The organism is Clostridium sp. YIM B02555, assembly GCF_022320955.1.
GTDB lineage: Bacteria > Bacillota > Clostridia > Clostridiales > Clostridiaceae > Clostridium > Clostridium saccharoperbutylacetonicum.
In genome coordinates this window covers 76,989-131,187 of sequence record NZ_JAKJJY010000018.1, presented here as the reverse complement: position 1 = coordinate 131,187, position 54,199 = coordinate 76,989, and the positions used below count along the sequence as shown (strand labels likewise).

The following is a 54,199-nucleotide window of genomic DNA, read 5'->3' as shown; positions in this document are numbered from 1 at the left end:
GTTTAAGGCACCGGTCTTGAAAACCGGCGTGCGTGTGAGCGTACCTAGGGTTCGAATCCCTATCTTTCCGCCATTTTTTTGTCTAAAAATATTTTTATTAGATGTTATAAAAGTGGTTAAGGATCTAATCATTTTAATGATATAGGTTGGATAGATAAGATATAAGTTCAAGTAATTAATATTTTCAAAAATGCATTTTGATTTTACTTAGGATAAAAGATTAATGTGTAGTAAAACCAAATTAATTATAATAAATTGTTGACAATAGTAAATTTGGTTGATATAATAGTTTTTGTGAGTTACGGAAAGATGGTCGAGTTGGTTTAAGGCACCGGTCTTGAAAACCGGCGTGCGTGTGAGCGTACCTAGGGTTCGAATCCCTATCTTTCCGCCATATTTTAAATATGTAGGGCACATGGAGGATTACTCAAGTGGCTGAAGAGGCGCCCCTGCTAAGGGCGTAGGTCGGGTAACTGGCGCCCGGGTTCAAATCCCGGATCCTCCGCCAAAACATCTAACATTATGTTAGGTGTTTTTTTTATGTTCTAGTGTAAAAAGGCGCCTACAAATAATTAATTTTAAATTATATAATAAATTTAAATTAATTATTATTTTGAAAGAGAAATAGCATTTAGTATATTATAATAAGAGAATAGGATGATATATTAATTAGCTTAAGAAGGTGGAATATGCTTAAAGGTTATAAAGTATCTTTGAGGCTATTGGAACAAGAAGATATTGGAATGTTATATAAGATATCTAATGAGGAAAATGTAAGAAAATTTAATATAAAACATAATAATATACAAGATAACAGTGAAGAAATAAATTTAAGAAAAGCTTTTAGTATAATTAATGAAAATGACATTTTAATTGGTTTTATAACGTATAAAGAAATTTATGATAAATTGATATATTCTATTGGCATAACGATTGGAAGTAGTTATTGGGGAAGTGGATATGGGCAAGATTCTATAAAAACATTATTACGATACTTATTTGGTGAATTAAATGCTATAAAGGTTGAATTAGAAGTTATTAAAAATAATTTAAGAGCGATAAATTGTTATATAAAATGCGGATTTGTTGAAGGTAGAATAAAAAAGAATAGTATTTATATAGATGGTGAATATATGGATACTATAATTATGGAGATATTTAGAGATGATACAAACTATAATTAATATGTGAGGGAAAATGTATATGAGCATAAGATTTATTTATGGAAGAGCAGGAACAGGTAAAAGCAGATTTTGTATTAATGAAATAAAAGAAAACATATATGGAGAAAATTTTGAAAACAAATTAATTTTATTAGTACCAGAACAATATACATTTACAACTGAAAATAAAATTTTACATTCAATTGGAGAAAAGGCTTTTTTAAGAACGGAAGTGCTGAGTTTCAAGAAAATGACTCGTGAAGTTTTTGAAGAATATGGAGGACGTGTTAAAGAAATAATAAAAGAGTCTGGAAAGAACATGTTAATTCACCGTGTACTAAATGAAAATATGGATAATTTAACTTATTTTAAAAAAATATCTAAAGAGCAAGGATTCTATGGAATCATATCAGAAGTAATTTCTGAATTTAAAAAATATAATATAAATCCACAAAGTTTTCAAGAAATAGATAAGAATATAGATAATGTTGAATTGATAAAAAAACTTAAAGAATTAGATGTAATTTATGAAGCTTTCAATTTGAAAATGCATGAAAATTATATTGATGGAGATGATGAACTAACGTTATTAAGTGAAAAATTATTGAAATGTAATGCTTATGTTGATTCGGAAGTATGGGTTGATGAATTTACTACTTTTACTCCCCAACAGTTAGAAATATTAAAATTATTAGCTAAGCGATGTAAAAGAGTTAATATAACTCTCTGTATGGATGCTCAACCACTCAAAGATAATGATAAAGATGTAACTAATATATTTAATGTAACAAAAAATACAGAAAATAAGATATTAAAAATAATGAGCGAAAATAATATAGCTTATGATAAACCTATTTATCTAAACAGTTCTATGCCATATAGATTTAAACATAACAGTGAGCTTTGTCATATAGAAAAATACTTTTTTAATTATCCATTTAATAAGTATTTTGAAAAATGTAATAGCATAGAACTTTACAAGGCAAATAATATTTATGATGAAGTCGAGAGAGTTGCTAAAAGCATCACAGAACTTGTTAGAAATAAAGGATATAGGTATAAAGATATATCTGTTGTATGCAGAAATATAGAGGATTATGAAAAAATAACTGCTGTAATTTTTAAAGATTATGATATACCATATTTTTTGGATAAGAAAATTCAGTTATTAAGTAACCCTCTAATTATACTTATAAGTTCTTCTTTTGAAATTTTATCTAAAAATTGGTCTTATGAGAGCGTATTTAAATATTTGAAAAGTGGGTTAACAGGGATTGATAGTTCATATATAGATATTTTAGAAAACTTTATATTGGAGCACGGGATTAAAGGATACAAATGGACCGTGGACGAAATAATTTCTGAAAAATGGTTTAATAATAATGAAGATATAACGAATGAACAAATATCAATTGCTGAAGTTATGGAGGAAATAAGAAGGCCTCTCATTATATTTCATAATAAAATAAATGGAAAGCATAAAGTTAAAGATATGTGCGCAGCTATTTATGAATTTTTAATTGATATAAATGCATTTGAAAGAATAGATCAATGGATTAAAAATTTTGAGGAAATAGAGCTAGAAGATAAGGTTAAAGAATATAGTCAAGTTCAAAGTATAGTTATAGATATATTAGATCAAGCAGTTGACGTAATTGGAGAAGAGATAATAGATTATTTTGAGTTTTTTAAAATATTAAATTCAGGATTTGAAAATGAAGAAATAGGAGTTATACCAATTGCATTAGATCAAGTAAATATTGGAGATGTAGCAAGAATCAAAGGAAGAGAAGTGAAAGTACTTTATATAGTTGGAGTTAATGATGGTGTATTTCCTGCTGCTAAAAAGGATGAAGGATTATTATCTGATAGAGATAGAGAAATATTAAGTGAAGTCGGAATAAATTTAGCTTCAACGACAAGAAATAAGGTGTTTGAAGAGCAATATATATTATACACAGCATTAACAATAAGCAGTGAGCGCCTAATATTATCATACCCAATGGCTGATTTTGAAGGCAAATCTTTAAGACCATCAACAGTCATACATAGAACAAAGAAGATATTTCCTAAGCTAATAGAAGAGAGTTCAATCTATAACTTAGATAACACAAGAAATAAATTTGCAAAGGTTATATCTCCTATCCCAACGTTCAATGAACTCATAGTTGCTGTAAGGAGAGATTTTGATAAAGAAGATATAGAAGCTTATTGGCCAGAAGTTTATAATTGGTTTAAAGAAAATCAGAAATATAAAGAGAAGGTTGAAAATATTTTTAAGGGACTTACATATTCAAATGTAGGTGATAGAGTTGCTAAAAAGAAGCTTAGAGAGCTTTATCAAAATGATATGGGGAAACTAGTATTTAGTGTTTCACGATTAGAAAAATATGCTGAATGTCCTTTTTCTTATTTTGTTCAATATGGGCTAAAAGCGAAAAATAGAAAAATATATGAATTTGCACCTCCAGATCTAGGATCATTTGTTCATGAAATGTTAGATTCTTTTACTAATAAAGTTAAAGAAGAAGGTATATTATGGTCAGAATTAAATAATGAAAAATGTAAAGAAATAGTATCTAATATTATTGATAAAAAATTAAATTCAGAAAGTAATTCAATATTAAATAGTACAAATAAATTTAAATATTTAACTAAAAGGTTTAAGAGAGTAATATCTAAATCAGTTTCAGTTATAGCAAACCAAATAGGAAAAGGTGAGTTTGAAGTATTTAAGACTGAATTTAAATTTGGAGATTATAATTCTGGGGAAGCTATAACTTTAGATCTAAGTTCTGATGAAAAGGTATATCTTCAAGGTAGAATTGATAGGATAGATACGTTAGATTTAGATGGAGAAACGTATATTAGAGTTATAGATTATAAAACTGGAAGCAAAAAATTTGAGTTAAATGAACTCTATTATGGTCTACAGATGCAGTTATTAGTATATTTAGATGCACTTATTAGAAACTCTAAATATATTTTGAATAAACAAGCAAAACCAGGAGCTATATTATATTTTAAAATAGATGATCCTATAATAAAAAACAATAGGGAAATGGAATTAGAGGAAATTGAAAAAGAGGTGTTAAATAATTTAAAATTAAAAGGTTTAATTTTAAAAGATGCTAGAGTAGTTAGGGCAATGGATAAAGACATTGATGGTTACTCGTTAATTATACCAGCTGCATTTAAGACTGATGGAGAATTTAAGTCTAATAGTGATGTTATTACTGAAGAGGAATTTACATTGCTTAGAGAATATGTTAATAAAAAGATGGTTGAATTATGTGAAGAAATGTTAAGTGGTGAAATAAAAATACAGCCAACTAAAAGAGCTAATAAAACTCATTGTGAGTATTGTGATTTTTCATCTATATGTCAATTTGATACAACTATAAAAGATAACAAGTATAATGTAATAACAAAAAAAGCAACAAATGATATTTGGAAAAATATAAAGAAGGATATAAATGGCTTGAGTGAAGAAGAAAATTCAGATGATTTAATTTAAGTTAATGATAATAAAGAATAGTGTGAAACAGTTTCTATTATAGTTTGGATTATTTTAATTAGAAGTAGGAGAGATTAATATATGGGAGAAACAAAATGGACTAATGAGCAGCTAAGTGCAATTAAAACTAGAAATTGTAACTTATTAGTTGCAGCAGCAGCTGGATCTGGTAAAACCGCTGTTCTAGTAGAAAGAATTATAAAAATAATAACTAATGAAGAAAATCCAGTTGATATAGATAAATTATTAGTAGTTACATTTACTAATGCAGCAGCAGCAGAAATGAAAGAAAGAATAGCTGATGCTATATCAAAGGAATTAGAAAAAAATCCAAACTCAAAAAATTTACAAAAACAATTAACTTTATTAAATAGAGCTAATATTACTACTATGCACTCATTTTGTTTAGATGTAATTAAAAATAATTTTCATAAGGTTGATTTGGATCCATCATTTAGGATAGGTGATCAAACAGAGATAATATTAATAAAATCAGAAGTAATAGAAGAGCTTTTTGAAGAAAAATATGATGAAGAGGATCAAGAATTTATTAACTTAATTGAGGCTTTCAGTAGTTATAAAAATGATGAGAATTTAAAAGATTTAGTTCTAGATTTACATAGTTTTATTATGTCTGGTCCATGGCCAGAAAAATGGCTTAAAGATAATGCAGAAGCTTTTAATATCAGTTCATTAGAGGAATTAAATAAAACTAAATGGGTTAATGTGTTATCTAAAAGCATTAAGATTGAAATAAGTGGATATATAAAGGCGATGGAAAAGGCCATTGAAATAATTACTGAAACTGAAGAATTAGAAGCATATAGAGAGAATTTTGAAAGTGAACTAAGTTATATAAAAAATGCTTATGAATCAGTTGAAAATGGATTAGATGAAATGTATAAAGCACTATCAGCAATAAGTTTTAATAGATTAAAGACTATTAAAAAGAGTGAAATTTCTGATGAGATAGCACAAAGTACTGTAAAAAAAATACGGGATGATATTAAAAAGAAAATAACAGAATTAATTAATAATACATTTTCAGTAACACCAGAGCAAATGATAAGTAATATTAGAGGCGCATATCCATATATAAAAAAACTATCGAGCATTGTTTTGCAATTTGATAAAAAATTTAGTAATAAAAAGAGAGAGAGAAATTTACTAGATTTTAATGATTTAGAACACTTATGTTTACAGATTTTAATTGATTATGATGAAGAAAAAAATATAGTTCCTTCCAATGTTGCTATTGGATTTAAAGAATACTTTGAAGAAATTCTTGTTGATGAATATCAAGACTCAAATAATGTACAAGAAACTATCATAAATTTAGTTTCTAGGAAAGAGAATAAAAATCCTAATGTATTTATGGTTGGTGATGTAAAACAAAGTATATATAGATTTAGGCAGGCAAAACCTGAGCTGTTTATTGAAAAATATAATAACTATCAATTAGATCAAGGTAGAAATAGAAAAATTCAATTATTTAAAAACTTTAGAAGTAGAAAAGAAGTTATTGATGGAGTTAATTATATTTTCAAAGAAGTAATGTCTGAAACTGTTGGAGAACTTGAATATTCAGATGAGGAAGCATTAAATTTAGGTGCAAATTTTAAAGAAAAAAATAATAATATGATTGTTGGTGGGGCGATAGAGCTTAATATAGTAAATAAGCAATCTGAAGAATTAATAGAAGAAGATATTGAAGAGCATGAAGAAATAAACAATGTTATTTTAGAGGGAAGAATTGTTGCGAGAAGAATTAAGGAATTAATGTCTCAAAGTGTTGAGAATGTTTTTAAGGTTTTAGATAAGGAAACAGGAGAATATAGACCATTAAAATATAAAGATATAGTAATTCTTCTTAGGGCAACAAAGAATTGGTCTGAAAGCATGCTTGATGAGTTAGGTGCAGAAGGAATACCAGCATATGCAGATACAGGAACAGGTTATTTTGAATCAATTGAGATTAGAACGATAATTTCCCTTCTAAAAGTGATTGATAATCCTTTGCAGGATATCCCAATGATAGCTTTAATGAGATCTCCAATTATGGGGTTTTCTACAGAGGAAATAAGTGATATTCGACTTATAAATAAAGATTGCTATTTTTATGAAAATATTAAATATGTAAATAATGAAATTGAAAAAGCTAATGAGTTGCCTTATTCGAAAGAATTAATTAGCAAATGTAAATATTTAATTGATAAGATTGAGCAGTGGAGAAATAAGTCAATATATATGGCAATTGATGAATTTATATGGTATTTATATATGGATACAGCATATTATGGATATATAGGAGCTATGCCAAATGGAATTCTTAGACAAGCGAATTTAAAGATATTATTTCAAAGAGCAAAACAATTTGAAAGAACAAGTTTCAAAGGTTTGTTCAATTTTATAAATTTTGTAAATAAACTTACTAAATCATCAGGAGATATGGGAAGTGCTAAAGTATTGGGCGAAAATGAAGATGTAGTAAGAATTATGAGTATTCATAAAAGTAAAGGATTGGAATTCCCAGTAGTATTCTTATGTGGAGCTGGAAAGAACTTTAATCTAATGGATTTAAATAAGAATATGATGTATCATGATGAATTAGGATTTGGTCCAGATTTTGTAGATTTAGAAAAGAGATTTAGTATTAGTACATTAGCAAAGGAATCAATAAAAAAGAAAATGAAGATTGAAACATTGTCTGAAGAGATGAGAATATTATATGTTGCTTTTACTAGAGCAAAAGAAAAATTAATAATGACAGGTACAGTTTCAAATATTGAAAAATCTATAGATAAATGGTTAAGTTCTGCATCTTTAGAATATAATCGGATTTTACCATCAGAAGTTTTAAAAGGAAGATCCTATATGGACTGGATTGGAATGGCATTATGCCATCATAGAGATGGTGTCGCTCTCTGGGAAGTTGTTGGAACCTTAAAGGAAATGTATAAAAATGATACATCTAATTGGAAAATTAATTTATGGAATAAAAATGAATTGATTAATGATATAAATACTGAAAATACAGAAAATGAAGATAACAGTGAACAAAGAATAATATCTAGAAGTTTATTAGATAAAAATATTACTGAAGAAATAAATAAGATATTATCTTATGAATATCCATTTAAATCGTCAACTATTATTAAAAGTAATATTTCTGTTTCAGATTTAAAAAGAAGAAATGAAGAGATAAATTATAATAGTGAAAATGTATATAAGGAAAAAGTTATGATTACTCCAAGATTTCTTCAAGAAAAGAAGGGATTAACTTCAGCAGAAAAAGGTACAGCAGTTCATTTTGTAATGAAGAAGATTAACTTAAATAAAGTTTCATCAATACAAGATATTAAGGAACAATTACAAGAATTAGTAGAAGATGAACTTTTACTTATTGAAGAATTAAAAACTATTAATCCATATAAAATATTAAATTTCTTTAAATCCAACTTAGGAAGAAAAATTCTAGAATTAAATAAACAAGGAAATAAAATTTATAGAGAGATACCTTTTTATACTGAGATAAGTAGTTTGGAGGTAGATAAATCACTAAATTATAAATATAGGGATGAAACGATTAGATTGCAGGGAATAATTGATTGCTTTTTTGAATATAATGGGGATATGATATTATTGGATTATAAAACTGACTATTTAAAACAAGGTGAAGAAGAGGAATTTAAGGAAAAATATAAAAAGCAATTAGATTATTATAGCAATGCAATATTTAAAATGACTGGTAAAAGTGTAAAATATAAATATTTATATTCATTTTCATTGGAGAAGGAAATTGAAATAGTATAATCATTATGTTCACTAAAAATAGGTTATTAATAATTTTTTATAAATGGAATAAAGGTTCTATAATTATTTTGTAGAACCCTTATTATCTACTTTATTATTACTTTACTTCCTTTAGGAATATTAGTATAAACCCATTTAGCGTCATCTATTGATAATCTTATACAGCCATGAGAAGATGGTTTATTAAGTGTTGTATCTAAAATGGTAGATTTATCTTTAGCGAATGGAAATGAATGAAACAAAATGTCTCCAGTAATTTGAGACCAATACTTTCCTCCTTGTGAATATCGTTCAGAAAAGAACCAATCACCTTTTTCTTTAATTGCGAATGAGCCTGAAGGTGTATCCTCACCTTTTATTCCTGTAGAACAAGGAAATGTTTTTATTAAATTCCAGTTGTTAGTTTTTCCTTTATAGATATATGTTTTTTGATTAGATAGATTTACATTAATAAAATAAGATGTATTACTTTCAATATTTAATGTATTAATATTAGCAGTAGATATAGCACTGGTCAATGCACTAGATGAAGCTTCAGCAATAGCTGAATTTTTATCAAAGTATTCCTGTTGTTTTGATTTTATATCTGAAATTTTTGCGTCTATATCTGAATCAATACCTAAAAATTTATTGTTATCTGAGATTTTAGATAAAGCATCACTGTAATGGTCATTATTAACTAAGTTATCGCAGTAAGCAAATAAAGTTTCTTTAAGTTTGCTCCTACTATACTTTAAATATATTAGTGAATTAGTATAATTTAAATCCAAACTAGAAACTTTTTTAAGAGAAGAAATTGCATTTGTATACTGTTGACTATTAAAGTAATTTACACCAGATTTGTAATTATTAATTGAATCTTGAATTAAGTCAATAGAACTTGAAACACTGTTTATTTTATCCTCATCTATTATATTATAATGTTTAATCTCATTAAGTTGTATTAAGACTTCTTCAGAAGAAATTTTTTTATTATTAATATCTTCCGACAAAGTCTCGATTCTTCCATAGAAATAATTAGATATATCCTTTTTAAGTAAGAATATTTTAAAAGGATTAAAATTTTCGGAAATTAATAGATCATTATTTGCATTTGAAAATTCGTACTCTTCGAAATTTGTTTTAAAATTATCAATTAATTTTTTGTATTTATAAGATTCATAAAAATAAGTAAAACTAAGTATTGTGACAAACACTAAAAAATATATAAGTCTTTTTATTAAAGTTTTGCTATATCTTTTACTGTATAGATTTATATTCAAAAAAATGCCTCCTATTTAATTAGCAAAACATATTAAAAGTTCTAAAAATATGTTTTTTCTTTTTAGCTATAATATTGACAATAACAGTAAATAATAAACCTTAACATTTGAACTAATAAATATGTATGTTAATATATTTGTAAGAATTACTAATACTAAAGATATCGAGTTGGAGGAAAAAATGAATTATAATACTAATTTTTTTACTAAATTTATAACTTCTATATACGACATAAAGGTTTTTTCTAAATATGCAAAAGAAGGTATTTTTAGATCAATTTCTTATGCAATGTTACTCACTTTAATTTCAGTTTTAATAAGTGATTCAATTAATGTATATAGAACTAGTTCTTTTGAAATTATGCCCTTTATAGCACTCATAATTAATAACTTTGGAATGAAATTTCTAAATTTATTATTCAATTGTCTAATTGTAGCTATTGTTTCATCAATATTTACATTATTTATGAAAATGATAGTTAAATATATAGCTTTATTTTCATTAACCATATATGCAGCAACACTTCCATTAATAATTCAAATGATTTTAGAATTGATTAAACCTAATATAGATTTTAATACTATGTTTATAATAGGTACATTGACTTATGTTGTATTAATTTTGAAATATATAAAAGATGAAATAATAAGTAATATGAATTAGCAAATTGTATTATTATGCAAGTTTTAAAAAATAATATATATATTTTATTAAATATATAGTTGTTAGCTGGAAAAAAATATGATATTATGTAATAGGATTTATGGTAAAAAAAGTAAAAAATGAAGGGGATTAAAAATGGGTGAAGTTAATATTATGAATAACTGTGAGTTGGAAGAAGATAATTTACTAAAAAAAAGAGAATTGCTTAAATTATCAAAAGATGAATTAATAAATATGGTTATTAATTTATCAGAATCTAAAAAGGCTCAAGAGGATTTTATTTTAAATATTTCTCATGATTTAAGATCACCGCTTAATATTATTTTAAGTATTTTGCAGTGTTATAAAGATGAATGTTTGGATGTTAACAAAGTTAAGCAAAACAAAGAGCATATGGACATTATTAAAAGAAATGCGTATAAGATATTAAAGCTTATTAATAATCTTATAGATACTACAAAATTGGAAAAGCAGCATTATAATCTTAAGAAGGAAAATTTAGATATAATAAATCTAATTGAATGGAACATATCGGCTATTGATAAATATGCTAAACAAAAAGATATATCTTTAGTTTTTGATACAAATGTTGAGGAATGTGTTATGGCAATAGATCCAGAGGCAATAGATAGAATAATAATGAATTTAATTTCTAATGCTATAAAATTTTCGCCACAAGGAAAAAGTATATATATAAATGCTTGGAAGAGTATTCATCAGTTAACTATTTCAATAAAAGATGAAGGTATTGGAATTTCAAAAGAAGAACAAAAAACAATATTTAATAGATTTGTTCAATCATCAAGAAATAAAAATAATGAGAATTTTGGCAGTGGAATAGGATTAGATTTAGTTAGATATTTAACCAAAGCTCATAATGGAACAATAGAGCTTAAAAGTGAAGAAAACAAGGGATCTGAATTTATTGTTAAATTACCAATGGAATTATTAAAAGAAGATGAGTTTGGTAAAAATAAATATTTAAATGTTAAAAATAAAGTTGAATTATTTGAATTAGAATTTTCTGATATTTATTTATAATAGATAGAATAATTTATGTTTATTCATGATGCATAGGGTTATTTTTATAAAATTATAATATTAACCCTATTATAAACTTGATTATTATGGTAGCTTGTGATAATATAAGTTTGTTGTTAAAAATTAATAAGGAGTGTTAGTTAAACGGATATAACATACCGCTACGGACGGTACATTGAGGGTTCGATTCCTTCACACTCTGCCAGGTTGCAATAAAGAATGGCTTAACTACTAGGGTTAAGCCATTCTTATATATTCAGAAGGAGACAAAAAGAGGACTCTTTATAAATATAACATTAAAATTAAGTGGAATTGAAGATATATAAATATGTTTTAAAATGTAGTAAAATAGTTATATTAAGACATCTGATTGTATTTGAATAAATTCGAAAAATCATATAGGTGGTATCCCGCTGGGAGTACTAATATACAATAAATAATGGAATAATCCCGTAGGTAACTAAGTGTTACTTACGGGGTTTTATTTAGTTGTTTGTAATTTTTTGATAATAATTAAATTTCTGTTTAAGGAATATATAATACGAAGATTAACTTAAAATCTATTGAATATTAATCTAAATTATCATAATATATTTATATATAGAAATATATGTTAAAATTAAAGGATAAAAATAAACTCTGCAATGGTTGATTAGAGCTCGAGCATTGCAGAGTCTAAAGAGAGCTAACAACTTATTGCAAGCACTGTAATTATAATACATTTCGTATAATTTTGTCTATAATAATAGAAATGAATTGTATAATGTGCAAAATTTGTATTTAGTTTTTGTTATCTCTTTAAAGAGAGAGGAGAAAACTTAAATGTTTAATAATGAAATTATGAAACAAGGAGAAAAAATAAAGAGAATAAGAAAGCTGTTTCATATGACGCAGGAAGAACTTGCAGAAGGCATTTGTTCAAAAAACAATATAAGTTTAATTGAAAACAATAAACAAAAGATAAGCAGTAATTTAGCAAATTTATTTGTTAAAAGATTAAATAAAATTGCAAAAGAAAAAAGAATGCTAGATATTAAATTTATAGCAGATGATTTTTTACAAGATGAACATAGCCAAGCAAATAATTTTTTAAAAAATAACATTATAAACGAATTAAGAGAAACTGAAACAATATATCTATTTGAACAAAAGTTGCGTAAAGCTGAAGAACTAATTGAAAAGTATAATATTGCAGATAATAAAAAAGTAGAGTTGTATAAATTAGCTGCTGATTTTTATTACTATAAGCAGAGTTATTTTAAAAGTGATCAAATGTGTGATAGTGGACTAGAGATAAGTATTAATACCAAAAATAAGTTTGAAGAAACAACTTTATATATATATAAATCTAGAAATTATATATTTATGGAAAACTATATTAAATCGCTACAAGAATTGGATATGGCAGAAAAACTAAATAATTATTTAGCAGATGATGACATTTCTGTAATGATACTTTATCAAAGAGCTTTGACATATAAAAAGCTAGGTGAATATGATGTAGCTTTAAAGTATTTAAAAATGCTTAAAGAGAAATATATAAAAGATAAAACAATGTTGTTAAAAATAAAAATGGTATATGCTAATTGTTTCCTTGATAAAAATGAATTTAAAGAGAATGAATTTGAAGAAGCTGAAAAAGAATACTTTGAGATATTCGATATAGCTCATGATGATAAAGATTTGCTCGCTCTAGGATATAGAAATTTAGCAGAATTATACTTTAATAATGGAAAATATGAAGAAGCAGCCAAATATATAAAAGATGCTTTAATTTATAGTTATGACAATAAATATCTAGATGAAATTCTGTACATCGCAGCAAAAATTCTTGCACACGAAAATGAAGATGTTGAGCAATATCTTTTACAAGCATTAGATATATGCGAAAGCAAAGATAGAGAGAATTTAGATTTAATTAAAGACGTAATAAATGAGCTAGTGGTTATTTATATGAAAAGAGAGGATGAAAAAAAATTAATGTTAATGGCAGATAAAGCAAAGGCGTTAAATATAAATTATTGTTTAAGTTATGCAAAGATTTCAGAATATTATAGAGGTCGAAATGAGGAGAAAAGCATATATTTCAGCAATGAATTAATTGATAAACTTAAACAGATTTAAAAAAAATAAAAATAAAAAAAATCAATCGCAAATTTCAATTTTATGTTACACTGTAAAGGCAGAAAAGGTAGAAACTGTAGAATGTACTTTATTTTTCAGGGAGGTGATTTTATGAAGAAAATTATATTAGCAGTAATAGCAACGTCAATGTTACTAACAAATGTTGCATTTGCTTCAACTAAAACTACACATACTAATACTGGCAAAAATAATACAGTGTCTAGTGTAAAGCAAAATAATGTATATCATGTAAATTCAACTGATCCATATTAATAACATTAAAAATCAATAAAAAAAGTTGTTTAAAACAGAAAAAAATCAAGTAAAAATCAAGTGGATTAATCCAGTTTACTTGATTTTTTTTTCATTTTACAAATATTAGAGATGGCAATATAATTTATTCAGGCAGTAGGCATTTAAAATAAATAAGTAAATAAGCAGGTAGTATTAAGAGGGAAAAATGAAATTTGTTATTGCTTTAAAACGAACGCCAGTTTGTGATTAGAAGAGAGAAACCCATAGTAACCTAGAGTTATTTTATACTATCATCAGAGAAATGGAGGAACTAAAGTTGAAAAATAATGACGCTATTTCTGAGCTTGATCAAGCTATAGAAAAAGCTAGGGCAGATTTACATAAGGCTATTGAAATATATGGTCGGGATTTTAATGAGGTTATAATTGCAAGTCAAAATTTAGATATATATATAAACATGAGTATGAAAGAAAATTTTTGAAAATTGAATGTAATTTTGATTTAAAGAAGTGGCAAAAGTGGGGTAGTAAATATGAAAAATATATTAGCAATAATGATATATAAATTATTAGTTAAATATTGTGAAATCCATGAGGACAGTTGTGGCAATTGTATTTTCAAGGATAATAGCTCTGAATGTATGTGTATAGCAAATGTACCAATAGAATGGCATAAGCCTAAAGCAGAATAGTCCAACGAATTAGAGTTAATTTTGTTGGACTTTTTTAAATTTGTAAAAAATTAAATATATCTATATAATTGAGCTCGTAGCAAGCATTTAAGAAAAATAAGGAGATAATATACGGGGAAAATGAGGGGATTAAAATTGAAAAATGATGAAGCTATTTCTAAGCTTAACCAAGCTATGGAAAAAGCTAGGGAAAATCTATATAGGGCAATTGAAATATATGGACGGAGTTCTAATGAGGTAATAATTGCTAGCAGGAATTTAGATATATACATAAACATAAGTATGAAAAGAAAAGTTTGATTTTTATATAAAGGTGGGGCTTAGATGATAATTAAGGAATCAATAGAAATATATAGAGAAAATACTTCAATTGAAGATTTTAAAAAAGAAATTGAATTAATAGAAAGTACTGGGTATGAAGTATCTGAGGAAAACGACGATTATGTGAAGTTGTGTCAAGGTGGAATTGTAGTTGATCCAGATTTATTCAATAGCAGAAAAATAACCTGTAAGTAACAATTAAGTTACTTACGGGTTATTATTTAATTTATGATATTAACCTAGTCTTTTATGCCAACAGTATAAGCCATTACTTATGTAGGCTTTAAATCACACTCTGCCAATTATAAAAAAGTGACTTAACCTTCAAGTTAAGTCACTTTTTTTATATAATTTTTGTACCAATGTGCTCACCGAAAATAACTTTACATTCAAAACCGAGTTTAGATTGTTCTAAGATATCAGTATCTACATTTATACTATCTTTTTCAAAGAATAATATTGTTGTTGATCCTCCAAATTTAAAATATCCCTTTTCTTCACCTTTATTTACTTTAACATTAGGTGAATAAGTTTGAATAATTGAACCAACGCAAGTTGCACCAACTTCTATGTGCAATATATCTTTAAAGTTATCAGATTTAAATAATGACCATTCTCTTTTATTTTCACAGAAAAGCTTTGGAATAGCTTTTAATGCTATTGGATTTACAGAGTAATAATGACCTTGAATATAATTATTTTCCAAAGGAATTCCAGAATCTATAAAATGAAATCTATGATAATCTGTAGGACATAATCTTAATATAATGCATGTGCCTCCAATATATTTATTAGCAATATTATCATCATTTATAAGTTCCTTTAAACTATATGTTAATCCTTTGACTTGAACTATATTATCTAGATCAATATTTTCATATGCAGTAATTCGTCCATCACCAGGAGAAATTAAAACATTATTATCTTTATCTATCGGTCTAGCATCAGAATATAATTCTCGTGTGAAAAAATCATTAAAGGAATTAAATTCACTAAGATTTTTTTTTGAAATATCCATATCAATATTAAAGTTTTCTATAAAGGATGGAATCTTTTTTGAACTTAACTTAGTATCACAATAAAGGCCATAAATTTTTGAAAAAAATTTCTTTTTTACGATAAGTTCAGTGAAGTTTTTTCCAATTGGTGATTCATATGTCCATTCTATATACTTTTTTCCTGCAATAAGTTCTTCTTCATAAGATTTTGTTGTTCTATTATATACTTGAATCATAAATACTATTGTCAAAACTTTATAAAAAATGCAAATTAAAATTCTAGCAAATTTTATAATGTTACAGCTATGACAAGTATCCTCCATTTCTTATTTTTATTATATATTTCTAATGTAATTATTAAATTTAATATATAAGTTCTAATTAAGATTGTACATTTCAATTCAAGAAATCCTGAGGGGATTTCGCCATTAACTGGTAATTTGAATGTATATATTAGAAATATATGTTGGATAAATTATGTGTAACATGCATAATTCAGTTTTATACTTTAATACTAATTTTATCATACATATTAGAAATTTCAAAAGTATATTCTATTGGTAATTAATTTTAGCATTAGCTTTTTGTAATTATAGTTTAATATTATACTAAGTGGTATAATAACATTATTATGTTAATGGTAAATAATTAAAGGCGAAGGCGGAGGAATTTTATGAACAAAACTAAAAAATTAATATTTGAATCTGCAATAAAAATATTTTCTGAATCCGGATATAGGGGAGCTACAATGGATGATATAGCTATTAATGCAGGTCTTGCAAAAGGAACATTATATTATCATTTTGAAAGTAAAGAAGTGATATTTAATTTTATTGTTGAAGAAGGATTGAAAATATTGAATAGCCAAGTTCTTGAAGTTCAAGTTATGGATATAGGGCCTATAGAAAAATTAATAAGAATTTGTGAAATACAATTAACTTTCTTATATGGATATACAAATTTTTTCAAAGTTGTAATGAGTCAGTTATGGGGAACAGAGGACAGGCAGAATCAGTTACGAAAAAAAATAAAAGAATATATTAATGAAATAGAAATAAATATAAAAAGTGCTATGAAAAGTGGTTTGATTGAAAATGGAGATACAGAGCTTATAGCATTTCAATTTTTTGGTTCACTATGTTCATCAGCGATATATGAATCTATTCATGTTGAAAAAATTGAATTAGAAAATATTATTAAAAGTACTATAAGATTTACATTAAGAGGAATAGGGATAGATTATAAGTAATTTTGTGAATTTAATAAATATACTATAATTAAGTGTAGGTTTTGTAAAAAATAACACCTAACGCATTCCAATAAAGGAAGGCTAGGTGTTATTTTTTTAATTATACTTATTTACTAGAATTGGTAAATTCTAAATATTCATCGAATGTCATAGTTCTATCAACTATAGAGCCATCATTTTTAATATCTATAATTCTATTTGCTATAGTTTGAACAAATTGATGGTCATGAGAAGCAAATAAAATGTTACTATTATAGTCATTTAATCCATTATTCACAGCTGTTATTGATTCAAGATCAAGATGATTAGTTGGTTGATCTAACATCAATACATTTGCATTAGAAAGCATCATCTTAGAAAGCATACATCTAACCTTTTCTCCTCCAGATAATACATTAGCTTCTTTTAAAGCTTCTTCTCCAGAGAATAACATTCTGCCTAGGAAACCTCTTATATAGCTTTCAGACTTTTCTTCTGAATATTGTCTAAGCCAATCTACTAAAGAAAGGTTACAATCTTCAAAATATTGTGTATTATCTGCTGGGAAGTAAGCTGTAGTTATAGTTATTCCCCACTTAAATTCACCACTGTCTGGTTCCATTTCTCCAGATAAGATTTTAAATAATGTAGTTACAGCTATTTCATTACCAATAAGAGCTATTTTATCTCCCTTATTAACCATGAAGCTCACATTATCTAGAACCTTAACTCCGTCAACTGTTTTAGATAAGTCTGTAACCATTAATATATCATTACCAACTTCTCTTTCAGGTTTAAAACCTACGAAAGGATATTTTCTGCTAGATGGTTGAATGTCATCTAATGTTATTTTATCTAATAACTTCTTACGAGAAGTAGCTTGCTTTGATTTTGAAGCATTAGCACTAAATCTTGCGATGAAGTCTTGTAATTCTTTAATTTTTTCTTCTTTCTTTTTGTTTTGATCTTTTGACATTTGAAGAGCTAATTGACTTGATTCATACCAGAAGTCATAGTTACCAACATAAAGTTTAATCTTTCCAAAGTCAACATCAGCCATTTGCGTACAAACTGCATTTAAGAAATGTCTATCATGGGATACGACTATAACAGTTCCATCAAAGTTACCTAAAAAGTCTTCTAACCAGTTAACAGCCTTTAAGTCAAGACCGTTAGTAGGTTCGTCTAGAATCAATATCCCTGGATTACCAAAAAGTGCTTGAGCTAAAAGAACTTTAATTTTTTCTCCACCAGTTAATTCTGATACATTTTTAAAATGAAGTTCAGTTCCTATTCCAAGTCCTTGCAAAACAGAAGAAGCTTCGGATTCTGCTTCCCAACCATTAAGTTCAGCAAATTCACCTTCTAATTCAGAAGCTCGAATTCCATCTTCATCAGAGAAATCTGGTTTTGCATATATTTCATCTTTTTCCTTCATTATTTGGTAAAGTCTTTCATTACCCATAATTACAGTTTCTAAAACTTGAAAATTATCGTATTTATAATGATCCTGTTTTAAAACTGACATTCTTGTATTAGGAGGAATTATAACCTCCCCAGTATTAGGTTCAACCTCGCCTGATAATATTTTTAGGAAAGTACTTTTTCCAGCTCCATTAGCACCAATAACTCCATAGCAATTACCAGGAGTAAATTTAAGGTTGACATCTTCAAAAAGTTTACGTCCGCCAAATCTCAGACTAACATTTGATACAGTTATCAATCTATTTCTACCTCATTTCTTCTTATATTATTGTAATGATTTTTTATTGCATAAATAGTTTCGTCTCATGTTGCTTATTATAACATATAATTAATATATTTTGCATTATTACAAAGTTATATTAAGATTAATTATTTAGAATTATCGTGATCGCCAAAAAAATCATCGATTATTTTTTCACTCATGCGTCGATAAAGATTGCTCATAGAGACATAAGCACAAATTAATAAAAATTTTTCTTCAAAATCACCAAGATCAAGGTTCTTTGAATCTACCAATTTTTCTATATTTTCATAAATTTTATTTGACGATACATTAAGTTCATCCAAATTGAAATCATATATATCAAGGAAAGACTGATATATATCGTATAACGGATAATCATTTTCTTTATCAAAAGAATTGATTATAGGTGTTAATATTGTTTTAATATCTGTTAATGATAAAGAACCTTTTAAGTTGTAAATTAAGCCCATTAATATAAGATGGTTTTTAGTATATTTTTTATTTTTAATTTTCATTAATAACTTGCCTTTTGCATAATTATTAATCATGGTCTTTGTTAAAACCTTATCGTCTTTATATCGCTTGGTATAACTTAATTTGTTCTCAAATAATTGCATTACTTGATCCATATACAAATCAATTTCAGGAAAATCATCTAGATTAATATTATTTGATGATTTTTGGGAGTTGATATAGTTATCAATACTAAAATCGCTCATAAAATTTCACCTTTCACATAGTAATCAAAACTATGTATATATTATATTTTCAATATTAATTGAATAAAGTATATAATTCAAGTATTTATGGGTAAAATAATAATTAACAATAATAATTTTTAAATATTGATAGATATATGAAATATTTTCTAGTATAATAAGAAGTAGTTATAAAAACTATGTGACAATTAGTGGGAGGGATATACATGGAAAAATATTTAAGAGAACCTATTAATGGATTAACTCATTTTGTTGGTGCAGTATTATCACTATTTGCTTTAATAGCTATGTTAGTGAAAGCTTATACTTCAGGAAGTTCGGCGATAACTTTAGGATCAGTAATCTTTTTTGGCATAAGTATGATTTTATTATATAGTGCTTCAGCAACATATCACTCTGTTATAGCTAATGATAAAGTAATAAAAATGCTTAAGAGAATAGATCATTCAATGATATTTATATTAATTACTGGATCTTATGCTCCATTTTGTTTAGTTGCATTGAGTGGTAAGATGGGCTTCAATTTATTTATGGCAGTAACAACGTGTGCTGTTGTAGGAATAATATTTAAGTTATGCTGGGTTACTTGCCCAAGATGGCTTAGTAGCACTATGTATATAGGCATTGGTTGGTTTGCAATTGTTGTTATATATCCAATGGCTCAAGTATTACCTACATTTGGACTAATGTGGTTAATAGTAGGAGGTTTAATGTATACCATAGGTGGAGTAATTTATGCATTAAAATCTGAAAAAATAAGAATATGGTTATTTGGAAGACATGAGATTTTTCATGTGTTCATTATGTTTGGAACACTTTGCCACTTTATTTGTGTATTTTCATACATAATATAAATAATTTTGGTATTAATACATTAATATAGAAGGACTAAGGATATAAAAATAATATCCTTAGTTCTTTTTATATATTATTTTCTAACTTGATAAGATATATTAGGTATAGTAAGATAAAACTTAAGAAATAAATAAGACTTTAAGGAGATGTAAAAATGGGCTTTCGTCAGAAATTAAAGGATGCAAATAGAATAGTTGTAAAAGTAGGAACATCAACTTTAACCTATGATAATGGAAATATTAATTTATGTAGAATTGAAAAATTAACTAGGATTTTATCTGACATAGTTAATTCAGGTAAACAAGTTACACTTGTAACATCAGGTGCAATTGGAGTAGGTGTAAATAAGTTGAAATTGAAAGAAAAGCCCGAAAGTATAAGAGAAAAGCAAGCTGTAGCTGCGGTTGGACAATGTGAGTTAATGCATATATATAGTAAGTTTTTTGGAGAATATAGCCATATAGTAGGCCAAGTTTTACTTACAAGAGATGTGGTTGAAGATGATCATGTTAGAAAGAATGTATGTAATACATTTGAAACACTATTAGAGAAGAAGATAATTCCAATAGTAAATGAAAATGATACGGTTTCTATAGATGAAATTGAAAACATAGTTAGATTTGGAGATAATGATAATTTATCTGCCATAGTTGCTTGTTTAGTTAATGCAGATTTATTAATAATATTATCTGATATTGATGGATTTTATGATTCAGATCCAAGAAATAATGATGATGCAAAACTATTAAGTGAGATAACTGAAATTACTCCAGAGTTAGAAGAATGTGCTGGAGGAGCTGGTTCTAATTTAGGAACTGGCGGAATGATTACAAAGTTGACAGCAGCTAAAACAGCAACTGGAGCAGGAGTAGATATGGTTTTAGCAAATGGAAGTGAACCAAATATACTATTAGAGATTTTAGATGGTAAGGAAATAGGAACTTTATTTATATCATCAGTAAAGAAATAGAAATGGGGGCTAAGAAATGAGTAAATTAGTAAGCATGGGGCAAAATGCAAAAGAGGCATCATATGAATTAGGTATTTCATCAACAAAAGAAAAAGATACTGCATTAATCTTTATGGCTGAGGAATTAATTAAGGCTAAGGAAGATATAGTAAAAGCCAATGAAATTGATCTAGAAGCTGCACGAATAAAAGGTACATCAGAAGCAATGTTGGATAGATTAGCATTAAATGATGAAAGAATTGAAAGTATGGCAGATGGATTAAAGGATGTAGTAAAGCTGCAAGATCCAATAGGAGAAGTAATTTCAATGTGGCAAAGGCCTAATGGGTTGCAAATAGGGCAAAAGAGAGTTCCACTAGGCGTTATAGGGATAATTTATGAAGCTAGACCTAATGTGACTTGTGATGCAGCTGGACTTTGCTTAAAGACTGGAAATGCAGTTATATTAAGAGGAGGCAGTGAAGCTATTAATTCTAATAAAGCTGTAGTTAATGCTTTAGTTAAAGGAATTGAGAGAGCTGGATTGCCAAAAGGATGTGTTCAACTTGTTGAAGACACAACTAGAGAAGTTGCTACTGAAATGATGAAATTAAATGAATTCATAGATGTTCTTATTCCAAGAGGAGGAGCGGGGTTAATACAATCAGTTCTTAAAAATGCTACAGTTCCAGTAATAGAAACAGGAACCGGAAATTGTCATATATATGTAGATGAAGACTGTGATTTTGAAATGGCAAAAAATATTGCAGTTAATGCAAAAGCATCAAGGCCTTCAGTTTGTAATGCAGCAGAAAAGTTGCTCGTAAATGAAAAAATAGCTAATAGTTTTTTACCAGTTGTTGTTAAGGCACTTAGAGAAAATGGCGTCGCTGTTAGAGGTGATGAAGCTGCACAAGCTATAATTGGTGACATTGAAAAAACTAATGAAGAGGATTGGGGAAAAGAATATTTAGATTATATAATAGCAGTAAAAATAGTAAAAGATGTAGATGAAGCAATTAACCATATCAATAAATATGGAACAGGACATTCAGAAGCAATTATCACTGAAAGCTATAAGAATTCTCAAAAATTCTTACAGAGGGTAGATGCAGCAGCTGTATACGTAAATGCATCAACAAGATTTACAGATGGCTCTGAATTTGGTTTTGGAGCTGAAATAGGTATAAGTACTCAAAAGTTACATGCGAGAGGTCCAATGGGACTTAAGGAATTAACAACAATAAAATATATTATCTATGGAAATGGACAAATAAGATAATAAATAATATGAGAGATATTTCTATATCTCTTATATTTTTATATTTAAACTTCATAGAATCATTTTTAGTAATATATTTTTAGCTTTAAAAATAGACTAGAGGATGTATATATAAATGAATAACTGGAATATTAATAAATTTAATGAGCTATGATTAAATAAATGTATCAATTTTGAGTATTTCCGAGGAAATACTCAAAATTGCTATATATATTAAGGAAAACTATAATGATTAGGAAATTTCCTTATCTTCTATTTATATGTAAATTTGATTTATTCAATGTTCCGAAATTTATGAAGAAGCTGTAATTCAGAACATAAAATTGAGTGAGATTTTTAAATAAAGTGCAATAAGCTTTTTTATTGAAGAAATTTATAGTATAATTTTTTTATGAAAACGTATTTGAAACACTAAAAGGAGTTGTAATTATGAAAATTGCTTTAATAGCTCATGACAAAAAGAAAGAGGATATAATTGAATTTGCAAAAAAATATAAAGATACACTAGCTAAGTACGACTTGGTTGCAACTGGAACAACAGGAAAAAAGATATCAGAAGCAACTGGATTAGAAGTTAAAAGATACTTATCTGGACCATATGGAGGAGATCAACAGTTGGGGGGACGTATTGCAGAAGGGAAAATAGATTTAGTAATATTTTTTACAGATCCTTTAACTGCGCAACCACATGAACCAGATGTAAATGCATTGCTTAGAGTGTGTAATGTACATAATGTTGCAGTTGTTACTAATGTAAAAACTGCTGAAATAGTGATCAAAGAATTTTAAAAAATGGACAAGTCTATTGAAAAAATTAAAATAATAGTCAAATATATCTTATAAAAAAATGCACTTATCAATACATATGATAAGTGCATTTTTTTAAAGTAAACTTATTAATACTCAGGAAAAGTCAGTTCATTATAACTGTAACTGCTTGAATTTTCTGAATATTTTCTTATTTATATAATACCACAAATTTAAACAAATTACAATGGATACAATGTTAAATGTTTGTATATTTATAATTATATAGATTGACTTAGAATAAATAATAATATAAATATATTTAAGTTATAGAGTTATAATATATTTATATCTAAATAACAGTATTTGATAAAAATGATACTGGATATGAGAATGCTAAGAAAATATGATTTTAGTATATTTAGTAATATAATACATGAATAAAAATTCAATATAAATGAATTTTTATGCTTTATATATTTGTGGTTTTGTGATAAGATTAGTATCAGAAAAAATATTTTATTAGTATTGAAAAGTAAAATAATTATAAATAAAAACTATCCTTAAATTATCTTGACATAGTATAAGCTATAAACTAGAATAGATAAAAAGAGAAGATTTAAAAGTTAAGATGCACTTTAACTTGGTCCTGTGAGGCCAAAAAGGGAACATGACTATGATATTTGAAAGCATGTAAAATTCATAGCTTATTTTTTGAATTCAAATATTTGTAAGGTATATCACAGGATAGTGAAGAGGCAGTTTTACTGTATGCTCTTTATTATCCTTTTGTTTTTATGTAAACAAAATTTATAAGGTGTAGTTTTAGCAAAAATATATTTGTAGGAGGCTTGAGCATGAAGGCAAAGCTTATATTAGAAAATGGTATGGTTTTTGAAGGTAAAGCTTTTGGATATCTAAAAGAAAGCGTTGGAGAAGTAGTATTTACAACGGGTATGACAGGTTATCAAGAAGTACTTACAGATCCATCTTATTACGGACAAATAGTAACTATGACTTACCCTTTAATAGGTAACTACGGAATTAACCTTGAAGATATGGAATCAGATTCAGTTAAGGTTAGAGGGTTTATTGTAAGAGAAAAATGTAGTATGCCAAGTAATTTTAGATGTGAATTAGAACTTGATGACTTTTTAAAACAAGGGAAAGTTATTGGACTCGAAGGAATAGACACAAGAGCACTTACTAAGGTTTTAAGAAATAGTGGAACGATGAGAGGCATTATTGCTCTTGAAGATTTAGAAGATGAATATATAAAAGAAAAAATTGCAGGTTTTTCTACAAAGGAAGCTGTGAAGACTGTTACAACAAGCAAATCCTATACAGTTGATGGAAATGGAAAACATGTTGCAATTATGGATTTTGGAATAAAAACAAATATAATAAGAAACTTTAAAAAAAGAGGATGTAAATTAACTGTATTTCCAGCAACGGCTACAGCTGAAGAAGTATTAAATGTTAATCCTGATTTAGTATTTTTATCTAATGGACCTGGAGATCCAGAAGATTTAGATTTTGCTATTGAAAATATAAAGAAATTAGTTGGAAAGAAGCCAATTACAGGTATTTGCTTAGGACATCAATTATTAGGATTAGCGTTAGGTGGTAAAACTGCTAAGTTAAAGTTCGGACACAGAGGATGCAATCATCCAGTTAAAGATTTAGAAGCTAATCTTGTGCATATAACTTCTCAAAATCACGGTTATGTAGTAGAAAAATTGCCAGATGATATGGAAATTACTCATGTAAATATTAATGATGGAACAGTAGAAGGTATGAAGCATAAGACTTTACCAATATATTCAGTTCAATTTCACCCAGAAGCGTCAGCAGGGCCAAAAGACAGTGAATATATATTTGATAAATTCTTAGAATATGCACTTTAGGAGGTTAAGAGAATGCCATTAAATAAAGATATAAAAAAAGTTTTAGTTATAGGATCAGGTCCTATAGTCATAGGTCAAGCGGCTGAGTTTGATTACTCAGGAACTCAAGCTTGTGAAGCATTAAAATCAGAAGGTATAGAAGTTGTACTTGTGAATTCAAATCCAGCTACAATCATGACAGATAAAGAAGTTGCAGATAAGGTTTATTTAGAACCATTAACATTAGAATTTGTTGAAAAAGTTATAGCTAAGGAAAGACCAGATAGCTTACTTGCAGGAATGGGTGGTCAAACAGGACTTAACCTTGCTGTGGAATTGCATGATTCTGGTATATTAGATAAATACAATGTGAAAGTAATAGGAACATCTATTGCATCTATAAAAGAGGGTGAAGATAGAGAACTATTCAGAGATATGATGAATAGAATTGGAGAGCCCGTTATAAAGAGTGAAATTGTAACTGATTTAAAATCTGGATTAGATTTTGCTAGCAAAATTGGATATCCAGTTATAGTAAGACCGGCTTATACATTAGGAGGATCAGGTGGGGGTATCGCTAATGATGAAGAACAACTTGAAACCATATTAAGATTAGGTCTTCAATTAAGTACAATAGGTCAAGTTTTACTTGAAAAGAGTGTTAAGGGTTGGAAAGAAGTAGAGTACGAAGTAATGAGGGACTCTTATGGAAATTGTATTACCGTATGTAATATGGAAAATATAGATCCAGTTGGAATACATACTGGAGACAGTATAGTTGTTGCTCCTTCACAAACTCTTTCAGATAAAGAATATCAAATGCTTAGAACAGCATCAATAAATATAATAAATGCAGTTGGAATTGAAGGTGGATGTAATGTACAGTTTTCATTAAATCCAAATAGTTTTGAATATGCAGTTATAGAAATAAACCCTAGAGTTTCTAGAAGTTCAGCTTTAGCATCAAAAGCAACAGGATATCCAATTGCAAAACTTGCTGCTAAAATAGCTCTTGGATATGGATTAGATGAAATAAAAAATGCTGTTACGCAAAAGACGTATGCATGTTTTGAACCAACACTTGATTATGTTGTAGTAAAAATACCAAAATGGCCTTTCGATAAATTCTTTGGTGCTGATAGAGAACTTGGAACAAAGATGATGGCAACTGGTGAGATAATGGCAATCGGTGCTAATTTTGAGCAAGCGTTCTTAAAGGGAATAAGAAGTTTAGAAATAGGGAAATTCTCTTTAGATCATAAGAAGTTCAAAGAATTAAGCATGTCTGAGCTTAAAGAAAGAGTAATGGCTCCAGATGATGAAAGAATTTTTGCATTAGCAGAGATGTTAAGAAGAGACTATAGAATAGAAAAAATAAATAAAATCACTGGAATTGATATGTTCTTCTTAGAAAAAATTAAATGGATTGTTGAAGAAGAGCAAAGGTTGAAATTGAGTAAAATAGAAGATTTAGATAAAGAATGGTTATACCACTTAAAGAAAAAAGGCTTTTCAGACAAGGCTATAGCTGATATGTTAAAAGTTAGTCCTGATGATGTATATAGACTTAGAGATATATGGAATATAAAACCTTCATACAAAATGGTTGATACTTGTGGTGGTGAATTTGAAGCATTATCACCATATTACTACTCAACTTATGAACAATATGATGAAGTAGAAGTATCAAATAATAAGAAGGTAATAGTTATAGGGTCAGGTCCAATAAGAATAGGGCAAGGTATAGAATTTGACTATGCTTCAGTACATTGTGTAAAAGCGTTAAAGAAGCTTGGAGTTGAAACTATAATAGTAAATAATAATCCAGAAACAGTAAGTACTGACTTTGATGTATCAGATAAGTTATACTTTGAACCATTAACTGAAGAAGATGTTTTAAATATAATAGAAAAAGAAAAGCCAGATGGAGTAATACTTCAATTTGGTGGTCAAACAGCTATAAAGCTTGCTAATTTCTTAAAAGAACAAAACATTGTTACTCTAGGAACTACTGCAGATCAAATAGATATGGCTGAGGATAGAGAAAAGTTTGATGAATTACTAGAAAAACTAGGAATAGCAAGACCAAAAGGTAAAGGTATATGGTCACTAGAAGAAGGTTTAGAAGAAGCAGGCAGATTGGGATTCCCAGTACTTGTTAGACCTTCATATGTAATTGGTGGTCAAGGAATGGAAATAACTCATGATGAAGAAGAATTAACATACTATTTAGAAAATGCATTTGCAAAAGATAAGAAAAACCCAATTCTTATAGATAAATACTTAATGGGAAGAGAAATTGAAGTTGATGCGATTTCAGATGGAGAAAATATATTAATACCAGGTATCATGGAACATTTAGAGAGAGCAGGAGTTCACTCTGGAGACAGTGTTACTATGTATCCAAGTCAAAATATATCTGACAAGATAAAAGCTGATGTATTAGAGTATACTAAAAAATTAGCGTTAGGAATTGGCATAAAAGGCATGATAAACATTCAATTCATAGAATTTGAAGGGAAATTATATGTAATTGAAGTTAATCCAAGAGCCTCAAGAACGGTTCCTTATATAAGTAAGGTAAGTGGAGTTCCAATTGTAGATTTAGCTACCCAAGTAATGCTTGGCGCTAAATTAAAAGATTTAGGTTATGGAATAGACGTATATAAAGAACCAAAATTGGTTTCAGTTAAAGTTCCAGTATTCTCAACTCAAAAATTACCTAATGTTGAAGTAAGCTTAGGACCTGAAATGAGATCTACAGGAGAGGTTTTAGGCGTAGGTAGAAATATAAAAGAAGCTTTATACAAGGGATTTGTTGGAGCATATATGTATCCATCAAAGGAAAAGGGAAAAATACTGGCAACAATAAACAAACATGATAAACCAGAATTCTTACCTATAGCAAAAGATCTTGCGGCTGTTGGATATAAATTTGTAGCAACTACAGGTACTTGTGCATTATTGAGAGAAGCTGGCATAGAGGTAGAAGAAATTAGAAAGATTAATGAAGAAGAACCAAATATCTTGGATGTGGTTAAGAATAGAGAAGTTGATCTAGTTGTAAATACACCAACCAAAGGAAATGACTCAAATAGAGATGGGTTCTTAATAAGAAGAGCAGCTGTTGAAAGAAACTTAGGTGTAATTACTGCCTTAGATACATTAAGAGCAATTGCTGATGTAGAACTTGAAAAATTTGATGAAAAAAATGATTTGGAAGTATTTAATATAGCTGAATAGGAAAATTATTTTATAAGGTTGCTGAGAAATAGTTAAGTTTTCAGTGGCCTTATAATCTTTCTTTGATTAACAATCAACCAGTTTTTAAACTAAATTCTAGAGTTATGTAGGATTAAATTAAACTTATATCAATAAAATGGTACTTGGGTTTTCATTTAAGGCTAGTTTTTATAATGAATGCGTGCAGAACTGAACTCTGTTTACAAGAATTGACTATTAAATGTTGAATTTAACTTTTCATTTTAGCCATTTTACAAAATTATAATAGATTATATTGACAAGCAAACATCTGTTCCGTATAATGTAATTAATGAACATACGTTTGCTAAGGAGATGTATATTATGAAGGATACAGGAAGTTTTTTTGTTAAATTAAATTGTAAAAATATTGACAGTATTAAAAGCTTGATAATAGATAGACAGGGGCATTATGTTAATGAAGAAAAAAAATATATAATGTGTGCAGGAAAATATGATAAAAATGGATGGACATTAGTATTTAGAGCTAGAAGTTTTGAAGAAGCTGAAGAACTAGCAAATTTAAATCCATTTTTATATAAGAAAGATAAGGATAAGTTAAAGCTAGTACAATAAATTGTAAAATCCCAAATACATATTTATTGATAGCCTAATATTTTGAAGGTTAATCAAAGAAAAAATATATTACATATTATAATATAAAAAAAAGCTGATAAATATATTTTATCAACTTTTTTTATATTTCGTATTTTACATTTGATATAACTACTGAAAGAGTATCTATTAAATTAAGTTTTGAACCAACTTTGTTTGGTGTCTCACTTTGTAATATCTTTACTATTGGCCTTAATGGGAAGTTGGGGATTGTTTCCTCAACTACTCCTATATCGCCATTACTAAGGCTTACTATTGTTCCTTGAGGAAAAGGAATAATGATCTTACAAAATACATCAAGTATATTAGGATCAAATAATGTACCAGAATTAGACATTAAATATTCTAATGAATCATTTGGACACATAGCTCTTTTATAAGGTCTATCAGAAGTTAGTGCATCATAAATATCAGAAATACTAACAATTCTAGCGAGATAACTAATGCTTTCATTAGAAAGGTTTGATGGATAGCCCAATCCATCAAATCTCTCATGATGTTGTAAAACTATCAATTTAATATGTGAACTTAAACTATAAATTTTATTTAAAAAGTTATAACCATTTCGTGGATGCTTTTTTATTAGCTCAAATTCTTCTAGAGTTAATTTATCTGGTTTTTGAAGAACTTCACTTGGAATGAAAGATTTCCCTATATCATGAAGTAATGCTCCAATACAAAGGTAATTTAAATTTTGTCTAGATAAATTTAAACTAATACCAAGTATAACTGATATTACAGCAACATTAACAGAATGAGCATAAGTGTAATCATCCATATTTTTAATATCAACTAAAGATAATAACACATTCTTGTTTGATAATATATTTTCCACTAATTCTTCAGCAATTTTATTGATAGATTTAAAATATTTTTTTTCTTGTTTAGAATATTGATTAATATTTCTTTTTTTAAAGTCATGGGATGAGGAAATTCTTTCTATATGAGAAAAAGTTTCTTTAATTATGGAAATTGATTTATTTCTTAGCTCTGGTTTTATAATATCTTCAATAACAGCTGTGCTATAATCATCAATTATATAGAGAGAAAATATTTTATGTTCCTTAATTTTTTTTAATGTATCAATAGTTAATGGCAGTCCAGATTTTAGTAGACATCTACCATTAGATGTATAAATACTTTTACCTAAAATTGAATTCTCCTTGATACACTCTATAGGAACTAACCTCATAATTTCACGAACCTCCATTATAGAATAATAATTATTATATCACAAATTTTATGTAAGATTATACTACTCACATGAAAATAATGTTAAAATCATAATCTTTTATAACATAAAAATAAACAATAATACAAAAAACACATATTTTTATTGTATTATATAAATTGCTTTTGTAAATAAATCATCATTCAAATATTAATGCTGATAAAGAAATTTTTATATAACTTGCTATAATTCATCATTACTTGAATTGGTAGACAGCAGATAAATAAAGTAATAAAATATTTACTAGATAAATAATGTTATTACTTTATTTATTTAGTAAATTGGAAAAATGGAGTGAGGATAGTTTTGGATAATAAAGATAAACCTATTGGATTTTTTGATTCAGGGGTAGGTGGTTTGAGTGTAATGAAGGAAGCAATTTCTATAATGCCAAACGAAAATTTTGTATATTTTGGAGATTCAAAAAATGCTCCATATGGAACTAAAGAATTGGAAGAAGTTAAAAAACTTACTTTAAATGCAGTAGATTTTTTATTAGATAAAAATGTTAAGGCAATTGTAATAGCGTGTAATACAGCAACTAGTGCTGCAATTGAGGATATTAGAGATAAATATAGTAGCATTATTCCGATAATAGGAATAGAACCAGCTTTAAAACCGGCCGTAAAGCTAAATAGAAAAGGAAATGTTATAATAATGGCAACTCCTATGACGTTAAAAGAAAAAAAGTTTAAAGCCTTAATGGAGAAATATAGAAATGAGGCCAGTATAATATCATTACCTTGCGCCGGATTAGTAGAATTCATTGAGCAAGGGGTATTAGAAGGTGAAGAATTAGAAACTTACCTAAAAGAAAAATTTAAGGAATATTTAGCAAATGATATAAATTCAGTTGTTTTAGGATGTACACATTATCCATTTGTAAAGAATGCATTGTCTAATGTTGTTGGAAGTGATATACCACTTATTGATGGTGGTGAAGGGACAGCAAAAGAACTAAAACGAAAGTTAAAGGAGAAGGATTTAATTAATGATTCAAAAGAAAAAGGAAATATAGTAATTTATAATTCTTTAAATGATAATAAAATTATAGATTTCTGTTATAATCTAATTAACTTATAAATATAAATTTATTCATATGTAACACATAAAGAGTTCATGAATTTAAATTTATGTTTTAGATAATAATATTTATTAATATGTATATTGAGAGGAGAACTTAAAAAAATGAAAAATCCAATTATTACAATGACTATGGAAAATGGTGGAGTAATTAAAGCTGAATTATACCCTGAAATAGCTCCAAATACAGTGAGAAATTTTGTAGATTTAATTAATAGAGGTTTTTATGATGGATTAATATTCCACAGAGTAATTCCAGGTTTTATGATTCAAGGTGGATGTCCAGAAGGCAGTGGAATAGGAGGCCCAGGATATTCTATAAAAGGAGAATTTACATCTAATGGATTTAAAAATACTCTAAAGCATTCAAAAGGAGTATTATCAATGGCTAGAGCTATGCATCCAGATTCAGCAGGAAGTCAATTCTTTATAATGGTAGCAGATGCACCACACTTAGATGGACAATATGCATCATTTGGTAAGGTTATTGAAGGAATGGAAGTTGCTGATAAGATTGTGGCTCAAAAGACAGATATGTCGGATAGACCTTATGAAGATCAAGTTATAAAGAGTATTACAGTAGATATGCAAGGTGAGAATTTAGAAGAGCCAGAAATAATTGAAGAATAAAAAATATATTTTTAATCATTGAGCTTTTGGATAAGTTAAAGAAATGGGGTGCTTGAAATGGCTAAAAGTAAGAAATGTGTGTTAGCGTATGGATTAAGTGAAGAAGAGATTAGTAAGATCGAAAGCCAAAATATAAAGGTAATAGAAATAAAAAATAATATGACTTCAATGACCTTAGAAAGTATTGTTAATGAAAAGTTAGATGAAAATTCTTATGATGAATTGCCATTAAGTGAAAAGGCACTAATTTTCAATGGATTTAAAGATGAACAATTAAAATATACCATTAGATATATTAGAGGATTTTTACAAGGTGGTGTATTAGCAGTATCTACACCTCAAAATAATAAATGGACATTTAAGTATTTACTCGAACATTTAATTGAGGAGAGAGAATGGTATCATACACAGCAAAAGGGGAGAAAGTAAAGTGAGTCGTGTAGGAGAAAATATTAAGCAAGCTAGAGAAAAAAGTGGTATGACAGCTAAAGCTTTAGCTAAGAAGCTAGGTGTAGCAGAAAAATTTTTGAATGAAGTTGAAATGGGAAGAAAAGTTGCTTCAGAGGGATTAATAGATAAAGCTGCAAAAGTTTTAAAGGCTGATTTGAATGATATAAGTATGGTTGTAACAGATGAAATTCTTATGGAGGAAAAGAAAACTTTCAAAGAAATTCCAAAGAAAAATGAAAACTCAGAACTTTGGACTGATGCATTTTCATCTGTACTTAGAAGTGTACCAATATATAATTATTCTTTATCAAATAAAAAAGGCACTAAAGAAATGCCAGTTCATTCTAATAAAATTGATGGCTATCCACAAGATAAAGTATTTTATCTTGAAATAGAAGATGATGAAATGAATGGATTTAGAATGTTAAAGGGAGATATTGCTTTTGCTCATAGCATAAAAGAAGTAAGCAATAATGGATTCTTTTTAATTGACTATAAAGGACAAAGAAAAATAAGACAAGTAAAAGTTTTAGGAAATTCAAAAGTACTTTTGGTAAGTAATGCAGGAAATTTACTTACTGAAACTATGGAATTAAAAGAAATAGAGGTAATCGCTAAACTTGAAAAAGTTGAAATTACGCTATAACATCAAAATAATTAAATAGTAAATTATAAATAGAGAATAGCTAATATTTGAATTATTCTCTATTTTTTATTGCATAAATATTTCATTTGTATAGTATGCTTAAATATATATTTATACAGGATGTGATTATTATGCCTGAAATAGGTAGTGATATATCTTCTAAAACTGATGCATCGATAGGATTATTAACTAATGTACCAAAAGCAATATTAGATCAAATGGGTTATAAATATAGTATGCAGGAAAATCAGAATAATATGTTGGAACTTATTATTTTATATAGAGATACGCCAGAACAAACACGAGCTTTTATTGAAAGTTTAGGTGGAAAGTTTCAGGATCTGGGTTATAGTTTCGCAGTAATTAATATACCTAGGGATAGGTTAGAGCAATTAGCCTTAAGTAATACGATTCAGTATATTGAATTACCTAAAAATTTATATGAACAAGATGAGGCAAGTAATAGAGTATCTTGTATTCTTCAAGTTAACTCTGATTATAGTGTTTTAGGAGACGGTGTATTAGTTGGATTTGTAGATTCAGGGATAGATTATACTCATCCAGCATTTATGAATATTGCTGGAACCACTAGAATAGAATACATTTATGATTTAAGCACAGGTGGAACTATTTATAATAAGGAAACTATAAATCAGGCAATAAAATCACCTAACCCATATTCAATAGTTCCATCTTTGGATAATACAGGTCATGGAACTCATGTAGCTGGCATAGCATGTGCTGGAGGTAATATCAATCAAATGTATAAAGGTGTGGCTCCCAATGCATCGATAGCAATGGTCAAGGCTGCTAGAGGTACTGCAATTTTAAGTTCACAAATAATGCAAGGGATTAGATTTCTACTTGATAAAAGCAAAGAATTAAATATGCCTTTAGTTATTAGTTTAAGTTTGAGCACAAATGATGGGGCACATGACGGAGGAAGCTTACTAGAACAATATATAAGAACTGTATCAAATTTAGAGAGAGTATCAATTGCTATTGCTGCAGGAAATGAGGGAGATGCAGGACATCATGTTGGTGGTGAGTTAATAAAAACTCAAAGGGAGACTTTTAATATAGGAAGTGATGAGAAGACAATAGTTATGAATTTTTATAAGCCAATCCTTCCTAATATATCAGTAAGTATAATAAATCCAACGGGACAAAATAGCGGAAATATTACTATACAGGAAGGATATATTCAAGGTGCTATAGGGCGTGATAGATATGATATATATGTTGCAGGACCAAAACCATTTGAATTAATAAGTGAAATAAAAATTATTCTTTCAGCAAGAACAGAGTATCTTATTGAAGGTGTATGGACTTTAGAAATTAATGTTTTAAATGAATATTTAGGCGGGTATTCTATATGGCTTCCTGTTTTAGAAGGGCTTAATCCTAGTACAAAATTTATGGAACCAATTCAATATAATACTTTAGGAATACCAGCGACTGTTGATAATATAATTGCTGTAGGGAGTTATAATTATAGAACTGGTAACCTTTCTTCATTTAGCGGGAGAGGAGTCATAAATCAAGGTAACTTAACAAGGCCGGATTTAGTTGCACCAGGGGAAGATATTGTTGGACCAGTACCAAATGGAGGATATGATAATAAAACAGGAACCTCAATGGCAGCACCTCAAGTAGCGGGAATATGTGCGCTAATGATGCAATGGGGAATACTCAAAGGAAATGATCCATATTTATTTGGCCAAAGGCTAAAATATTATTTAATAAAAGGAGCTAGAAGAAGGCGTATAGATGTAACATATCCTAATCCTTTATGGGGTTACGGAGAAGTGTGTGCTTTTGATAGCATAAGTTTATTGGAGGCAGATTTAAATGCAATTTTATCAAGAGGAGATAAAGTTCATAAGGGTGTATCAGTAACAAATATAAAAGATAATAAATATAATATTTTGAGAAAAAATATAAAGAGGAAAGATATGGAGAGTACAAGTAATACAAATCCTATGAGTAATAAAGGGAGATTAAAAGTTCGGTGTCTTAGAGGGGATAGCTATATTCCAATTGATGGGGCTAAGATAACCGTCCAAGGAACCCAAGGGACTGAAAACATTAAAAGCATTGAGTTAATTACAGATTCGATAGGATTAACAACAGAAATAGAATTGGCCGCACCACCATTAGAATATTCATTAAATAAAAATAGTAATCAGATACCATATAGTATGTATGACATAACTGTTGAGAGAAACGGATTTAAGCCAATAGTAATACGAGGTTGTCAAGTATTTCCCACTCAGGTAGCATATCAAATATGTAATTTAGAAATTAGTCTAGGAAGAGGTGATATGCGACAAGAGATTATAAATATACAGCCTAATACATTAAATGGTAATTTTCCACCTAAGATACCAGAAGAGGTAGACAAACCATTACCACCACCAACATCAGGAGTTGTGCTTCCTCAACCTATAGTGCCAGAATATATTATTGTTCATCAAGGAAGTCCAAATGATCCGTCAGCTCCAAATTATAAAGTACCATTTAAAGATTATATTAAAAATGTTGCTTCCTGTGAAATATACTCAACTTGGAATAATTCAGCATTGAGGGCAAATATTTTTTGTATAATATCTTTTACATTAAATAGAATTTTCACGGAATGGTATAGAGGTAAAGGTAAGAATTTTGACATTACAAGCTCTACAGCCTATGATCATGCATTTAATTATGGCAGAAACATTTATGATAGTATAAGTCAAGTTGTAGATGAAATCTTTTCTACTTATGTAAGAAGAATTGGAAAGAAACAGCCACTTTTTACACAATACTGTGATGGAAAGAGTGTTACTTGTCCACAATGGCTAAGTCAATGGGGTAGCCAAGAATTAGCACAGCAGGGTATGGTGCCATATGATATATTAAAAAATTACTATGGAAGTGATATTGAATTAGTTACTGCTGAAAAGGTAGTAGGAAGTCCTCAGTCATACCCAGGAAATGCATTATCTATTGGATCGTCTGGGCAAGATGTAAGAACAATACAAGGCCAATTAAATAGAATAGCAAGGAATTATCCATTGATTCCAAAACAAGCTGAAGATGGTCAGTATACTCAAAAAACTGCAGATGCAGTAAAAACATTTCAACAAATATTTACATTACCGCAAACTGGTATAGTTGATTATGCAACTTGGTATAAGATATCAGATGTTTACGTTGGAGTAACGAAACTTGCAGAGCTTACAACTACTGAATCTAGTAGATTGTTAGAAATTAATGAATTTATTCCGCCAATTATACCTGGGGTAGATAATAAAAGAGGAATACCAAAATTTTATTACTAATTTTTAAGTTGTTAATAATAAAGAGTTGACTAAGAAATTCATAGCCAACTCTTTTAATGTTAAATTAATATTATTATAAAAATCTATTGTGATTTTAATATTCCATCTAAATTAAAGGAAGGAATAAAATCTGTAGTATTAGAACCTTCATCTTGAATAAATCCATTTGTAACCCCAAGTTCTAAGGCATAATTTATTAAACTATCGTAATGTTTTGGATTAAGCCTCTTATTTATTTCAGGATAATTACAGGCATTAAACATAGGAACATATTGATTCATTAAACTTATGTATATATTGTTGCCATATCTGTTATAAAGAAGATCAACTATTTTTTTTGAGTCAAAAAGAAGTCCAGGGAGCATTAAGTGTCGTACAATAACACCTTTAATTATTCTTCCTTCGGAATCAAATTTAGGAGTACCAACTTGATTTACCATTTCATCAATGACTTTTATGGTATTAGAAGCATAGTTGCTTACCTTAGAATATTTTAATGCATATTTATCATTAAAGTACTTAAAATCTGGTAAGTAAACATCAATATATCCATTTAGTGCTTTGATCGCTTCGATAGAATCATAACCATTTGTATTATAAAGTATAGGTACATTTAGATTATTTTTTTTGGCAATTTTTAATGCTTCAATAATTTGAGGAACATAGTGAGTTGGTGTAACTAAATTTATATTATTAGCTCCTTTTTCTTGGAGTTCAAAAAATATTTCAGAAAGTCTTTCAATAGATACATCTATTCCTATAACTGAAGTTTTGCAGTTTGGATTTTGTATTTCAGTAATTCCTTGGCTTATATCATAGTTTTGACAAAACACACAATTAAAGTTACAGTGAGAAAAAAATACAGTTCCTGATCCATTTCCTTTAGAAATAGGTGGCTCCTCCCAAGGATGCAAGAAGGCTTTGGCAATTTTTACTTTATTTGAAGCTTTGCAGAATCCAGTTTCATCATTATTTCTATTAACCTTGCAGTTTCTATTGCAGAGTTTACATTCATTAAGCATATTTAAATTATTGTTGTCGATTGTATTAATTGAATTGGTCATATATACTAACTCCTTTATGCACCTTTAAAAAGAGCAGCTATGCACTGCTAGAAATAGCAGCTATGCTGCAATACGGAACTATTTTGCAACATCGGAACTTATATTAGCAATTTTTAACTTGTTATTTATTTTCAGGTGCTGATATAATTTTATCTAAAACAAATTATATCATAGTTATATATATTACAATTATCAAATTTTAGTTATCAATTAATTATGATATTCTTAAATTGAGATGTGTAATATTAATTGTAACTTATATATTTAACTATACTTTATTTATCACAATTGCAATTATGTTTAAAATAAAATAAAATACATTGAAATATAAATATTAAACTTAATACGCCAAACATAGGATATAACTTGTTAATTAAGTTTCCAAAGCCAAATTGAGAAATTATAAGAGCAAAAGCTATAACTATAAATATGCCTTTTTTAAATTCAATATTAAAGGTATTAGTTAAAGTTTTGCTTATTGAATAGATATCTGAAACTTCAGTTGAAAACATCTCTAGCCAAATAATAACCAATAATAAAGCTTGAATTATATTACCAAATCTATTGGCCACAAAGAGTAATGGAATTTCATAGTTATATATATATGGTTGATTAACAGTTAATAACAGATTTATCATTAAGCAAAGTATGGTGAGACCAATTGCACCAATAATTACTCCAGTAATCATTATCTTAGTTTTTTTCATTTGATTACTTATTGGAACTAGAACTCCAGAAGCAGAAAGCGTATTATAGCCTGCATATAATATTGTAGACATAAGAATTCCAGATTTTTTAGGTGGAAAATTAGCTATATTTTTAAATGTAACTATATCTTTGCAGAAGGCAAAGTATAAGACTGTAATTAGGGTAATAGTAACTATTAATGCTGGAACGATAAAGGAATTAACTTCTATTAAACCTTCTGTATCTCTTAATAAAAAAATCACAGCTATAAAAATCATAATTAATGAACCAATTATCTTTGGTAGTTGGAAAAATTGATTAATTAAAGCTCCGCTTCCAGCTAGTATTATAGATGCGCTGGAAATAAGAAAAAATGTAGTTATAAGACCAGTTAATTTACCGAGTATATTTGGACTTACTATATTCATGACATCACTATATGAATTAAGATTATGATCAATGCTTATTTTAGAAATTATAGAACTTATTAGAATATAGAAAATTCCACAGGCTATAATACCTAAAAAACTTTCTATTCCATATTGAGTAAAAAATTCTGTAATTTCTCTTCCAGAAGCAAGGCCAGCACCAACAATTGTGCCGATAAATACTGTGGCAACCTGAAAGATTTTAGTTAATTCCTTTTTCAATGTTTATCCCCCTAAAGAATATTCCTTGTAATAATATATAAGGGTTACTTTTATTTTATTCTTTAAATGTTACAATATTAAAGAAATGTTTTTTATTTAGAAATAGTAATATTTTAAATTTACGGAGGATATATGAATAATTTTTGGAATGGTAAAAGATATCATAGTTTAAATTATTTTTTAAGAGATAAATTTGGTGAAAAGGTATTTAAAATATCTTTAGATGGAGGTTTTTCTTGTCCTAATAGAGATGGCAAGATAAGTAGTGGAGGCTGCCTTTTTTGCAGTGAAAGAGGCTCAGGAGATTTTGCAGGTAATAGGGAATTATCTATTACAAAACAGTTTAACAATATTAAAGATATGATGGCTAAGAAGTGGAAGAATGGAAAGTATATTGCTTATTTTCAAGCTTACACAAATACATATGCACCAGTTGAGGAGCTTAGAAAAAAATATGAAGAGGCATTAAAGCAGGAAGATGTTGTAGCTATTGCAATAGCTACAAGACCAGATTGTCTAGATGATGATATTTTAGATTTATTAGAGGAAATAAATAATAGAGTTTATCTTTGGATAGAACTTGGACTTCAATCGTATAGTGATGAAACGGCAAAATTGGTAAACAGAGGATATAAGCTTGAAGTTTTTGAAGAAGCAATGATCAAGTTAACGGAAAAAAATATTGATGTAGTAGTTCATGACATTTTAGGATTACCAGGTGAGACTAAGGCTGATATGTTAAAAACTATAAATTACATTGCTCATTCAGGTGCGAAGGGAATTAAACTTCATTTGTTACATCTAATGGAGAATACACCTATGGTTAAGTTGTATGAGCAAGGAAAGCTAGAATTTTTATCACAAGAAGATTATATTGAGTTAATAACCGAGGGAATAACTCTTTTGCCAAAAGATATGATAGTTCATAGACTAACAGGAGATGCACCAAGAAACCTTTTAATTGGACCAAGGTGGAGTTTGAAAAAATGGGAAGTGCTTAACTCAATAGATAAGGTTATGGAAGAAAATGATTTATGGCAAGGAAAGAATTTTAAGGCGTAATTAAGTTTATTATATTTAGAAATGGGGTAACATGGTGAAAGTAGATATTATAATATCCGCTAATGATATAGTGGAAAGTAAAATTAAGGATAAGGTTGTTGTAGTAATTGATATGTTTAGGGCAACTTCAGTAATAGTTACAGCGTTAAGTAATGGATGTGAAGAAGTTATTCCATATTTGACAATAGAAGAAACCTTGGAGGCTGCGGATAAAATTTGTAGAGAAAATTACTTATTAGGAGGAGAACGTAATGCTGTCAAAATAGATGGTTTTGATTTATCTAATTCTCCATTAGAGTACACAGAAGAGCTTGTAAAAAATAAGAAAATTTTATTTACAACAACAAATGGAACTAGGACGCTTGCTAGATCAAAGTCTGCAGGAAGAATATTAATAGGTGCTATGATAAATGCAAAGGCAGTAGCTAAAAAATTAATTGAATTAAATCAAGATGCAGTTATTATAAATGCAGGAACCAATGGAAATTTTTCCATGGATGATTATATTTGCAGTGGGTATATAATTAATGAAATGTTAGTTTATGGTGAAAAGTTAGAACTTACGGATATAGCAAAGACAGCTAATATAATATATGAAGGAAATTTAGAGATAATGAGTTATGTAAAGCAAGCAACGCATTATTCAGTTATGAAAGCTCTAAATTTGGATAATGACATTAGTTATTGCACTAAAAAAAGTATTATAGATATAGTTCCAGAGTATAAAGATAATAAGATAACAATATTAATTTAAACAGAATCTATATTTTAAATTAATAAGAAAATAAAATTATTTTTAAATAAAAAACGAACGGATCAAGAAATTAAGGATATTCTTGATCCGTTCGTAATTATCTCGAATGAATAATTTTAAATAATTTTGATAATAATCCAGTTTTTTTAGATTGAACTTCATTTTGAATGTAATAAGCTTGCTCAATTACATTCTTAAATTTTTTAATTTCATTTATCAAATTGTTATCTCTAGATATGGATAATTGATTAAATTCATTAAGTTGTGTAGTTATAGTGCTTTCTAACGAATTTTCTTCAGTTTTATGTTCTATACGAAATTTAGAGTCAATGTGATCCTTAAGTTCATTTAAAATAGTATCTTTAAGATTTTCCATGTATTTATTTTGTTCTTGAACTACTGCTTCAGCAACTTTTTGAACGAATAATTGATTATTTTCAGTAATCTTGTCAGCTAAATATTTTTTAAAGTCTTCAATTTCTTTATTTTCCTTGTTTTGTATCATAGTACCAATATCTAACTGAAATTCTTGGCAGTAATTTTGAATTTCTTTAATAGTCATTCCTTTATTCTTTAATTTAATTAAGAATTCAAGTTTATCTATATCTCTAGCTGTATATCGTAATTCTTTATCTGATATTTCTATTTGTAAAATATTATCAAAAACGTTGGTATAATAGAGTATATTTTTGTCTTCTTCATCTAGTAAAGAAGATACCTGACTAATTGTATAATATGATAAATCTCCTCTTTTTTTCTTTTTTATTATAACTTCTTCATCAATATTTATTTGTGCATTTTCAGAATTCATAGTTTATTAAATCCCCCTTAATTAAATTCAAATTAAAACAAATTAGTATGATTAATTAAATGTCATATAAAACCCCTAATATAATTTAATAATTTAAGAAAATGCCTAGAATTATATAATTAGTTTATTATAATATTAAAATCTGTAATTAAATTTACTTATAATAAACTTAATTATTACTAAATCAGAGTATTTTAATTTTTTATTGTTGAAATTAATCAGATTATAAATAATTGTACTTTAAATTTCTGCCAGTATAGTATAAAATTATAATTGTTAATATAGCTATATTAATATTATATAATAAATATAGAGAATAAAAAATAATAAATATTCAAAATGATAGGATAAATTTGTTATAATTAAATAATTGGGAGGATAAGTTATGGAAAAGAGCAAAATATTATTAGTTGCATTAGGACAAGGTGCTGGCAATGTAGTAGATGGTTTATTGAGTAAGAATAAAAGTTATAATGGATTATTTTTCAATAGTAGTTTGTTTGATATTAAGCCGTTAAAAAATGCAAATATCGACAAAAATGTTTATTTATATCCAGGAACTGATGGCTCTGGAAGAGATCGTACTAAATCAAAAGAAATGATAAAAGATAATGCAAATGCTATAGGGACTTTATTAAGAAAATATCCTCAAACAGAAGTTATGGTTGTCTTTACAAGCATGGCAGGTGGGACAGGATCAGGTGCAATTAAAACGTTTATACAAATAGCATCTGCTGCCATACCTACAACAAAAATAAATGTGGTGGCAATTTTACCAAGTTTAACTGAAGATCAGTTATCATTAAGAAACACTATAGAATGCTGGAATGATATTAACAGTATAATGGATTTGATAAGTGATATTAAGTTTGTTGATAATAATAAAAGAAATACATATAAAGAGATAAACAATGAAGTGGTTGATAATTTAGATTTGGCATATAATCTAATGGGAACGCATATTGATGGTACTATTGATAGGAAAGATTCATTGAGAATAAATACAGCAGATGGATCAGGGCTTGTCTTTAAACTTTATGATGGATTAAAAGATGCAAAGAGTGCTATAGATTTAGCTATACAAAATAGTATATTTGCGCAACCAGATACATATGATTGTGATTATTTAGGTATAAATCTAAAAATCGATGGTTATGATCCAAATGAAATTGCTAAAAGTTTTGAAGTTTATAGAAGTACTTATATCACATACAATAATGACTTTAATGTAGTTGTTCTTGGAGGTTGCGAAACTCCTACAAAATCAATTAAATTAATAAAAATGGCATTAGATGATAAATCTAAGAGAAAGTTGGAAAGATCTAAAAAGAGAAGTTTAATTATAGATTTTGATGATGAAGGTAGTACTAAAGAAAATAATAGTGGAATAGAAGACTCTCATGTAGGTGATGGTGGAGAGCTAGAATTTTCTTTTGAATAGTCATTGCATGATATAATATAAGACATAAATATGAGTGGATGTTGGACTAGTTTTAGTGAAATACCCACTCATAATTTTATTTATTGTTATATTGTTTGATTAATTGATAAATCCTTGGTGAACAATTTTTTCCTTTGCAATTACCACTTCCGGCACCTGTAGCTTTTTGAACTTCTTCTACAGTTGAAGCACCATTTTTAATAGCCTCTTTGATTTTAGCTCTAGTAATTAGCTTACAGGTACAAGTTTTGGTTAATTTATCTAAAATAGCTTCATTTAAATCATTTTCCATAAAAAACTCTCCTTTGCAGATAGTTATTTTAGATAATTAAATCATTTCATTTTAAATTGGTCAATAGAATTTATTAATAAATTTTATTTAATGTTTTTCAATAATTGACAATTAAAAATCATTAATATATAATTATTACAATAAAAAGACTATGATTAGGAAAAGTATCTTGGATGACATTTTTAGAGAGTAGCTGTTTGGTGCAAAGCTATAATAAGTCTAGGAGAAAATCACCTAGGAGTTGGAGACTGAAAAGCTTTATGCTGAATAAGTTATCACGTACAGCCTGCGTTAAAGGATAGAGTATGTTAGTACTTGAATTTAAACATTTAATTTTTTGTTTAAATGTTTAGCCTTAGGTGGTTTGCGAATTCAACTTCGTCCTTTAGGATGGAGTTTTTTTATTTACAAAAAATCATAGAATTTTTAAAGTCTATAAGGACTAAAAAATAAGAATTTAGAAAGTATAAGGTTAGTGATTAGCAGTTAATGGTCTCAGGAATATTGAATAATAAGCTTTAAAAAAATAATATATAAAAAATGCGAAGCGTTTTTTATCCTAGCAACTGTAAATTGTAAACTGTAAACTGATTATAAGGAAGGGGATTTTTAATGTACAACAAGGTAGATTCGTCAAAAGGTACCGTCAACATCGAAAAAGACATAGCAAAGCTTTGGAAGGAAAAAGATATTATAAAAAAGAGCTTTGATTCTAATCAGGATGGAGAGTATTTCACTTTCTATGATGGACCTCCAACAGCAAATGGAAGACCTCATGTTGGTCATATTTTAACTAGAGTTATGAAAGATATTATTCCAAGATATAAAGTTATGAAGGGCCATAGAGTTCTAAGAAAAGCAGGATGGGATACTCATGGGCTTCCTGTAGAATTAGAAATAGAAAAGAAGCTTGGAATTTCAGGAAAAGAACAAATTGAAGATTTTGGCGTGGAAAAGTTTATTAAAGAATGTAAAGATAGTGTATTCTCATATGTTAGCTTATGGGAAGATATGTCACATCAAATAGGATATTGGGTTGATATGGAAGATCCGTATGTAACTTACCATGATAATTATATTGAATCAGAATGGTGGGCACTAAAGAAATTATGGGATAAAGGCTTATTATACAAAGGTCATAAGGTAATGCCTTATTGCCCAAGATGTGGAACTGCTCTTTCATCTCATGAAGTTGCTCAAGGATATAAGGATGTTAAAGACTTAACTGCAACAGCTAAGTTTAAAGTTAAAGGAGAAGAAAACAAGTATATACTTGCTTGGACAACAACTCCTTGGACATTACCATCTAACTTAGCATTATGTATCAATAAGGCTTACACATATGCTGATGTTAAAGTCGGTGATGAAGTTTATGTATTAGCTAAGGACTTAATAGGAACAGTTCTTAAAGATTTAGAACATGAAGTAATTAAAGAGTATAAAGGTGAAGAATTATTAGGTACTGAATACGAACAATTAATGCCTTTTGCTAAAGTTGAAGGTAAAGCGTTTGTAGTAATCCATGGAGATTATGTAACACTTTCAGATGGTACTGGTATAGTACATATTGCACCAGCTTATGGTGAAGATGATAGTCTTGTTGCAAAGCAAAATGGTATTGCATTTGTAAATTTAGTAGATGCAAGTGGTAATTTTGTTTCAGAAGTAACTCCATGGGCAGGAAAGTTTGTTAAAAAGTGTGATGAAAGTATCTGTAATTACTTAGAAGAAAATAATAAGTTATTTGATAAGCATAAACATCTTCACTCATATCCTCATTGCTGGAGATGTGATACACCACTTTTATATTATCCAAAAGACAGCTGGTTCGTTGCAATGACTCAAATGAGAGATAAGTTACTTGAAAATAATGATAAAGTAAACTGGTATCCTGATAACATTAGAACAGGAAGATTTGGTAAATTCCTTGAAAATGTTATTGATTGGGGTATTTCGAGAGATAGATACTGGGGGACACCACTTCCAATATGGCAATGTGAATGTGGTCATAGAGATTGCATTGGAAGCAGAACTGAATTGGAAGAAAAGGCAACTACAGACTGCAAAGGTATAGAATTGCACAAACCTTATGTAGATGGAATCAAGTTAAAATGTCCTGATTGTGGGAAGGAAATGACTAGAACTAATGAAGTAATTGACTGTTGGTTCGATTCAGGATCAATGCCTTTTGCACAATGGCACTATCCATTTGAAAACAAAGAAAAATTTGAAAAGAATTTTCCAGCTCAATTTATATCAGAAGCTGTTGACCAAACAAGAGGATGGTTCTATACATTAATGGCACTATCAACATGTTTATTTGATACAAATCCATTTGAAAACTGTATAGTACTAGGTCACGTATTAGATAAAAAGGGACTTAAGATGTCTAAGTCTAAGGGAAATGTTGTTGATCCATTTGAAGTGCTAAATAGTCAAGGTGCAGATGCTACAAGATGGCATTTTTACACTGCAAGTGCTCCATGGCTTCCAACAAGATTTTCAGTTGATGACGTTGCAGAAACTCAAAGAAAGTTCTTAGGAACTTTATGGAATGTATATTCATTCTATGTGTTATATGCTGAAATAGATAATTTTGATCCAACTAAGTATGCAGATTTTGTTTCAGAAAATGTAATGGATAAATGGATTATATCTAAGCTAAATACATTAATTGAAACAGTTGATGATGGATTAAACACTTATAAGATCACTCAAGCAGCGTTAGCTATTGAAGATTTTACAGATGAGTTATCAAACTGGTATGTAAGAAGAAACAGAGCTAGATACTGGACACAAGAATTAACAGATGATAAGATTGGTGCTTATGTAACATTATATAAAGTGTTAGTTAATTTAGTTAAGGTAGCATCACCATTTGTACCATTTATGACAGAGGAGATTTATCAAAACTTAGTTTTAAATCTTGATAAGAATGCTCCAGAGAGTATTCACTTATGTAGCTGGCCAGAAGTAAATAAGGAAGCTATAAATGAAGAATTAGAAAAGGAAATGGATTTAGCTTATACATTAGTTAAGCTTGGAAGAAGTGCTAGAAATGCTGCTAACATTAAAAATAGACAGCCACTTTCAGAATTGCTTATTTCAACAAAATCGCTTCCAGAGTATTATGGAGATATAGTAAAAGAAGAATTAAATATCAAGATGGTTGAATTAGGAGCTGACCTTTCTAAATATGTTAACTTCGAAATTAAACCAAACTTACCTGTTATAGGTAAAATGTATGGTAAATTAATTCCTCAGATCAAAAAAGCAATTTCGGAAAAGAATCAAATGGAATTAGCTCAAAAGATTCAAAATGGTGAAAGCGAAACTATAGTTGTTAATGATACAGAAATAGTTCTTACAAACGAAAATCTTTTAGTTACAATGCAGGGATTAGAAGGTTATGCATTTGCAGGTGAAGGTGAACTAGGAGTTGTTTTAGATACTACAGTAACACCAGAACTTCAAGAAGAAGGTCATGTAAGAGAAATTATTTCAAAGATTCAAAATATGAGAAAAGATAAAGGTTTTGAAGTAGCAGATAAGATAAAGCTTTATGTAGCAAATAATGATATGTTAGTTGAAGTTATTAAGAAGTTTGAAGAAACAATTAAGAAAGAAACTTTAACTAATGAAGTTATTTATAACAAAGAAGCTGATTATTCAGAAGCGGCTATTAATGGTGAAATATTAAATATGACAGTAGAAGTTATAAAATAGTTAATATAGCTAGGAATTTCAAGTCTTATTGAAATTCCTAGCTATTTTATAATATCTATCTACACAAAATGAAACTCGAATTAAGTAAGCATAAATTAACTTTATTACTATTTTTACATATTATTTTTAATATTTTTTTAAGTAATTAAACAAAGTTACAAATATAAGGTTAGAAACTGTGATTTTTGACAAAACTTATGATATAATAAAAATTTATTATAAGTTTTGTTGATTTATAATGTAATATGTTAGTATAATAGAAATATCTAGAAAAATTCAAAGGAGGAATTAATAATGGCTACTTCTATAAAGGATGTTGCAAAGGAAGCTGGAGTATCAATTGCAACTGTTTCTAGAGTTTTAAATGATATCGATGTAGTAAATGAAGATACAAAGAAAAAAGTTTTAGATGCAATAAAGAAACTTGGATATAGACCTAATATAGTTGCACGAAGTTTAAAAACTCAAAGAACAAAAACAATAGGAATCTTACTTCCAGATATATCAAATCAATTTTACCCAGAAATTGTGAGAGGTGCTGAGGATGTTTCCAATATTTATGATTATAATATAATATTGTGTAATTCAGACTTGGACATAGAAAAAGAAAAAGAATACTTAAGAGTACTCAAAGAAAAAATGGTTGACGGTGTAATCTATATGAGTATCTCTCTTAATTCAGAAATATTAGATTTAATAAATGAATTAGATGTAAAGACTGTCTTGGTTGAAACTAAAGATAGAGAAGGTGTACTGCCAAGTGTAACGATTGATAACGTTAAAGCAAGTTATGATAGTACAAAGTTATTAATTCAAAAAGGAATAAAAGAAATTGCATTCATAGGTGTTGGTAAAGATAGTGAAAATGCTTGGGGAGATAGATTTATCGGATATGAAAAGGCTATGAAGGAAGCAGGCATAAAAATAGATCAAGAGTTAGTGTATTTTGAGTCAATGAAAGTAAAGAGCGGGTATGAAGGAATACAAAAATTCTTAAAGGATAAGAAAAAATTTAAAGGTGTAGTATGTGCATCTGATGATATTGCTATGGGAGCAATAAATGCTTTAAGAGATAATAAGTTAAAAGTTCCAAAGGATGTAAGTGTAGTTGGATTTAATGATAATTTTGCTGCATCAATATTCTATCCAAAGATTACTACAATCTCACAACCAACTTATGATATGGGATCAGTAGCTATGAGAATGCTTATAAAACTTTTAAATAAAAAAGAACTAGAAGAACCACATTATGTTTTAGAACATGAATTGATTGAAAGAGAAAGTACGATTTAATTTCAACAAGGGTTACAATTAAAGGTAGGGCGTAGTTGCACTACCTTTTTTATAGTTGCAACAGCAACTAAACAATGTTAGAATAAGGTTTATTTTGATTAGTTGAAAGCTTTTAATTATCAAGGAGGATATTAATGAATAGTCAAAAACGATTAGAAGAAATGAGTGTAGGTAAGTTATTATTAGAATTTTCGATTCCAGCAGTTATTGGTATGTTGGTTAATACTTTATATAACATAATTGATAGAGTATTTATTGGACATATTGAAGGGATAGGAGAATTAGCAATGGCCGGTGTTGGAATAACAATGCCGTTAATGACTATAATATTGGCGTTTGGAATGCTAATTGGGATTGGTACAGCTACAAAGGTATCAATAAAACTTGGGGAACATGATAGAGAAGGGGCAGAAAAACTTTTAGGAAATGCTTTTTCATTAATAATTATTATAAGTATTTTACTTACAATACTAGGAATTATATTTGTAGATCCACTGTTAAAAATGTTTGGAGCAAGTGATAATATTATAGTTTTTGGTAGGGAATTTATTCAAATAATCTTCATGGGATGCATATTTAATATGATAAGTTTTGGTCTTACTCACTCAATTAGAAGTGATGGAAGTCCTAAAATAGCAATGATGATTATGATAACAAGTGCAGTTATAAATACAATTTTAGAACCAATATTTATTTTTGGGTTAGGACTTGGTGTTAGAGGTGGAGCACTTGGAACAGTTATTGCACAATTAATAAGTAGTATTTGGATTTTATATTACTTTACCAAGGGCTCTAGTGTTCTTAAGATTAGAAGAAGTAATTTAAAACTTGATAAAGCAATTGTGTTAAGTATTTTTGCAATTGGAATAAGTCCATTTATTATGCAACTTTCACAAAGCGCTGTTCAAGTAGTAGCCAATAATTCATTGCAAACATATGGTGGAGATATAGCAGTTGGTGCAATGACAATTATAAATAGTGTTGCATTAATATTTTTAATGCCTATCTTTGGATTGAATCAAGGTCTTCAACCTATAATAGGGTATAATTTTGGTGCAAAAAGACATGATAGAGTTAGGCAGGCTGTAAGATATGGGATTATTGCTGCAACAATAATCGTATCAATTGGTTTTATTGTTATTGAAGGTTTTGCTGAAAAATTAGTTGTAATATTTAATAATGACTCTTCTCTTATAGAAGTTACGGCACATGGAATAAGAATATTTCTTGTAATGCTTCCACTAGTGGGATGTCAAATTATAATTACAAACTATTTTCAATCTATTGGCAAGGTTAAAATTTCAATGTTTTTAAGTTTGTTGCGCCAAGTTATAATATTAATCCCTTGTATGCTTATAATACCAGTGTTTAAGGGATTGGATGGAGTTTGGATTGCTGGAGCAACATCAGACATTTTGTCAGTTATGGTTACATTAATTGTTTTTGCAAAAGTATCAAAAAAGGTGAAAGAAAATAATGACAAAGAAAAAATTATATTTGAAAATTAAATTTTAATACAAATATAATTCATGTTAAAATATGAAAATAAGTTTATCCAAAATATTTTGAGATAAACTTATTTTTATATGTAAATAATTAAGAGGATAAGAAAGCGAAATTAAGTTTTTAATAATAAGGATATTTGACCCAAGGATACTCATTGATATCAACAACATTAAAAAACAATGTTCTTCCTATGTTAGTATTAATTATTGCATCGTGAGCTATTTTTTTAGCTTTTTCTTTATTAAGGAAAAAGTTACATTTAAAAAAAAGACGAAGATCTTCCTTTGCAACACACTTGAATATATTAATACCATCATGTGTAATATTTTCTACTATTTTTACTATATCGTCTTGTCTTAAAGCGCAATTTACTATAATCATAAACATCAACCTCTTTTGCTTAAATTTTATAAAATGACGTCAATTCTTAATCGTCGCTTAAACAAGTATAAATATTAATTATATTATAATTGGATTTTTTATAAAAATCAACAAAAGATGACAAAAAATATGGTTGATTTAGAAAAAAGATAAAAAAAGAGGGAAAAATGACTATTTTGATATATATATATTTAATAAAATTAAAATAAACCTTATATAATAGAATAAAAATCCATTATATAAGGTTTATTTTTATAAATTAGTATTAATTTTTATTTTTAATATTAAAGAATTCCTTCATTCATTAATATAGTTTCTAAGTTTTGAACTCTATTTGATAAACATATAAATTTTTCCTTTAATTGTTCTTTTGAAGGGGAATCTGTATGTATATATTTTTCCATTTCTTCTACAGCTTTTAAAGCTTCCTCTACATCTTGTTGCGCTATCTTTAAATTTGAATTATCCATGAAAATTCTCCTTTTTATTTATTTATGTTTAATAAGTATATCCTATCACTACTAAAAAATAAGTGCAAGGAATATAAATGTAAAGAATAATTATACTATGGGGGAGAATATGATAAATTATATTTGGTTTTTTCTAATATTTTTCGGAATTTTAGTTGGGATATTGAGTGGAAATGGTGAAATTATTTCTAAAGCAATAATTAATTCATCAGGGAATACTGTTACTTTTGCAATTGAACTTACTGGTATAATGTGTTTTTGGTGTGGTGCGATGAAGGTGGCCGAAAATAGTGGACTCACAGAAAAAATATCGAAATTATTAAAACCAATTCTAAAACTTATTTTTAAAGAAGCATCAAAGGACGAAAAAACTTTAGGTGCTATAGTAATGAATCTTACAGCTAATATGATGGGATTGTCTAATGCAGCAACACCATTTGGAATTAAGGCAATGGAGGAAATGAATAGGTTAAATGATAATAAAGGGATTGCATCTAATGATATGGCACTTTTTCTAGTATTAAATGCTACTTGTATTCAATTAATTCCATCTACAATAATTTCTATAAGAGCTGCATGTAATTCATTAAATCCAGGTATTATAATATTACCTACACTAGTATCTACTACAACAGCAGCAATTGTTGGAATAGTATGCTGCAAAATATTGCAGAAGTATTTTTGATTTACAGAGGGAGAATAATTATATGTTTAATTATTTAAGTAAAAGCATAATACCAATAATATTTTTACTTATTATAACCTATGGAATGTTCAAAGGAAGAAAAGTTTATGAATGGTTTATAGAAGGAGCTAAAGATGGTTTACAAGTAACTTTAAGGATATTTCCATATCTTTTAGCTATGATAATTGCAGTGCAAATATTTAAGGAAGCTAAATTAATGGATTTATTAAATAATCTAATAGCACCTATCGGAAATTTGATTGGATTGCCAAAGGATCTTATTCCTTTGCTAATAATAAAACCTTTATCAGGAAGTGGAGCAATAGGGGTATTTACAGATATAATAAAAAGTTTTGGACCAGATACTAGAACTGGACTTATAGCTTCTGTTGTAATGGGGAGTACAGAAACAATATTTTACACAATTACAGTGTATTTTGGAGCAATAAAAGTAAAAAAAATAAGGCATACTTTATGGGCAGCAATACTAGCAGATATGACAGCAATAATTATGGCAATTTTTGTGGTAAATATATTTTTATGTTAAGTATCTTTATTAGTATAAATTTTTGCAGTATTATATGTTTGTAGAAGAAAATATTTCTAAACAGGAAAGAGGATACATTTATGAAGAAAGAGGCATTTATTAGAAACAGAAGTAATTTAATCAACAGTTTAGAAAATAATTCGATTGTAGTTTTATTTTCAGGAAAGCCATGCAAAAAGACTGGAGATGAATTCTATCAATTTACAGTTAATAAAAATTTTTATTATTTAACAGGAATACAAGAAGAAGAGCATATTATAGTTTTGTCAAAAATTAAAGGAGAAATAAGCGAAAAGCTGTTCTTAAAAGATTTAGATTTAGATAAAGAGTTATGGAATGGAAAGACTTTAAGAGATACTGAGGGGCAAGAAATATCTGGCGTAAAAGATGTAGTTTATATGAAGGAATTTACTTCTTATTTAAATAGGTTAATAAGAGGTGTTGAAGAGATTAATTTATATTTAGATTTAGATAGAGAAGAAATGGAAGAAGAAGACTCTATAGCTAATGTTTTTGGAAGGGATATGAATCAAAAATACCCTTACATTAATATAAAAAATATATCTCATAAGATAGCACCTCTAAGAATGATTAAATCTGATGAAGAAATAGCAGAAATGAGAAAAGCAATAGAAATAACAATAGCAGGTGTAAAGTCGTTAATGAAAAATGCTAAAGCTGGAATGAAAGAATATGAGCTTGAAGCATATTTTGATTTTGAATGTAAAACAAAAGGAGTTAAGGATTACGCCTTCAGAACTATTGCAGCAGCAGGAAAAAATGCGGCAATACTTCATTATGTAAATAATGATAGCGAAATAAAAGATGGTGATTTAATATTATTTGATCTAGGAGCTCAATGGAATTTATATAATGCAGATATCACTAGAGATTTTCCGGTAAATGGGAAGTTTACAGCTAGACAAAAAGAAGTTTACGAAGCTGTTCTCAGAGTGAATAAAGCTGTTATTAAAAAGATAAAGCCAGGTGTAGATTCTAAAGAATTAAATGCGTGGGCAAAGGATTTAATTGCTGAAGAATGTATTGGATTAGGACTTATTAAAGAAAAGTCTGAAGTTAATAAATATTATTGGCATAGCATAGGACATAATTTAGGGTTAGATACCCATGATTTGGGAATATTGGGAAGAGAATTTACTTTTGCAGAAGGAATGGTATTTACAGTTGAACCAGGAATATACATTAGTGAAGAATCTATTGGAATAAGAATTGAAGATGATATTTTAGTTACCAAGGATGGTTGTGAAGTCTTGACCAAAGATATGATTAAAGAAGTTAATGAAATTGAAGAGTTTATGAAATAATATATACTGCATCTAAGAAATTCATAGATTAACTTGTTAAATATAATGAAAAGTATTTGGTAAAATAGCAAGTCAATCTGTTTGACAGCATTGACTTGGTGTTTTATTTGCTAATAACAGTATTAAAGGAAGGTTGGAATAAATGAAAGTATCAGAACGAATACAAAAATTAAGGGAACTAATGAAAAAAGAGAAAATAGATTATTATATAGTGCCAAGTGAGGATTTTCATCAAAGTGAATATGTAGCTGAATGTTTCAAAGCAAGAGCGTATATAACAGGTTTTACTGGATCTGCAGGAACAGCCTTAATTGGATTAGAAAAAGCGATTTTATGGACTGATGGAAGGTATTTCATACAAGCTAACCAACAATTAGAAGGTTCAGGAGTAGAACTTTTTAAGATGAGAATTCCAGGATGGCCAACATTAGAAGAATGGCTTATGGAAAATGTGTCAGAAGGTCAGACGTTAGGCTTTGATGGAAGAGTATTACCAGTTAATAGATACAAAGATATTTTAAAAATAAAACAAAACAAAAATATTAATATTGCTATGGATAAAGATTTAATTGAAGAAATTTGGACTGATAAACCAGAAATGCCAAAGGAAAAAGTTTTTATACTTGATACAAAATATTGTGGAAAGAGTGCAAAGGAAAAAATCCAAGAAGTAAGAAATGATATGAATAAATTAGGAAGTAAAGCTTATATTATATCATCATTAGATGATATAGCCTGGCTTTTTAATATTAGAGGAAACGATGTTAAAAATACGCCAGTAGTTTTATCATACGCACTAATTGATGAGGATAGAGCAATACTTTATATAGATGTAGAAAAAATTTCCGATTCAGATAAAGAAGCTTTATCTAGAGAAGGAATTATAATAAAAAATTATGAGGATGTATTCGAATATATAAAAGAAATAAAGGACAGTATCATATTTGATTCGGACAAAGTAAGTGCCTATATATATGAACAAATTAATAATGATGTTAAGAAAATAGAAGAGTTAAATATAA

The 54,199-nt window shown here is 28.0% G+C and carries 45 protein-coding genes, 4 tRNA genes and 1 other annotated feature (2 of these 50 only partly in view); of the genes, 38 read left to right on the top strand and 11 right to left on the bottom strand.

The features are described 5' to 3' along the window. From L3B98_RS21140 to addA, 6 genes are all read left to right on the top strand, one after another. A tRNA-Ser gene (locus L3B98_RS21140) sits at positions 1-73 on the top strand (it extends 118 nt beyond the left edge of the window). A gap of 230 nt (positions 74-303) precedes the next feature. Then, positions 304-394: transfer RNA gene (locus L3B98_RS21135), tRNA-Ser, on the top strand. Positions 395-417: 23 nt separating this feature from the next. Next, a tRNA-Ser gene (locus tag L3B98_RS21130) sits at positions 418-508 on the top strand. 181 nt (positions 509-689) lie between these two features. After that, positions 690-1,184 carry a GNAT family protein gene (locus L3B98_RS21125; protein WP_238918131.1) on the top strand — a complete coding sequence of 165 codons (495 nt, stop codon included), beginning with the start codon at positions 690-692 and terminating at the stop codon, positions 1,182-1,184. Between the two features lie 19 nt (positions 1,185-1,203). Then, positions 1,204-4,680, top strand: coding sequence for a helicase-exonuclease AddAB subunit AddB (gene addB / locus L3B98_RS21120; protein WP_238918130.1), 3,477 nt, complete (start codon positions 1,204-1,206; stop codon positions 4,678-4,680). 81 nt (positions 4,681-4,761) lie between these two features. Further along, complete coding sequence (gene addA / locus L3B98_RS21115; RefSeq protein WP_238918129.1) at positions 4,762-8,493, top strand: helicase-exonuclease AddAB subunit AddA; 3,732 nt, start codon at positions 4,762-4,764, stop codon at positions 8,491-8,493. An 86-nt stretch (positions 8,494-8,579) separates the two neighbouring features. Here addA and L3B98_RS21110 read toward each other — a convergent pair whose 3' ends face one another. Continuing rightward, positions 8,580-9,755 carry a L,D-transpeptidase gene (locus tag L3B98_RS21110; protein WP_015390196.1) on the bottom strand — a complete coding sequence of 392 codons (1,176 nt, stop codon included), beginning with the start codon at positions 9,753-9,755 and terminating at the stop codon, positions 8,580-8,582. Positions 9,756-9,936: 181 nt separating this feature from the next. Between L3B98_RS21110 and L3B98_RS21105 the strand changes: the two genes are divergently transcribed. From L3B98_RS21105 to L3B98_RS21065, 9 genes are all read left to right on the top strand, one after another. Next, entirely contained in the window at positions 9,937-10,419 is a 483-nt protein-coding gene (locus tag L3B98_RS21105) for a DUF1189 family protein (RefSeq protein WP_015390197.1), read from the top strand. A gap of 135 nt (positions 10,420-10,554) precedes the next feature. Then, complete coding sequence (locus tag L3B98_RS21100; RefSeq protein ID WP_238918128.1) at positions 10,555-11,460, top strand: HAMP domain-containing sensor histidine kinase; 906 nt, start codon at positions 10,555-10,557, stop codon at positions 11,458-11,460. A gap of 130 nt (positions 11,461-11,590) precedes the next feature. Further along, positions 11,591-11,665 (top strand) — tRNA-Arg (locus tag L3B98_RS21095). Positions 11,666-12,282: 617 nt separating this feature from the next. After that, positions 12,283-13,584: a helix-turn-helix transcriptional regulator gene (locus tag L3B98_RS21090; protein ID WP_238918127.1), complete on the top strand. Its 1,302-nt coding sequence runs from the start codon at positions 12,283-12,285 to the stop codon at positions 13,582-13,584. Positions 13,585-13,695: 111 nt separating this feature from the next. After that, positions 13,696-13,857, top strand: a complete 162-nt coding sequence (locus L3B98_RS21085) for a hypothetical protein (RefSeq protein ID WP_238918126.1) — start codon at positions 13,696-13,698, stop codon at positions 13,855-13,857. Positions 13,858-14,155: 298 nt separating this feature from the next. Beyond that, positions 14,156-14,320: an aspartyl-phosphate phosphatase Spo0E family protein gene (locus L3B98_RS21080; RefSeq protein ID WP_238918125.1), complete on the top strand. Its 165-nt coding sequence runs from the start codon at positions 14,156-14,158 to the stop codon at positions 14,318-14,320. Positions 14,321-14,371: 51 nt separating this feature from the next. After that, the gene (locus L3B98_RS21075; RefSeq protein ID WP_238918124.1) at positions 14,372-14,530 is read left to right on the top strand and encodes a hypothetical protein; all 159 of its coding nucleotides are present in this window, start codon (positions 14,372-14,374) and stop codon (positions 14,528-14,530) included. Positions 14,531-14,665: 135 nt separating this feature from the next. Then, positions 14,666-14,830: an aspartyl-phosphate phosphatase Spo0E family protein gene (locus L3B98_RS21070; RefSeq protein WP_238918123.1), complete on the top strand. Its 165-nt coding sequence runs from the start codon at positions 14,666-14,668 to the stop codon at positions 14,828-14,830. Positions 14,831-14,854: 24 nt separating this feature from the next. After that, positions 14,855-15,046 carry a hypothetical protein gene (locus tag L3B98_RS21065; protein WP_238918122.1) on the top strand — a complete coding sequence of 64 codons (192 nt, stop codon included), beginning with the start codon at positions 14,855-14,857 and terminating at the stop codon, positions 15,044-15,046. A gap of 148 nt (positions 15,047-15,194) precedes the next feature. Here L3B98_RS21065 and L3B98_RS21060 read toward each other — a convergent pair whose 3' ends face one another. Further along, positions 15,195-16,085 (bottom strand): phosphatidylserine decarboxylase, encoded by an 891-nt coding sequence (locus L3B98_RS21060; RefSeq protein WP_238918121.1) that lies wholly within the window; start codon positions 16,083-16,085, stop codon positions 15,195-15,197. A 437-nt stretch (positions 16,086-16,522) separates the two neighbouring features. On the opposite strand from L3B98_RS21060, the gene L3B98_RS21055 reads away from it, so the two are divergent. Further along, positions 16,523-17,098, top strand: coding sequence for a TetR/AcrR family transcriptional regulator (locus L3B98_RS21055; RefSeq protein ID WP_238918120.1), 576 nt, complete (start codon positions 16,523-16,525; stop codon positions 17,096-17,098). 106 nt (positions 17,099-17,204) lie between these two features. Here L3B98_RS21055 and L3B98_RS21050 read toward each other — a convergent pair whose 3' ends face one another. Continuing rightward, a complete protein-coding gene (locus L3B98_RS21050) occupies positions 17,205-18,800 on the bottom strand; it encodes an ATP-binding cassette domain-containing protein (protein ID WP_238918119.1) in 1,596 nt (531 codons plus the stop codon). 131 nt (positions 18,801-18,931) lie between these two features. Next, positions 18,932-19,525 (bottom strand): DUF1836 domain-containing protein, encoded by a 594-nt coding sequence (locus L3B98_RS21045; RefSeq protein ID WP_015390207.1) that lies wholly within the window; start codon positions 19,523-19,525, stop codon positions 18,932-18,934. 206 nt (positions 19,526-19,731) lie between these two features. On the opposite strand from L3B98_RS21045, the gene L3B98_RS21040 reads away from it, so the two are divergent. From L3B98_RS21040 to L3B98_RS21010, 7 genes are all read left to right on the top strand, one after another. Next, entirely contained in the window at positions 19,732-20,379 is a 648-nt protein-coding gene (locus L3B98_RS21040; protein WP_077359672.1) for a hemolysin III family protein, read from the top strand. A 155-nt stretch (positions 20,380-20,534) separates the two neighbouring features. After that, positions 20,535-21,350, top strand: a complete 816-nt coding sequence (gene proB / locus L3B98_RS21035) for a glutamate 5-kinase (RefSeq protein ID WP_238918118.1) — start codon at positions 20,535-20,537, stop codon at positions 21,348-21,350. 16 nt (positions 21,351-21,366) lie between these two features. Continuing rightward, positions 21,367-22,611, top strand: coding sequence for a glutamate-5-semialdehyde dehydrogenase (locus tag L3B98_RS21030; protein ID WP_238918117.1), 1,245 nt, complete (start codon positions 21,367-21,369; stop codon positions 22,609-22,611). Between the two features lie 429 nt (positions 22,612-23,040). Continuing rightward, positions 23,041-23,400, top strand: a complete 360-nt coding sequence (mgsA, locus tag L3B98_RS21025) for a methylglyoxal synthase (protein WP_077359676.1) — start codon at positions 23,041-23,043, stop codon at positions 23,398-23,400. Between the two features lie 815 nt (positions 23,401-24,215). Beyond that, the gene (gene carA, locus L3B98_RS21020; RefSeq protein WP_238918116.1) at positions 24,216-25,265 is read left to right on the top strand and encodes a glutamine-hydrolyzing carbamoyl-phosphate synthase small subunit; all 1,050 of its coding nucleotides are present in this window, start codon (positions 24,216-24,218) and stop codon (positions 25,263-25,265) included. A 12-nt stretch (positions 25,266-25,277) separates the two neighbouring features. Continuing rightward, positions 25,278-28,487, top strand: a complete 3,210-nt coding sequence (gene carB / locus L3B98_RS21015; RefSeq protein ID WP_015390213.1) for a carbamoyl-phosphate synthase large subunit — start codon at positions 25,278-25,280, stop codon at positions 28,485-28,487. Positions 28,488-28,829: 342 nt separating this feature from the next. After that, positions 28,830-29,081 carry a hypothetical protein gene (locus L3B98_RS21010; RefSeq protein WP_015390214.1) on the top strand — a complete coding sequence of 84 codons (252 nt, stop codon included), beginning with the start codon at positions 28,830-28,832 and terminating at the stop codon, positions 29,079-29,081. A gap of 121 nt (positions 29,082-29,202) precedes the next feature. Here L3B98_RS21010 and L3B98_RS21005 read toward each other — a convergent pair whose 3' ends face one another. Continuing rightward, positions 29,203-30,312, bottom strand: coding sequence for an HD-GYP domain-containing protein (locus L3B98_RS21005; protein ID WP_015390215.1), 1,110 nt, complete (start codon positions 30,310-30,312; stop codon positions 29,203-29,205). A 345-nt stretch (positions 30,313-30,657) separates the two neighbouring features. On the opposite strand from L3B98_RS21005, the gene murI reads away from it, so the two are divergent. From murI to L3B98_RS20980, 5 genes are all read left to right on the top strand, one after another. Further along, complete coding sequence (gene murI, locus L3B98_RS21000; protein WP_238918115.1) at positions 30,658-31,434, top strand: glutamate racemase; 777 nt, start codon at positions 30,658-30,660, stop codon at positions 31,432-31,434. A gap of 105 nt (positions 31,435-31,539) precedes the next feature. Continuing rightward, positions 31,540-32,064 (top strand): peptidylprolyl isomerase, encoded by a 525-nt coding sequence (locus L3B98_RS20995; protein WP_238918114.1) that lies wholly within the window; start codon positions 31,540-31,542, stop codon positions 32,062-32,064. 57 nt (positions 32,065-32,121) lie between these two features. Further along, positions 32,122-32,493 carry a DUF3783 domain-containing protein gene (locus tag L3B98_RS20990; protein ID WP_015390218.1) on the top strand — a complete coding sequence of 124 codons (372 nt, stop codon included), beginning with the start codon at positions 32,122-32,124 and terminating at the stop codon, positions 32,491-32,493. Between the two features lies 1 nt (position 32,494). Further along, positions 32,495-33,160: a helix-turn-helix transcriptional regulator gene (locus L3B98_RS20985; protein ID WP_238918113.1), complete on the top strand. Its 666-nt coding sequence runs from the start codon at positions 32,495-32,497 to the stop codon at positions 33,158-33,160. A gap of 131 nt (positions 33,161-33,291) precedes the next feature. Continuing rightward, positions 33,292-36,483 carry a S8 family serine peptidase gene (locus L3B98_RS20980; RefSeq protein ID WP_238918112.1) on the top strand — a complete coding sequence of 1,064 codons (3,192 nt, stop codon included), beginning with the start codon at positions 33,292-33,294 and terminating at the stop codon, positions 36,481-36,483. Positions 36,484-36,566: 83 nt separating this feature from the next. Here the strand turns inward: L3B98_RS20980 and L3B98_RS20975 are convergent, their stop codons facing one another. Further along, on the bottom strand, positions 36,567-37,547 hold the full coding sequence (locus L3B98_RS20975) for a radical SAM protein (protein ID WP_238918111.1): 981 nt from the start codon (positions 37,545-37,547) through the stop codon (positions 36,567-36,569). A gap of 275 nt (positions 37,548-37,822) precedes the next feature. Further along, on the bottom strand, positions 37,823-38,884 hold the full coding sequence (locus L3B98_RS20970; RefSeq protein ID WP_238918110.1) for a transporter: 1,062 nt from the start codon (positions 38,882-38,884) through the stop codon (positions 37,823-37,825). 132 nt (positions 38,885-39,016) lie between these two features. Here L3B98_RS20970 and L3B98_RS20965 point away from each other — a divergent pair, with 132 nt between their 5' ends. Next, entirely contained in the window at positions 39,017-39,946 is a 930-nt protein-coding gene (locus L3B98_RS20965) for a TIGR01212 family radical SAM protein (protein ID WP_238918109.1), read from the top strand. A 34-nt stretch (positions 39,947-39,980) separates the two neighbouring features. After that, on the top strand, positions 39,981-40,700 hold the full coding sequence (locus L3B98_RS20960) for a 2-phosphosulfolactate phosphatase family protein (RefSeq protein WP_077359696.1): 720 nt from the start codon (positions 39,981-39,983) through the stop codon (positions 40,698-40,700). Between the two features lie 97 nt (positions 40,701-40,797). On the opposite strand, the gene L3B98_RS20955 is transcribed toward L3B98_RS20960, so the two are convergent. Next, complete coding sequence (locus L3B98_RS20955; protein ID WP_077359698.1) at positions 40,798-41,511, bottom strand: helix-turn-helix domain-containing protein; 714 nt, start codon at positions 41,509-41,511, stop codon at positions 40,798-40,800. A gap of 385 nt (positions 41,512-41,896) precedes the next feature. Between L3B98_RS20955 and L3B98_RS20950 the strand changes: the two genes are divergently transcribed. Continuing rightward, the gene (locus L3B98_RS20950; protein ID WP_015390226.1) at positions 41,897-42,952 is read left to right on the top strand and encodes a cell division protein FtsZ; all 1,056 of its coding nucleotides are present in this window, start codon (positions 41,897-41,899) and stop codon (positions 42,950-42,952) included. A gap of 76 nt (positions 42,953-43,028) precedes the next feature. Here L3B98_RS20950 and L3B98_RS20945 read toward each other — a convergent pair whose 3' ends face one another. Then, positions 43,029-43,244: a (2Fe-2S)-binding protein gene (locus L3B98_RS20945; RefSeq protein ID WP_015390227.1), complete on the bottom strand. Its 216-nt coding sequence runs from the start codon at positions 43,242-43,244 to the stop codon at positions 43,029-43,031. Between the two features lie 142 nt (positions 43,245-43,386). Next, positions 43,387-43,633, top strand: a binding site (T-box leader). A 223-nt stretch (positions 43,634-43,856) separates the two neighbouring features. Here L3B98_RS20945 and ileS point away from each other — a divergent pair. From ileS to L3B98_RS20930, 3 genes are all read left to right on the top strand, one after another. Beyond that, entirely contained in the window at positions 43,857-46,970 is a 3,114-nt protein-coding gene (ileS, locus tag L3B98_RS20940; RefSeq protein WP_238918108.1) for an isoleucine--tRNA ligase, read from the top strand. Positions 46,971-47,264: 294 nt separating this feature from the next. Continuing rightward, positions 47,265-48,263 (top strand): LacI family DNA-binding transcriptional regulator, encoded by a 999-nt coding sequence (locus L3B98_RS20935; RefSeq protein WP_015390229.1) that lies wholly within the window; start codon positions 47,265-47,267, stop codon positions 48,261-48,263. A gap of 134 nt (positions 48,264-48,397) precedes the next feature. After that, entirely contained in the window at positions 48,398-49,771 is a 1,374-nt protein-coding gene (locus L3B98_RS20930) for an MATE family efflux transporter (RefSeq protein WP_015390230.1), read from the top strand. A gap of 118 nt (positions 49,772-49,889) precedes the next feature. Here the strand turns inward: L3B98_RS20930 and L3B98_RS20925 are convergent, their stop codons facing one another. Together L3B98_RS20925 and L3B98_RS20920 are read right to left on the bottom strand one after the other, a co-directional pair. After that, positions 49,890-50,150 carry a hypothetical protein gene (locus L3B98_RS20925; protein WP_015390231.1) on the bottom strand — a complete coding sequence of 87 codons (261 nt, stop codon included), beginning with the start codon at positions 50,148-50,150 and terminating at the stop codon, positions 49,890-49,892. Positions 50,151-50,434: 284 nt separating this feature from the next. Next, entirely contained in the window at positions 50,435-50,620 is a 186-nt protein-coding gene (locus L3B98_RS20920) for a hypothetical protein (protein WP_015390232.1), read from the bottom strand. A gap of 109 nt (positions 50,621-50,729) precedes the next feature. Here L3B98_RS20920 and L3B98_RS20915 point away from each other — a divergent pair, with 109 nt between their 5' ends. From L3B98_RS20915 to L3B98_RS20900, 4 genes are all read left to right on the top strand, one after another. Further along, on the top strand, positions 50,730-51,305 hold the full coding sequence (locus L3B98_RS20915; RefSeq protein WP_015390233.1) for a nucleoside recognition domain-containing protein: 576 nt from the start codon (positions 50,730-50,732) through the stop codon (positions 51,303-51,305). Between the two features lie 22 nt (positions 51,306-51,327). Further along, positions 51,328-51,852, top strand: a complete 525-nt coding sequence (locus L3B98_RS20910; RefSeq protein ID WP_015390234.1) for a nucleoside recognition domain-containing protein — start codon at positions 51,328-51,330, stop codon at positions 51,850-51,852. Positions 51,853-51,932: 80 nt separating this feature from the next. Beyond that, a complete protein-coding gene (locus L3B98_RS20905; protein WP_015390235.1) occupies positions 51,933-53,177 on the top strand; it encodes an aminopeptidase P family protein in 1,245 nt (414 codons plus the stop codon). Positions 53,178-53,319: 142 nt separating this feature from the next. Continuing rightward, positions 53,320-54,199, top strand: the 5' portion of a protein-coding gene (locus tag L3B98_RS20900) for an aminopeptidase P family protein (RefSeq protein WP_238918107.1). Its footprint extends 896 nt past the window's final position; only the first 880 of its 1,776 coding nucleotides appear in the window; it begins with the start codon at positions 53,320-53,322; its stop codon lies beyond the right edge, outside the window.

What these genes read in the sequence shown, in the direction of transcription:
- L3B98_RS20955 (WP_077359698.1), bottom strand. Translation starts at nt 41,511, where the DNA reads ATGAATTCTGAAAATGCACAAATAAATATTGATGAAGAAGTTATAATA.
- L3B98_RS20920 (WP_015390232.1), bottom strand. Translation starts at nt 50,620, where the DNA reads ATGGATAATTCAAATTTAAAGATAGCGCAACAAGATGTAGAGGAAGCT.
- L3B98_RS20995 (WP_238918114.1), top strand. Translation starts at nt 31,540, where the DNA reads ATGAAAAATCCAATTATTACAATGACTATGGAAAATGGTGGAGTAATT.
- L3B98_RS20965 (WP_238918109.1), top strand. Translation starts at nt 39,017, where the DNA reads ATGAATAATTTTTGGAATGGTAAAAGATATCATAGTTTAAATTATTTT.
- addB (WP_238918130.1), top strand. Translation starts at nt 1,204, where the DNA reads ATGAGCATAAGATTTATTTATGGAAGAGCAGGAACAGGTAAAAGCAGA.
- L3B98_RS20925 (WP_015390231.1), bottom strand. Translation starts at nt 50,150, where the DNA reads ATGATTATAGTAAATTGCGCTTTAAGACAAGACGATATAGTAAAAATA.
- addA (WP_238918129.1), top strand. Translation starts at nt 4,762, where the DNA reads ATGGGAGAAACAAAATGGACTAATGAGCAGCTAAGTGCAATTAAAACT.
- L3B98_RS20950 (WP_015390226.1), top strand. Translation starts at nt 41,897, where the DNA reads ATGGAAAAGAGCAAAATATTATTAGTTGCATTAGGACAAGGTGCTGGC.
- L3B98_RS21105 (WP_015390197.1), top strand. Translation starts at nt 9,937, where the DNA reads ATGAATTATAATACTAATTTTTTTACTAAATTTATAACTTCTATATAC.
- ileS (WP_238918108.1), top strand. Translation starts at nt 43,857, where the DNA reads ATGTACAACAAGGTAGATTCGTCAAAAGGTACCGTCAACATCGAAAAA.
- L3B98_RS20905 (WP_015390235.1), top strand. Translation starts at nt 51,933, where the DNA reads ATGAAGAAAGAGGCATTTATTAGAAACAGAAGTAATTTAATCAACAGT.
- L3B98_RS21055 (WP_238918120.1), top strand. Translation starts at nt 16,523, where the DNA reads ATGAACAAAACTAAAAAATTAATATTTGAATCTGCAATAAAAATATTT.
- L3B98_RS21085 (WP_238918126.1), top strand. Translation starts at nt 13,696, where the DNA reads ATGAAGAAAATTATATTAGCAGTAATAGCAACGTCAATGTTACTAACA.
- L3B98_RS20945 (WP_015390227.1), bottom strand. Translation starts at nt 43,244, where the DNA reads ATGGAAAATGATTTAAATGAAGCTATTTTAGATAAATTAACCAAAACT.
- L3B98_RS20915 (WP_015390233.1), top strand. Translation starts at nt 50,730, where the DNA reads ATGATAAATTATATTTGGTTTTTTCTAATATTTTTCGGAATTTTAGTT.
- L3B98_RS21030 (WP_238918117.1), top strand. Translation starts at nt 21,367, where the DNA reads ATGAGTAAATTAGTAAGCATGGGGCAAAATGCAAAAGAGGCATCATAT.
- L3B98_RS21010 (WP_015390214.1), top strand. Translation starts at nt 28,830, where the DNA reads ATGAAGGATACAGGAAGTTTTTTTGTTAAATTAAATTGTAAAAATATT.
- L3B98_RS21045 (WP_015390207.1), bottom strand. Translation starts at nt 19,525, where the DNA reads ATGAGCGATTTTAGTATTGATAACTATATCAACTCCCAAAAATCATCA.
- L3B98_RS21075 (WP_238918124.1), top strand. Translation starts at nt 14,372, where the DNA reads ATGAAAAATATATTAGCAATAATGATATATAAATTATTAGTTAAATAT.
- L3B98_RS20910 (WP_015390234.1), top strand. Translation starts at nt 51,328, where the DNA reads ATGTTTAATTATTTAAGTAAAAGCATAATACCAATAATATTTTTACTT.
- L3B98_RS21090 (WP_238918127.1), top strand. Translation starts at nt 12,283, where the DNA reads ATGTTTAATAATGAAATTATGAAACAAGGAGAAAAAATAAAGAGAATA.
- L3B98_RS20980 (WP_238918112.1), top strand. Translation starts at nt 33,292, where the DNA reads ATGCCTGAAATAGGTAGTGATATATCTTCTAAAACTGATGCATCGATA.
- carB (WP_015390213.1), top strand. Translation starts at nt 25,278, where the DNA reads ATGCCATTAAATAAAGATATAAAAAAAGTTTTAGTTATAGGATCAGGT.
- L3B98_RS20990 (WP_015390218.1), top strand. Translation starts at nt 32,122, where the DNA reads ATGGCTAAAAGTAAGAAATGTGTGTTAGCGTATGGATTAAGTGAAGAA.
- L3B98_RS21060 (WP_238918121.1), bottom strand. Translation starts at nt 16,085, where the DNA reads ATGATTCAAGTATATAATAGAACAACAAAATCTTATGAAGAAGAACTT.
- L3B98_RS21125 (WP_238918131.1), top strand. Translation starts at nt 690, where the DNA reads ATGCTTAAAGGTTATAAAGTATCTTTGAGGCTATTGGAACAAGAAGAT.
- L3B98_RS21005 (WP_015390215.1), bottom strand. Translation starts at nt 30,312, where the DNA reads ATGAGGTTAGTTCCTATAGAGTGTATCAAGGAGAATTCAATTTTAGGT.
- carA (WP_238918116.1), top strand. Translation starts at nt 24,216, where the DNA reads ATGAAGGCAAAGCTTATATTAGAAAATGGTATGGTTTTTGAAGGTAAA.
- L3B98_RS21100 (WP_238918128.1), top strand. Translation starts at nt 10,555, where the DNA reads ATGGGTGAAGTTAATATTATGAATAACTGTGAGTTGGAAGAAGATAAT.
- proB (WP_238918118.1), top strand. Translation starts at nt 20,535, where the DNA reads ATGGGCTTTCGTCAGAAATTAAAGGATGCAAATAGAATAGTTGTAAAA.
- L3B98_RS20935 (WP_015390229.1), top strand. Translation starts at nt 47,265, where the DNA reads ATGGCTACTTCTATAAAGGATGTTGCAAAGGAAGCTGGAGTATCAATT.
- L3B98_RS20930 (WP_015390230.1), top strand. Translation starts at nt 48,398, where the DNA reads ATGAATAGTCAAAAACGATTAGAAGAAATGAGTGTAGGTAAGTTATTA.
- L3B98_RS20975 (WP_238918111.1), bottom strand. Translation starts at nt 37,547, where the DNA reads ATGACCAATTCAATTAATACAATCGACAACAATAATTTAAATATGCTT.
- mgsA (WP_077359676.1), top strand. Translation starts at nt 23,041, where the DNA reads ATGAAAATTGCTTTAATAGCTCATGACAAAAAGAAAGAGGATATAATT.
- L3B98_RS21040 (WP_077359672.1), top strand. Translation starts at nt 19,732, where the DNA reads ATGGAAAAATATTTAAGAGAACCTATTAATGGATTAACTCATTTTGTT.
- L3B98_RS21065 (WP_238918122.1), top strand. Translation starts at nt 14,855, where the DNA reads ATGATAATTAAGGAATCAATAGAAATATATAGAGAAAATACTTCAATT.